The 57543-nt window shown below is 64.3% G+C and carries 51 protein-coding genes (1 of these 51 cut by a window edge); 38 read left to right on the top strand and 13 right to left on the bottom strand.

What is annotated here, in order from left to right; translation table 11 throughout:
* The 6 genes from AC0L21_RS09495 to AC0L21_RS09470 form a co-directional block, all read left to right on the top strand.
* On the top strand, window positions 1-630 hold the 3' portion of the coding sequence (locus AC0L21_RS09495; protein ID WP_473260533.1) for an EamA family transporter. It extends 267 nt beyond the left edge of the window; 630 of the gene's 897 nt are visible here — the last part of the coding sequence; its start codon lies beyond the left edge, outside the window; the stop codon is at window positions 628-630.
* A gap of 2 nt (window positions 631-632) precedes the next feature.
* Window positions 633-1235, top strand: a complete 603-nt coding sequence (locus AC0L21_RS09490; RefSeq protein ID WP_473260531.1) for a LysE family translocator — start codon at window positions 633-635, stop codon at window positions 1233-1235.
* A gap of 147 nt (window positions 1236-1382) precedes the next feature.
* A complete protein-coding gene (gene ilvC, locus AC0L21_RS09485) occupies window positions 1383-2402 on the top strand; it encodes a ketol-acid reductoisomerase (RefSeq protein ID WP_007600992.1) in 1020 nt (339 codons plus the stop codon).
* A gap of 475 nt (window positions 2403-2877) precedes the next feature.
* A complete protein-coding gene (locus AC0L21_RS09480; protein WP_473260528.1) occupies window positions 2878-3729 on the top strand; it encodes an SDR family oxidoreductase in 852 nt (283 codons plus the stop codon).
* A 62-nt stretch (window positions 3730-3791) separates the two neighbouring features.
* Window positions 3792-4082 (top strand): DUF1330 domain-containing protein, encoded by a 291-nt coding sequence (locus AC0L21_RS09475; RefSeq protein WP_473260525.1) that lies wholly within the window; start codon window positions 3792-3794, stop codon window positions 4080-4082.
* Window positions 4083-4336: 254 nt separating this feature from the next.
* On the top strand, window positions 4337-6049 hold the full coding sequence (locus tag AC0L21_RS09470) for a sulfatase-like hydrolase/transferase (RefSeq protein WP_473260523.1): 1713 nt from the start codon (window positions 4337-4339) through the stop codon (window positions 6047-6049).
* A gap of 56 nt (window positions 6050-6105) precedes the next feature.
* Here AC0L21_RS09470 and AC0L21_RS09465 read toward each other — a convergent pair whose 3' ends face one another.
* Both AC0L21_RS09465 and AC0L21_RS09460 read right to left on the bottom strand, forming a co-directional pair.
* Window positions 6106-7665: a glycine betaine ABC transporter substrate-binding protein gene (locus AC0L21_RS09465; protein ID WP_473260519.1), complete on the bottom strand. Its 1560-nt coding sequence runs from the start codon at window positions 7663-7665 to the stop codon at window positions 6106-6108.
* A complete protein-coding gene (locus AC0L21_RS09460; protein ID WP_473260517.1) occupies window positions 7662-8444 on the bottom strand; it encodes an ATP-binding cassette domain-containing protein in 783 nt (260 codons plus the stop codon). Before AC0L21_RS09460 ends, AC0L21_RS09465 begins: the two co-directional genes overlap by 4 nt.
* A 142-nt stretch (window positions 8445-8586) precedes the next feature.
* Here AC0L21_RS09460 and AC0L21_RS09455 point away from each other — a divergent pair, with 142 nt between their 5' ends.
* Together AC0L21_RS09455 and AC0L21_RS09450 are read left to right on the top strand one after the other, a co-directional pair.
* A complete protein-coding gene (locus tag AC0L21_RS09455; RefSeq protein WP_473260515.1) occupies window positions 8587-9405 on the top strand; it encodes an ABC transporter ATP-binding protein in 819 nt (272 codons plus the stop codon).
* Window positions 9405-10190, top strand: coding sequence for an ABC transporter permease (locus tag AC0L21_RS09450; RefSeq protein WP_473260513.1), 786 nt, complete (start codon window positions 9405-9407; stop codon window positions 10188-10190). Before AC0L21_RS09455 ends, AC0L21_RS09450 begins: the two co-directional genes overlap by 1 nt.
* Before the next feature lie 38 nt (window positions 10191-10228).
* Here the strand turns inward: AC0L21_RS09450 and AC0L21_RS09445 are convergent, their stop codons facing one another.
* Window positions 10229-10678, bottom strand: a complete 450-nt coding sequence (locus AC0L21_RS09445) for a cupin domain-containing protein (protein WP_247288096.1) — start codon at window positions 10676-10678, stop codon at window positions 10229-10231.
* A 137-nt stretch (window positions 10679-10815) separates the two neighbouring features.
* On the opposite strand from AC0L21_RS09445, the gene AC0L21_RS09440 reads away from it, so the two are divergent.
* From AC0L21_RS09440 to AC0L21_RS09355, 18 genes are all read left to right on the top strand, one after another.
* Window positions 10816-11841: an ABC transporter substrate-binding protein gene (locus tag AC0L21_RS09440; RefSeq protein WP_473260509.1), complete on the top strand. Its 1026-nt coding sequence runs from the start codon at window positions 10816-10818 to the stop codon at window positions 11839-11841.
* 29 nt (window positions 11842-11870) lie between these two features.
* Window positions 11871-12575 (top strand): NUDIX hydrolase, encoded by a 705-nt coding sequence (locus tag AC0L21_RS09435; RefSeq protein WP_473260506.1) that lies wholly within the window; start codon window positions 11871-11873, stop codon window positions 12573-12575.
* Between the two features lie 95 nt (window positions 12576-12670).
* On the top strand, window positions 12671-13993 hold the full coding sequence (locus tag AC0L21_RS09430; RefSeq protein WP_473260504.1) for an ABC transporter substrate-binding protein: 1323 nt from the start codon (window positions 12671-12673) through the stop codon (window positions 13991-13993).
* A 31-nt stretch (window positions 13994-14024) separates the two neighbouring features.
* On the top strand, window positions 14025-14795 hold the full coding sequence (locus AC0L21_RS09425; protein WP_473260502.1) for an ABC transporter ATP-binding protein: 771 nt from the start codon (window positions 14025-14027) through the stop codon (window positions 14793-14795).
* A complete protein-coding gene (locus AC0L21_RS09420; RefSeq protein ID WP_473260499.1) occupies window positions 14795-15499 on the top strand; it encodes an ABC transporter ATP-binding protein in 705 nt (234 codons plus the stop codon). The genes AC0L21_RS09425 and AC0L21_RS09420 overlap by 1 nt, the downstream gene beginning before the upstream one ends.
* Before the next feature lie 13 nt (window positions 15500-15512).
* Complete coding sequence (locus tag AC0L21_RS09415; RefSeq protein ID WP_211397438.1) at window positions 15513-16394, top strand: branched-chain amino acid ABC transporter permease; 882 nt, start codon at window positions 15513-15515, stop codon at window positions 16392-16394.
* A complete protein-coding gene (locus AC0L21_RS09410) occupies window positions 16391-17410 on the top strand; it encodes a branched-chain amino acid ABC transporter permease (RefSeq protein ID WP_473260495.1) in 1020 nt (339 codons plus the stop codon). Before AC0L21_RS09415 ends, AC0L21_RS09410 begins: the two co-directional genes overlap by 4 nt.
* A complete protein-coding gene (locus AC0L21_RS09405) occupies window positions 17370-18320 on the top strand; it encodes a polyphosphate kinase 2 family protein (RefSeq protein ID WP_473260493.1) in 951 nt (316 codons plus the stop codon). The genes AC0L21_RS09410 and AC0L21_RS09405 overlap by 41 nt, the downstream gene beginning before the upstream one ends.
* Window positions 18321-19276: 956 nt before the next feature.
* Window positions 19277-21607: a mechanosensitive ion channel domain-containing protein gene (locus tag AC0L21_RS09400; RefSeq protein ID WP_473260491.1), complete on the top strand. Its 2331-nt coding sequence runs from the start codon at window positions 19277-19279 to the stop codon at window positions 21605-21607.
* 646 nt (window positions 21608-22253) lie between these two features.
* The gene (locus AC0L21_RS09395) at window positions 22254-23252 is read left to right on the top strand and encodes a Bug family tripartite tricarboxylate transporter substrate binding protein (protein ID WP_473260488.1); all 999 of its coding nucleotides are present in this window, start codon (window positions 22254-22256) and stop codon (window positions 23250-23252) included.
* Between the two features lie 40 nt (window positions 23253-23292).
* The gene (locus tag AC0L21_RS09390) at window positions 23293-23739 is read left to right on the top strand and encodes a hypothetical protein (RefSeq protein ID WP_473260486.1); all 447 of its coding nucleotides are present in this window, start codon (window positions 23293-23295) and stop codon (window positions 23737-23739) included.
* Window positions 23740-24009: 270 nt separating this feature from the next.
* Complete coding sequence (locus tag AC0L21_RS09385) at window positions 24010-25662, top strand: NAD-dependent malic enzyme (RefSeq protein ID WP_473260484.1); 1653 nt, start codon at window positions 24010-24012, stop codon at window positions 25660-25662.
* A gap of 264 nt (window positions 25663-25926) precedes the next feature.
* The gene (locus tag AC0L21_RS09380) at window positions 25927-26319 is read left to right on the top strand and encodes a BlaI/MecI/CopY family transcriptional regulator (protein WP_027519509.1); all 393 of its coding nucleotides are present in this window, start codon (window positions 25927-25929) and stop codon (window positions 26317-26319) included.
* A complete protein-coding gene (locus AC0L21_RS09375; protein ID WP_473260482.1) occupies window positions 26316-28838 on the top strand; it encodes a M56 family metallopeptidase in 2523 nt (840 codons plus the stop codon). The genes AC0L21_RS09380 and AC0L21_RS09375 overlap by 4 nt, the downstream gene beginning before the upstream one ends.
* A 166-nt stretch (window positions 28839-29004) precedes the next feature.
* A complete protein-coding gene (locus AC0L21_RS09370; RefSeq protein WP_473260479.1) occupies window positions 29005-30456 on the top strand; it encodes a DUF1800 domain-containing protein in 1452 nt (483 codons plus the stop codon).
* A gap of 2 nt (window positions 30457-30458) precedes the next feature.
* Entirely contained in the window at window positions 30459-31709 is a 1251-nt protein-coding gene (locus tag AC0L21_RS09365) for a DUF1501 domain-containing protein (RefSeq protein ID WP_473260474.1), read from the top strand.
* A gap of 349 nt (window positions 31710-32058) precedes the next feature.
* Window positions 32059-32574, top strand: coding sequence for a septal ring lytic transglycosylase RlpA family protein (locus tag AC0L21_RS09360; protein ID WP_473260471.1), 516 nt, complete (start codon window positions 32059-32061; stop codon window positions 32572-32574).
* A gap of 115 nt (window positions 32575-32689) precedes the next feature.
* Complete coding sequence (locus AC0L21_RS09355) at window positions 32690-32845, top strand: hypothetical protein (protein ID WP_014493103.1); 156 nt, start codon at window positions 32690-32692, stop codon at window positions 32843-32845.
* 21 nt (window positions 32846-32866) lie between these two features.
* On the opposite strand, the gene AC0L21_RS09350 is transcribed toward AC0L21_RS09355, so the two are convergent.
* The 3 genes from AC0L21_RS09350 to AC0L21_RS09340 all read right to left on the bottom strand — a co-directional run bounded on the left by AC0L21_RS09350 (window position 32867) and on the right by AC0L21_RS09340 (window position 36354).
* Entirely contained in the window at window positions 32867-33172 is a 306-nt protein-coding gene (locus AC0L21_RS09350; RefSeq protein WP_473260468.1) for a hypothetical protein, read from the bottom strand.
* An 88-nt stretch (window positions 33173-33260) separates the two neighbouring features.
* Entirely contained in the window at window positions 33261-33533 is a 273-nt protein-coding gene (locus AC0L21_RS09345) for a hypothetical protein (RefSeq protein ID WP_473260466.1), read from the bottom strand.
* 130 nt (window positions 33534-33663) lie between these two features.
* Window positions 33664-36354, bottom strand: a complete 2691-nt coding sequence (locus AC0L21_RS09340; protein WP_473260463.1) for a flavin-containing monooxygenase — start codon at window positions 36352-36354, stop codon at window positions 33664-33666.
* Between the two features lie 261 nt (window positions 36355-36615).
* On the opposite strand from AC0L21_RS09340, the gene AC0L21_RS09335 reads away from it, so the two are divergent.
* Both AC0L21_RS09335 and AC0L21_RS09330 read left to right on the top strand, forming a co-directional pair.
* Window positions 36616-36792: a hypothetical protein gene (locus AC0L21_RS09335; RefSeq protein ID WP_245286308.1), complete on the top strand. Its 177-nt coding sequence runs from the start codon at window positions 36616-36618 to the stop codon at window positions 36790-36792.
* Window positions 36793-36872: 80 nt separating this feature from the next.
* Complete coding sequence (locus AC0L21_RS09330; protein WP_473260459.1) at window positions 36873-38333, top strand: carboxylesterase/lipase family protein; 1461 nt, start codon at window positions 36873-36875, stop codon at window positions 38331-38333.
* Window positions 38334-38350: 17 nt separating this feature from the next.
* Here the strand turns inward: AC0L21_RS09330 and AC0L21_RS09325 are convergent, their stop codons facing one another.
* Window positions 38351-38530 (bottom strand): hypothetical protein, encoded by a 180-nt coding sequence (locus tag AC0L21_RS09325; RefSeq protein ID WP_027519499.1) that lies wholly within the window; start codon window positions 38528-38530, stop codon window positions 38351-38353.
* 158 nt (window positions 38531-38688) lie between these two features.
* Between AC0L21_RS09325 and AC0L21_RS09320 the strand changes: the two genes are divergently transcribed.
* The gene (locus AC0L21_RS09320) at window positions 38689-39483 is read left to right on the top strand and encodes a DODA-type extradiol aromatic ring-opening family dioxygenase (protein WP_473260454.1); all 795 of its coding nucleotides are present in this window, start codon (window positions 38689-38691) and stop codon (window positions 39481-39483) included.
* A 95-nt stretch (window positions 39484-39578) separates the two neighbouring features.
* On the opposite strand, the gene AC0L21_RS09315 is transcribed toward AC0L21_RS09320, so the two are convergent.
* The 3 genes from AC0L21_RS09315 to glgC form a co-directional block, all read right to left on the bottom strand.
* Window positions 39579-39839 (bottom strand): SemiSWEET transporter, encoded by a 261-nt coding sequence (locus AC0L21_RS09315; RefSeq protein ID WP_247500855.1) that lies wholly within the window; start codon window positions 39837-39839, stop codon window positions 39579-39581.
* 222 nt (window positions 39840-40061) lie between these two features.
* Window positions 40062-41537, bottom strand: coding sequence for a glycogen synthase GlgA (gene glgA / locus AC0L21_RS09310; protein ID WP_473260452.1), 1476 nt, complete (start codon window positions 41535-41537; stop codon window positions 40062-40064).
* Window positions 41534-42796 carry a glucose-1-phosphate adenylyltransferase gene (glgC, locus tag AC0L21_RS09305; protein ID WP_007613273.1) on the bottom strand — a complete coding sequence of 421 codons (1263 nt, stop codon included), beginning with the start codon at window positions 42794-42796 and terminating at the stop codon, window positions 41534-41536. The genes glgA and glgC overlap by 4 nt, the downstream gene beginning before the upstream one ends.
* Before the next feature lie 335 nt (window positions 42797-43131).
* On the opposite strand from glgC, the gene AC0L21_RS09300 reads away from it, so the two are divergent.
* Entirely contained in the window at window positions 43132-43569 is a 438-nt protein-coding gene (locus AC0L21_RS09300; protein WP_473260450.1) for a hypothetical protein, read from the top strand.
* Window positions 43570-43773: 204 nt separating this feature from the next.
* On the opposite strand, the gene AC0L21_RS09295 is transcribed toward AC0L21_RS09300, so the two are convergent.
* Window positions 43774-43953 (bottom strand): hypothetical protein, encoded by a 180-nt coding sequence (locus AC0L21_RS09295; protein WP_473260448.1) that lies wholly within the window; start codon window positions 43951-43953, stop codon window positions 43774-43776.
* Between the two features lie 202 nt (window positions 43954-44155).
* Here AC0L21_RS09295 and AC0L21_RS09290 point away from each other — a divergent pair, with 202 nt between their 5' ends.
* The gene (locus AC0L21_RS09290) at window positions 44156-47227 is read left to right on the top strand and encodes an ATP-binding protein (protein WP_473260445.1); all 3072 of its coding nucleotides are present in this window, start codon (window positions 44156-44158) and stop codon (window positions 47225-47227) included.
* Window positions 47228-47235: 8 nt separating this feature from the next.
* On the opposite strand, the gene AC0L21_RS09285 is transcribed toward AC0L21_RS09290, so the two are convergent.
* The gene (locus AC0L21_RS09285) at window positions 47236-48330 is read right to left on the bottom strand and encodes a catalase family protein (protein WP_473260443.1); all 1095 of its coding nucleotides are present in this window, start codon (window positions 48328-48330) and stop codon (window positions 47236-47238) included.
* Window positions 48331-48711: 381 nt separating this feature from the next.
* Complete coding sequence (locus AC0L21_RS09280) at window positions 48712-49692, bottom strand: ABC transporter substrate-binding protein (RefSeq protein ID WP_473260441.1); 981 nt, start codon at window positions 49690-49692, stop codon at window positions 48712-48714.
* Between the two features lie 476 nt (window positions 49693-50168).
* On the opposite strand from AC0L21_RS09280, the gene AC0L21_RS09275 reads away from it, so the two are divergent.
* From AC0L21_RS09275 to AC0L21_RS09245, 7 genes are all read left to right on the top strand, one after another.
* Window positions 50169-51272, top strand: coding sequence for an ABC transporter substrate-binding protein (locus tag AC0L21_RS09275; RefSeq protein WP_473260439.1), 1104 nt, complete (start codon window positions 50169-50171; stop codon window positions 51270-51272).
* Window positions 51250-52272: an ABC transporter permease gene (locus AC0L21_RS09270; RefSeq protein ID WP_473260437.1), complete on the top strand. Its 1023-nt coding sequence runs from the start codon at window positions 51250-51252 to the stop codon at window positions 52270-52272. The genes AC0L21_RS09275 and AC0L21_RS09270 overlap by 23 nt, the downstream gene beginning before the upstream one ends.
* Entirely contained in the window at window positions 52266-53066 is an 801-nt protein-coding gene (locus tag AC0L21_RS09265) for an ABC transporter ATP-binding protein (protein WP_354208911.1), read from the top strand. Before AC0L21_RS09270 ends, AC0L21_RS09265 begins: the two co-directional genes overlap by 7 nt.
* Window positions 53060-54232, top strand: a complete 1173-nt coding sequence (locus AC0L21_RS09260; RefSeq protein WP_473260435.1) for an acyl-CoA dehydrogenase family protein — start codon at window positions 53060-53062, stop codon at window positions 54230-54232. Before AC0L21_RS09265 ends, AC0L21_RS09260 begins: the two co-directional genes overlap by 7 nt.
* 29 nt (window positions 54233-54261) lie before the next feature.
* Window positions 54262-55362 (top strand): LLM class flavin-dependent oxidoreductase, encoded by a 1101-nt coding sequence (locus AC0L21_RS09255; RefSeq protein ID WP_473260433.1) that lies wholly within the window; start codon window positions 54262-54264, stop codon window positions 55360-55362.
* Complete coding sequence (locus AC0L21_RS09250; RefSeq protein WP_473260431.1) at window positions 55359-56297, top strand: ABC transporter substrate-binding protein; 939 nt, start codon at window positions 55359-55361, stop codon at window positions 56295-56297. Before AC0L21_RS09255 ends, AC0L21_RS09250 begins: the two co-directional genes overlap by 4 nt.
* Before the next feature lie 335 nt (window positions 56298-56632).
* Window positions 56633-57478, top strand: a complete 846-nt coding sequence (locus AC0L21_RS09245; protein WP_473260429.1) for a CmcJ/NvfI family oxidoreductase — start codon at window positions 56633-56635, stop codon at window positions 57476-57478.
* Window positions 57479-57543 lie beyond the last annotated feature (65 nt).

Below are 57543 nucleotides of genomic sequence, written 5' to 3'. Positions count from 1 at the left end.
GTCGTCGTGCAGAGCCAGGCGCTGTTCACGATCGGCTTTGCCGCGATCGCATTCGGCGAGCGGCCGACGCCAGTGCAAACGCTGGGCATCGTCATCGCAGCAATCGGCCTTTTGATGATCTGCGGCACGGTCGGGTATGATTTCAGCGTCGGTGCTTTCGCCGTGCTGATGATCGCGCCGGTCAGCTTTGCGCTCGGCAATATCCTGCTGAGAGGCGCCCGCGGCGTGCCGATGTTCGATCTGTTCGCCTGGTTGTGCCTTGCCACCGCGGTGCCGCTGTTCGCGCTCACGCTGGTCGTCAACGGACCGATGCCAACCTGGCAGTCGCTGATCCACATTTCGCTCACCGGCTTCATTTGCATGCTGTTGATCGGCGGCATCTCCACCAGCATCGCCTATTGGCTATGGGGCCGGCTGCTGCGTGACTATCCCACCGCGCAAGTGGTGCCATTCGCGCTGCTGGTGCCGTTCGTCGGCTCGGCTGCGTCCAGCATCGTGTTCGGCGAGCGGTTCGGTCCGCTGCGCCTCGCCGGCATGCTCACCGTGATCGGCGGTATCGCGGTGATGGTGCTGGCGAAGCGCCCCGAGGCGGTATCCCAGAGAACCACAGCCGAAGGCCGTGTGAGGTGAGCATGTCCCAGTCGCTGCTGTATGCCTTCCTCGCCTTCATGGCCGTGATGTATTTCACGCCTGGGCCGAACAACATCATGTTGCTGTCCTCCGGGCTGACTTATGGCTTCCGTCGCACGATTCCCCACATCGCCGGCGTCGTCATCGGCTTCGCCTTCATGATTTCAGCTGTCGGCCTCGGGCTCGGCACAGTGTTTCTGGCCTATCCGATCCTGCAGACCATTCTGAAATATGCCGGCGCGGCCTATCTGATCTATCTTTCCGCCGTGATTGCTTTGTCCGGCCCGACCACGCCGGAGGGCGAGACCGGCCGCGGCCCGATGACCTTCTGGGGCGCGGCGATGTTCCAGTGGATCAACGCCAAAGGCTGGGTGATCGTGATCGGCACAATCACCGCCTACGCGGCGATTGCCCAATTCCCCATCAATATCGCGATCCAGACCCTGGTCAGCCTACTCGTCGGCGCGGTCTCGACCGTGGTCTGGGTCCTGTTCGGCACTGCACTGCGGCCGGTGCTGACCTCCGAGCGGCTGGTCCGCGCCTTCAACATCCTGATGGCCATCCTGCTGCTGGCGTCCCTCTATCCCGTGATCATGGATGCATGATGCCCCGGCTTTCCATGCAGAAACGGGTTTCCCAGGGGGCCGAAAATGCTCTAGACAGCCCCCGAAATCCGCAAATTTCACCGTCCGAGACCTGACTGACAAGACCTGACCAACGGCCGATTCCGGCCCCTGAACGAGGAAACGACCATGCGTGTTTATTACGATCGCGACGCCGACCTGAACCTGATCAAGGGCAAGAAGGTCGTCATCGTCGGCTATGGCAGCCAGGGCCACGCCCATGCGCTGAACCTGAAGGATTCCGGCGTCAAGGACGTGGCGATCGCGCTCCGCAAGGGTTCGGCCTCGGCCAAGAAAGCGGAAGCTGCCGGCTTCAAGGTGATGGAAGTCGCCGAGGCCGCCAAATGGGCCGACCTCGTCATGATGCTGACCCCGGACGAGCTCCAGGGCGACATCTACCGCGAGCACCTGCACGACAACATGAAGAAGGGCGCAGCGCTCGTCTTCGCGCACGGTCTCAACGTCCACTTCAACCTGCTCGACCCGCGCGCCGATCTCGACGTTCTCATGATCGCGCCGAAGGGCCCCGGCCACACCGTGCGCTCGGAGTATCAGCGCGGCGGCGGCGTGCCCTGCCTGATCGCGATCGCCAAGGACGTCTCGGGTAACGCCCACGACCTCGGTCTGTCCTACGCCTCCGCCGTCGGCGGCGGCCGTGCCGGCATCATCGAGACCACCTTCAAGGAAGAGTGCGAGACCGACCTGTTCGGCGAGCAGGTTGTGCTCTGCGGCGGCCTGGTCGAGCTGATCAAGGGCGGCTATGAGACCCTGGTCGAAGCCGGCTACGCCCCGGAGATGGCCTATTTCGAGTGCCTGCACGAGGTGAAGCTGATCGTCGATCTGATCTATGAAGGCGGCATCGCCAACATGAACTACTCGATCTCCAACACCGCGGAGTACGGCGAGTACGTCACCGGTCCGCGCATCGTCACCGACGAGACCAAGAAGGAGATGAAGCGGGTTCTGAACGACATCCAGTCCGGCAAGTTCGCCCGCGACTGGATGCTCGAGAACAAGGTCAACCAGACCTCGTTCAAGGCGACCCGCGCCAAGCTCGCCGAGCACCCGATCGAGGAAGTCGGCGCCAAGCTGCGCGACATGATGCCCTGGATCAAGAAGGGCGCGCTGGTCGACAAGAGCAAGAACTAAGCCGCGGTCGTTCGGATGCGGCGTATCGGTTACGCCGCATCTGGACACGCGAGCGAAAACACAAGCTTCGCTCGCCAAACCAATTCTTAAATCTTCGCGACTATATTCGAGCGAGATCGCAACCAGCGGTCTCGCTCTTTTCGTCTCGCGCGAAGCATTGCTGCTTCATTCAAATTCTTCGCGAGCTAAAGTGCTCCCCGAGCACGAAGAACTGACGCTTAAACCACATTCTTGGTCTCGCGTTGTTTTTCGGAGTTTCCTGGAAGCTCCCGATCCTCAAAAGCCGAGCGTCTTCAGAGTCAAGGATTCGGCTCTTCATCCATATCTTCATGGTGCAATCGATCTCACGCCGCGACGTTCGCGCCTCGCTTCACCTTAAGACCTGACATCTGGGGCGTCTCCTTGACCGGTGGACGGCATTGCGTCCCGGCACCTTTCCCCTGCATGATCGCGGGAGCTCTTGGGGGGAAAGATCATGCGATCCGTCGTCGTCACCGGCGCGTCCACCGGCATCGGCTGGGCCATTGCGAAGTTTCTGGTCGGGCGCGGCTATCGTGTTTTCGGTAGTGTCCGCAAGCAGGCCGATGCGGATCGGCTCACGGGCGAGTTCGGTACGAACTTCGCGCCGCTGCTGTTCGATGTCACCGACGAGGCGGCGGTCCTCGCTGCTGCGCGAAAAGTCCGCGAGGCGCTGGGCGGCGAGACGCTGGCCGGTCTCGTCAACAACGCCGGCGTCGCGGTCGCCGGTCCCGTGCTCGAATTGTCGGTCGACGACTTCCGCCGGCAGATGGAGATCAATGTCATTGGCCCGGTCATCGCGACGCAGGCCTTTGGGCCGCTACTCGGCGCCGATCCGTCGCTGAAGGGGCCGAAGGGCCGGATCGTGATGATCAGTTCGGTCGCGGGCAAGAACGGCAATCCCTTGTCGGCGCCTTACAGCACCTCCAAGCACGCCATCGAAGGCCTGTCGGAGAGCTTGCGCCGCGAGTTGATGCTGTTTGGCATCGACGTCATCATCGTCGCCCCCGGCGCGGTGAAGACGCCGATCTGGAGCAAGGCCGAGCAGATCGATCTCTCGGTCTACCAGAACTCGCCTTATCTGCCGGCGCTGAACAAGGTCAGGGCGTTCATGATGAAGCTTGGCGAGACCGGGCTGCCGGCCGAGCGGATCGCCGAGGTCGTTTTCGAGGCGCTCACCGCCGAGAGGCCCAAGGTTCGCTACCAGATCACGCCGGACCCGATGCGGCATTTGATGACGGCCACGCTGCCCAAGCGTGTGGTCGACCGCATCATCGCCAAGCGGCTCGGGCTGCTGCCGCAGGGCTGAGCCTCCGAGGTGAGACCATTGCCAGACAGGTGTTCGATTTCCGATCGTGGGAGCGTCTTGAGATGCCGGCTTATGTGATTTTCGACGTCGAGATCAGGGATTTGCAGCAGTACCAAAGCCTCATGTTGGGCGTGAAGCCCGCCCTGGAGGCCGCTGGAGCCAGATTTCTGGCGCGCGGGGGCGCCCACAAGGTTTACGAGGGAGATTGGCAGCCCCGCAGGATCGTTTTGCTGGAATTCCCATCCGTCGCAGCCTGGGAGGCGTTCTACACAGGCGCGACCTACCAGGGGCTCAAAGCGGTCCGGGACGCTTGCAGTTCTGCCCGCCTGGTCAGCGTCGAGGGCCTCGACTAGACGGCAAGTCGGTTCTGCACTGCGGGATTGCTCTGGCGGGACGAATTGGGCGCGGAGACCGCTGGGCTTCCGCTAACATTAATGGGCTTCCGCTAACATTAAGCGAAGGTCGGATCGCGCCACGCGTTGCTTGTCCGTGACCGTTCAATTACAGTTTTATGACACGGTGCAGGCCTTCCGGCTGCGCCGAACGCCGCAGGCCCGGTCAGCCGGCTCGGCAATCGCCTTGCCGGACCAGCAGTTGCGTGTCGTCGATGGCGTCCGCGCCCAATCCAGGTCCTTCTGCCACGACCGCCGTGCTGGCGAGCGTCGCCGCGCTCGGCATCTGGCGGCTGCTCGCGGTTGCGGCGCCGCATCTCGCCGCGCTCGTCCTGATGTACGAGACCGAGACGGATTTCGGCGCACGCCTCTCCTTCGTGCTGGCCTGGGGTATCCTCAACTTCTTCTGGATCGCGCTGCTGCGGCGGCCGGCGCTCTCGGGTGCGCTGTCGCTGACCATGGTCGTGGTGCTGGTGCTGCTGTCGCGGCTGAAGCACGACGTCGTGCAGATGACGGTCAACTTCATCGACCTGATGATGATCGACCGCGACACGGTCGCGTTCCTGTTCACGATCTTCCCGAATTTGCGCTGGTCGGTGATCGGGGCCGGCCTCGTCACGCTGCCGCTGATGTATGCGCTGTGGTGGCTCGACCCATTCCGCATCCGCAGGCTGCCGGCGCTCGCCTGCAAGCTCGCCTGCCTCGCCGCGCTGGTCGGCTATTCGCTCTATCATCCTGACGAGGCCTGGCGCGGCTACTACGATGACGGCTATCTCTCGAAGTTCTTCCGCTCCGGCGTCAGCGCGGTCTCTGACTTCGCGCAATACGGCTTCATGGAGTCGGCCGCTTCGACCAACGAACGGCTCAACATGCCGCTGGTCGATGCCTGCCATCCCGCTGGCCGGCGGCCGAACATCATCATGGTCCATGATGAATCGAGCTTCGACATCCGCACCGCGCAGGGCATCAAGGTGCCGGCCGGCTACGGCAACCACTTCAAATCCTGGGACGGCAAGGAGCGCGCGTTCCTGGCCGAGAGCAATGGCGGGCCGAGCTGGTTCACCGAATACAATGTGCTCGCGGGGTTGTCGTCGCGCTCGTTCGGCCGCTTCGCCTATTTCGTGACGCGCATCGCAACAGGCCGGGTCGAGCGCGGCCTGCCGCTGGCGCTGCGCCGCTGCGGCTACGACACGATGTCGCTCTACCCCGCCTATGGCGGCTTCATGGCCGCGCGCAGCTTTCAGATGACGACCGGCATCGAGCGCTTCCTCGACTCCAGGGATCTCGGCGCCAAGGATGTCGAGCCCGATAGCTTCTTCTACGACAAGGCGCTCCGGTTGATGGGTGAGCGAACGCCGAACAAGCCGCTGTTTACCTTCATTTACCTCGGCGCCAATCATTTTCCGTGGGAGACGCGCTTCCGCCCGGATCTGCTGCCGAACTGGCGCGCACCGGGCAATGTGCCGTCCATTGACGAATATCTGCGCCGGCAGGCGATGAGCGCCGAGCAGTACAAGGCTTTCCTCGCGGGCCTGAAGAAGAAATTTCCCGGCGAACCCTTCCTGATCGTGCGCTACGGCGATCACCAGCCGGAATTCGCGCCTTCTATCCTCGAGCCCGGGCTCGACGAGGGTGCAATCGGCAAAAAGCTTGACGCCTACGATCCGCGCCTCTACGCGACCTATTACGCGATCGACGCCGTCAATTTCGAGCCGGTGAAGAGCGAGGCCGTGATGGATACAGTCGATGGTCCGTATCTGCCGCTGGTCATCCAGGAAGCCGCCGGCATCCCGCTCGATCCGTCCTTCGCCGAGCAGAAGGAGATCATGCTCCGCTGCAAGGGCATCTTCTACGGCTGCAAGGACGGTGCGGAAGCGAGCCGGCTGAATCGGCTGCTGATCGATGCGGGGATGATCAGGGGGCTGTAGCGTCTCTCCAACGTCGTCCCATCCTTCGCCAGGACGACATCGAATGAATGGCGCGGCTACCGCCCACCCACCTTCTCCCACAACCATTTCGCCACCGCATCCGGCGACGAATTCGCGTCATTGCCGGCGGCGCGTAAATTGGCTTCGCGCATGGTCGCGATGTCGATCTTGCCGAGCAGCGGCTTCAGCGCGGCCTGCAGCCGCTCGTCGCCGGCGCGCTTCGGAGCCAGCAGCAGGATTGCATCGTAGGGCGGGATCGCGTGCCTGGGATCGTCGAGCGCAACGAGATCGTATTTTGCGATCAGCCCGTCGCTGGTGTAGCCCGCGATGACATCGACCTCGCCGCTGGCGACGGCCGCATACATGAAGTCCGGCTGCATCTGGCGCTGGGCGCGGAACGAGAGCCCATAGGCCTTTTGCAGCGCCGCCCATTCGGGTCGCGAGAAGAACTCATAGTCGCCGGCGATCGACAGGGTCGAAGCATGCGCGGCGAGATCGGCGATGGTGCGGATGCCAAGCGCCTCCGCTCGCTTCTTCGGGATCACCAGCGCATAGGCATTCTCGAAACCGAGCTCGCCGAGCAGGGTGATGTTCTCTTTCGCAAGTGTCGTCTGCAGCTCAGCCAACAGCTCCGCGCGCGGCTTGATGTCCGTGCGGTGAAGCTGATTGGCCCAGAGCGTGCCGGAATAATCGACATAGAGATCGATATCGCCGGCCCTCAATGCCTCGAAGATCACGCTCGAGCCGAGACCGGATCGTGCGACGGCGGAAAGACCGGCCGCCTGCAGCCGATCCCGCATCAGCGCCGACAGCACATACTGCTCGGCAAAGGTCTTGGCGCCGACGACATAGCTCTGTGATGAGCGGCCCATCGTCGGCACCAATGTTGCGGCGACCAGTGCCGCGATCCCGGCAGCGCCAAGCGCCGTACGCACGCGGCTGCGCCCGCGCAGGCCGCTCTCGATCAGGCCGAGCAGTTGATCGACGGCGAGCGCCAGCAGGGCCGAGGCAAAGCAGCCGAACAGCACGAACACCCAGTTCTGGGTCTGCAGCCCGGCAAAGATGTAATTGCCGAGGCTGGTCTGCCCGATCGGGGTCGACAGCGTCGCGGTGCCGATCACCCACACTGCGGCCGTACGGATGCCAGCCATCATCACCGGGAGGGCCAGCGGCAGTTCGACCATCACCAGCGACTGCCGTGCGGTCATGCCTACTCCCTGAGCGGCTTCGATCAGCGCGGGATCGATGCCGTTGAGGCCGGTGATGCCGTTGCGCAGCACCGGCAACATCGAATAGAGCGCCAGCGCCAGCATCGCTGGCAGGAAACCGAAAGCGGAGAAGGAGACGCCGAACCAGGCAAGCGTCACGGAGGCCGCGAGCAGCAGGAGCGGGTAGAACAGCGCGAGCAGCGCCAGCCCGGGCACCGTCTGCACGATGCTGGCGAGCGCGAGCAGGACGGCGCGCGGGGTGGGGCGGTTGCGGGTCAGGATCGCCAGCGGCAGGCTGACGATCAGGCCGAGCGCAAGTGCGGCGAGACTCACCCGGACGTGGTTGCCGAGATAGTCGGGCAAATGCGCCAGCGCCTCGCCCCAGCGCGGATCGGTGAAAAGGCTCATGCCGCCCCGCTCTGTGGCAGCAGCGCGTTCAATCGCTCGACCTGGCGTCGCGGCGTCCGTAGCAGCTCCAGCACGTAGGCGTCGCCGCTTTTCGAGAGCTCCACTGGCGTGCCCTGCGCCAGCAGCTTCCCGCTGCGCATCACCGCGATGCGGTCGGCGAGCAGGATCGCCTCCGTCATGTCGTGGGTGATCATCACGGTGGTCAAGCCGAACTTGCGGTGCAGCTCGCGAAAATCGTCGCCGAGCGCATCGCGGGTGAGGGGATCCAGCGCGCCGAATGGCTCGTCCATCAGCACGATGCGCGGCCGTGCCGCAAGCGCGCGTGCCACGCCGACACGCTGGCGCTGGCCGCCCGAGAGCGCATCCGGCAATCGCTCGCGATGCGCGGCCCGGTCGAGCTGCACGAGCTCGAGCAACTCATCGACCCGCGTTGCGATATCCGCCGCCGGAACGCCGAGCAGTCTTGGCGTGATCCCGATATTGTCGGCGACGCTCAGATGCGGGAACAGTCCACCGCTCTGGAAGACATAGCCGATGCGGCGCCGCAGCGCGACCGGATCGACCGATTGCACGTCGTCGCCCTCGACGGTGATCGTGCCGCCATCCGCCTCGATCAGACGGTTGGCGAGCCGCAGCAGCGTCGTCTTGCCCGAACCCGAGCCGCCGACAACGGCAACAAATTCGCCTTCGGCGATGTCCAGTGACACATCGTCCACGGCCTTGAGCGCGCCGAAGCTCTTGGTGACGTGGGCATAGCCGATCATTGGCCTGGACGGCATCGGGCGGGGCTCACTGCGCTGACCCGCCCCAAGGATTGAGGGAGGGAGGGGATGACAAGGCCCATGCGTAGCACGCTTGGCGCCTTGATTGAACTTGGCCGCGCGAGCGGCTAAGGCATCGGACCAAATTCGGAGGGAATACATGGCGACGCCTACGGCAGTGGCGCTGGAAGATGCCAAGGTCGCGTTCCAGCTGGGGGACGGGCGGGTCTATACAGCGGTGGAGAAGGCGAATCTGACGGTCGGAGAGGGCGAGTTCGTCGCCATCGTCGGCCCGACCGGCTGCGGGAAATCGACGCTGCTCAACGTCGCGGCCGGGCTGCTGAAGCCGGCTGCCGGGAGCGTCAGGATATTCGACCAGCCGCTCGCCGGGCTGAACCGGGATGCCGGTTATCTGTTCCAGGCCGATGCGCTGTTCCCCTGGAAGACCGCGCTCGACAATGTCGCGATCGGGCTCGAAGTCAGCGGCACGCCGCGCAGCGAGGCGCTGCCGCGGGCGCAGAAATGGCTGACCTCGGTCGGCTTGGGCGCCTTCGCCAACCGTTATCCGCACATGCTCTCGGGCGGCCAGCGCAAGCGCGTGGCGCTGGCTCAGGTGCTGATCCGCGATCCAAAGATCCTGCTGATGGACGAGCCGTTCGGGCCGCTGGATGCACAGACCCGGCAGGTGATGGGCAACCTGCTGCTCGACCTCTGGAACGCCGACCGCAAGGCTGTGCTGTTCGTGACCCATGATCTGGAAGAGGCGATCGCGCTCGCCGACCGGGTCGTGATCATGTCGGCGGGGCCGTCCTCCCGCATCATCGGCGACTGGCGCGTGAGCCTGCCGCGCCCGCGCGACATTTTCGAAGTGCGGCTGGACAAGGAGTTTCATGCGCTTCATCGCGAGATCTGGAGCGTGCTCAAGGACGAGGTCATGAAGGGCTACGCGCAATCCACGCAAGCGGCGGAGGCGGTCTGATGTCGCGGGTGACGCTGCTTGCGCTGCAAGTGCTGGTCGCGGTGGTCTGCCTCGCGCTGTGGCAATTGCTGTCGACCGTGCCCGTGTTCGGCAAGATCCTGCTGCCGCCGTTCTTCTTCTCCAACCCGGTCGATGTCTTCGCCCAGATCGTCAAATGGTTCTCGTCCGGTGTGATCTGGAAGCATCTCGGCATTACGCTGACGGAATCAATCCTGGCCTTCGTGATCGGATCGGCCGGTGGCGTGCTGATCGGCTTCTGGTTCGCGCGCCAGCCGCTGGTCGCCGCGGTGTTCGATCCCTACGTCAAGATGGTCAACGCACTGCCGCGTGTCGTGCTGGCGCCGATCTTCGCCCTGTGGCTTGGGCTGGGCATCTGGTCCAAGGTCGCGCTCGGCGTGACGCTGGTGTTCTTCATCGTGTTCTTCAACGTCTATCAGGGCGTCAAGGAGGTCAGCCGCACGGTGCTCGACAACGGTCGCATGCTCGGCATGAGCGAGCGGCAGCTGATGCAGCACGTCTATTGGCCGTCGGCGCTGTCGTGGATGTTCTCCTCGCTGCATACGTCGGTGGGCTTTGCCGTGGTCGGTGCGGTCGTCGGCGAATATCTTGGATCGGCGGCGGGGCTCGGCTATCTCATTCAGCAGGCCGAAGGCGTATTCGATGTCGCCGGCGTCTTTGCCGGCATGTTCGTGCTGTCGGCCTTTGTCATCCTGATCGACTTTGGTGTGACGCTGGTTGAGCGCAGGTTGCTGGTGTGGCGCCCGACCGTGGACGGGCGCGGCTAGGCCGCAGGGGCCCGCACGGCGTGCGAGCCCCGGATCGATCAATCCAGCAGTTTGGTGTCGTCTGGCGCCTGCGGCGGCGTCTTGATTGCGATCGCCTTGACCTGTCCGCTGATCGGCTTGGTGCCGCCATGCGGCGTCCCCTTCGGGATGATGACGAGGTCGCCTGGCTTCACCGTGACTTCCTTGTCGCCGAACCAGATCGTGCCGGTGCCCTCCAGAATGTACTGGATCTCGTTGGTGTTGGGATGCATGTGCTTGGGCACATTGCCGACCTGGATCGAGATGGTGGCGCCGTCGGCGCTTGCGAACATCTTGGAACGGAAGCCGACGGCGTTGGCGTTCCCGAGCGCGTCGCCCTCCATCTCGCCGGTGTGAATGATCTGCGGAGTGATGTTCTCCGCGGCCAGCGCCGGCCGCAGCAGGTGGGTTGCGCCGCACCCGGCGGCAAAAGCGGTGGCGATCGACAGTCCGATTGCAAGGCGATTCATGGATGATCCTCCCCATCAAGAATTGTTCTTGTGGGCTCATGCTATTGCGCCGAAAGGCCGATGGCCAGCGCCTTCGGTCCTGCTTCTCAAGCCAGTCCGGCTGCTCTATGGTGCCGCCAGCCGAACGGAGGAAACCAATGAAGAACACGATAGCCAGGCTCGCGGGCGCGCTGCTCGCGCTGACCCTCACCACCGGTCTCGCCGCCGCGCAAAGCAAGGTCACCATCGCGATCGGCGGCGGCTCCTGCCTGTGCTACCTGCCGACGGTGCTGGCAAAACAGCTCGGCGAATACGACAAGGCCGGCCTCAATGTCGAGCTCGTGGACCTCAAGGGCGGCTCGGACGCGCTCAAGGCCGTGCTCGGCGGCAGCGCCGACGTTGTCTCCGGCTATTTCGACCATTGCGTCAACCTCGCGGCCAAGAAACAGGAGCTTCAGGCGTTCGTCGTCTATGACCGCTATCCCGGCCTCGTGTTGGTGGTATCGCCGTCGCACACCAACGAGATCAAGTCGATCAAGGACCTCGCCGGCAAGAAGGTCGGTGTCAGCGCGCCAGGCTCCTCCACCGACTTCTTCCTCAAATTTATGCTGAAGAAGAACGGCGTCGATCCCGCCAGCACCGCTGTGATCGGCGTCGGCCTCGGCGCCACTGCGGTCGCCGCGATGGAGCAGGGCCAGATCGATGCGGCCGTGATGCTCGATCCGTCGGTGACCGTGCTCCAGGGCAGCCACAAGGATCTGCGCATCCTCTCGGACACCCGCACGCAAAAGGATACGCTCGAGACCTTCGGCGGCGAATATCCGGGCGGCGCGCTGTATTCGACCGCGGCCTGGGTGGCCGGCCACGAGAAGGAGACGCAGGCGCTCACCAACGCGATCCTGGGTACGCTCGCCTGGATCCACTCGCACTCGCCCGAGGAGATCATGGCGAAGATGCCGGAGGAGACCGTCGGCAAGAACAAGGACCTGTATCTCGCGGCACTCAAGAACACGATCCCGATGTACTCCGAGACCGGCAAGATGGACCCGAAGGGCGCGGATGCCGTGCTCGCGGTGTTCAGCGTCGGCTCGCCCGAGGTCGCCAATGCCAAGATCGACGTCAGCAAGACCTTCACCAACAAGTATGTCGAGCAAGCCAAGAAGACCACGGGAAGCGTCAAATAACTGACGCGAAGGCGTGGTCATCAGGCGTCATGACATCACCCATCATTCATCGGGTCACGACGCTTGAACTTGCCGTCCGGCCGATCGTCTGGGCATTCGCGGAGGAGCGGCGCGCCGAGATCGCCGCGCATTTCGCCGAGAAGCAGCGTGAGCGACCAAAGCTCTGGAACGGCCGCGTCCTGCTCGGGCTCGATGCAAGGTTCGCCGACGGCCATCTCTCTGCGACCTATTTCGAGACCGATTTCGCCAGCTTCCTCGCCTGGCGCGACTGGGGCTTTCCCGACAAGGCGGTGTTCAACGGTTTTGGCATGGGCGCGCTGCGCACCTCCGACGGCGCCTTCGTCATGGGCGAGATGGCGCAGCACACCGCCAATGCGGGCCGGATCTATTTCCCGTCGGGCACGCCCGATCTCGACGACGTCAGGGGCGACACGCTGGACATTCCCGGCAGCGTGATCCGCGAGCTCGAGGAAGAGACCGGCCTGACCGCGGCCGACTATCGGGTCGAGCCGGACTGGCACTGCGTCGTCACCGGTCCAACGATTGCGATGCTGCAAATTATCAACCTGGACATGCCGGGTGATGTGGCGCGTGCGCGGATCGAAGCCAATCTGGCGGGCGAGGCCGAGCCAGAGCTCTCGGCAATCCATCTCGTGCGCGGGATGAGCGATCTCACGCCGTCCATGCCGCGATTTGTCACGGCCTTCGTCGAGCAGCAGTTCGCATCGCGCTGATGCGCGAGGCTTGACATCGCCATGCGCAGCCCATGTGATGGGCAAAAATACAAAACCAAGAAGAATGCAATGCACAATCGTCCAGGGAGGTTTTGATGCGCGTGCGCAGGGCTGCCCGTCTGGTACGTGGGCTGTTGGTCGCGATATCGGCCACCGGCTTGATGGCTTCGGCCGAGGCCCAAGAGAAGGCTCAAGAGAAGAAGATCAAGATCGGGGTCGTGTTCGACCTGACCGGACCGCTCGCAGGCGGCGGGTCCGAGCTCAATTATGTCGGCGCAAAGATCATCCTCGACCACTTCGCCAAGACCGGTGTCGAGGGCTACAAGATCGAGGCGGTCTATGCCGACGCCCAGAGCAAGCCCGACATCGCGATCAACGAATCCGTCCGTCTGCTCGAGCAGGAAAAGGTCGACATGGTGCTCGGCTTCTTTTCCTCGGCGCAATGCGTGCCGGTCGCGGCCCGCGTCGAGCAGCTGAAGAAGTTCATGTGGATGACGACCTGCATCTCGTCGGCCGTGTTCAACGAAAAGGGTTACAAATACGTCTTCCGCCCGCAGGCGAGCGGCGACCAGTTCGGCATGATGACGATGGACTTCATCGCGCAGAACGCCAAGGCGAAGTTCGACAAGGAGCCGAAGGATCTGCGCGTCGCCATCATTCACGAAGACGGCGCCTATGGCGTCGACGTGTCCAGGGGCAACGAGGCCGGCGCCAAGAAGGCGGGCTTCAACGTCGTGATGAAGGAGGGCTATTCGGCCACCGCGCCCGACCTCTCCGCGTTGGTGACCAAGTTGAAGCGCGCCAAGCCCGACGTCATTTTCCACACCGGCTACAACCCCGATATCACGCTGTTGCTGCGTCAGGCGCGCGAGCAGGGGCTGAAGTTCGGCGCGCTGATGGGACACGGTGCGGGTTACGGCGTCTATGAGAAGCTGAAGGAAGGCATGGGGGCGGATGCCACCTACATCTTCAACACCGACCCGATCTCGATCTGGCTTGCCAACCAGAAGACCATGGATCCCAAGCTCCCGCCCGTGATCAAGATGGTCGGCGAGGAGTTCGACAAGATCCGGCCCGGCGTCGCCATCCGCTCGGCGCATGTCGGCATCGGTGCGTCCAACACTTATGTGTTCATGAATGACGTCCTGCCGCGCGCGATCAAGAAGTATGGCGGTGTCGATCCGGATGCGCTGCGCAAGGCTGCGCTCGACACTGATATTCCGGAAGGGGGCACCATGCTCGGCTTCGGCGTCAAGTTTTACGGCGAGGGCACGCCGATGGCCGGGCAGAACGAGCGCTCGTTCCCGGTCGTGATCCAATACATCGACGACAAATCCTCCGTGGTGTGGCCCAAGAGCCAGGCGCAGCGCGAGGCCGTGCTGCCGCTGCCCAAGGGCACCACCTACAGCAACCAGTAGCGCAAATGCGCGCAGAGAGGAGAGCGGGACGGTGCTGGAAGTCAGCGGGCTGGTGAAACGGTTTGGTGGCTTCACCGCCGTCAACAATGTGTCGTTCAAAGTCGACCAGGGCGAGATCCTCGGCCTGATTGGCCCCAACGGCTCGGGCAAGAGCACGATCTTCAATATGCTATCGGGCACGCTGGCGCCGACGTCCGGTTCGATCCAGTTCGACGGCTCCGAAATCGCAGGCCTTCCGCCGCACCGGATCATCAACAGCGGCATCGGTCGTACCTTCCAGATCCCGCGCCCGTTCCGCCGCCTGACGATCTTCGAGAACGTCGCGCTCGCCGGCTTCTACGGCCAAGGCCGCCACAGCCGCGTCAAGGCCGAGGGGGCGGCCGAACGATCGCTCGCCATGGTGGGCCTGCCGACCGACCGCCATGCCAGTGTCGACGGTCTGGGTGCAGCGGGGTTGAAAAAACTGGAGCTGGCGAAAGCGCTAGCCACCGCGCCAAAACTTCTGCTGGCCGATGAGAGCCTCGGCGGTCTCGATGAGGCCGAGATGGGGCAGGCGGCCGACATGCTGCGCAACATCCGCGACGAGCTCGGCATTACCATCATCTGGGTCGAGCACATCATGGGCGTGCTGATGCGCGTCGTCGATCGCGTCATGGTGCTCGATCACGGCGAGAAGATCTCGGAAGGTTTGCCGAGTGCCGTTGCCGGCGATCCCCGCGTCATCGAGGTCTATCTCGGCACCGATGCCGAGACCACGCAGGCCGCGGCCGCCGCAGCGCGCCGCCGCGCAGGGGTGCAGTGATGCTGGAGCTCCGCGGCGTCAATGCCGGATATGGCACGTTCCAGGCACTGTTCGACGTCGACCTCGACGTGAAGGCGGGTGAGGCTGTCGGCGTGATCGGGCCGAACGGCGCCGGCAAGACCACATTGATGCGCGTCATCTCCGGGCTGATCCGTCCCTCGCGCGGGTCGATCAGAATGGAAGCCGTCGACGTCGTGGCCACGCCGCCGCACAAGATCGTCAGCCTCGGGATCGCGCATGTGCCGGAAAACCGGCGGCTGTTCCCGCAGCTCTCGGTCGACGACAATCTCAAGATGGGCGCGTTCATGAAGGAGGCGCGCGGCCAATACGCCGAGCGGCTGGACGTGGTGTTCGATCTGTTTCCGCGCCTGAAGGAGCGACGCCACCAGATGGCCGGCACCATGTCCGGCGGCGAGCAGCAGATGTGCGCGATCGGTCGCGCGCTGATGTCGAATCCAAAGCTGCTGCTGCTCGACGAGCCGTCGGCGGGGCTGGCGCCGGTCGTGGTGCAACAGGTGTTCGATCTGGTGAAGCGGATCCGCGCCAGCGGGCTGACCGTGCTGATCGTGGAGCAGAACGTGCAGCAGGTGCTGAAAGTGGTCGATCGCGCCTATCTGATCGAGGCGGGCTCGATCAGGTCCTCGGGCACTTCGGCCGAGATGCTGGCGAGCGACACGGTCAAGGAAGCGTATCTCGGGGTGTGAGGTTCATCGGGGCATGCAAGCATTTTTCGACATTTTCGACATCTACCTGCTGGAGGCCGTGATCAACGGCATCCTGCTCGGCGGCGTGCTGGCGCTGCTTGCGCTCGGGCTCAATTTGATCTTCGGCGTCATCGACGTAACCTGGATCTGCTACGCAGAGCTGGTGATGATCGGCATGTACGCGATGTATTTCCTGGTGCAGTATTACGGCATCAGCTATTTCCTCGCAGCGCCGCTCACCATCCTGCTGGTCGCGGTGCTCGGCGCGGCGCTGCACTACTTGGTGATCGCGCCGCTGCTCACCGCGCCGCCGATCAACCAGTTGCTTGCGACCGGCGGGGTGCTGTTCGTGCTGCAGAGCTTTGCCACCGTGGCCTTCGGCATCGACTTCCGCAACCTCGGCATTCGCCTGCCGGTGCTCGCCTTCGGCGACATGAATTTCAGCTACGCACGACTTCTGTCCTTCCTGGCGGCGCTGGTCGGCATGGTCGCGGTCTATCTGTTCATGACCCGGACGTTCACCGGCACCGCGATCCGGGCGATCTCGCAGGACCGGCAGATCATGGCGCTGATGGGCGTCGACACCAAGCGCATCTATCTCATCACCTCCGCGATCGGCGGGGGGCTGGCCGGGCTAGCAGCGTGCTTGCTGGTGCTGCAATATGACGTGCATCCCTTCGTCGGCCTGTCGTTCGGGCCGATCACCTTCCTGATCTGCGTGCTCGGGGGCTTAGGCAATTTCATCGGCGGCTTCATCGCCGCCTTCGTGTTCGCCGAGATCATCTCGCTCGGCGGCCTGTTCTCCGATCTCGAATGGGGCTATGTGCTCGCCTTCGCCTTCTTCATCGTCATGATGTTCATCCGGCCCGCGGGCCTGCTCGCGAGGCGCCGATGATGGGGCGGGGACGGCTTGCAGCTTGGGGGATCGGATTGGCGGCGCTGGTCGCACTGCCTTTCGTCTATCGCGATCCCTATCATCTGCACATCCTGGTGCTGATCCTGATCTGGTCGTTCGCCTATACGTCATGGTCGATGATGGGGCGGTTCGGCCTGGTCTCGCTCGGCCATGGCGGTTTCATGGGCATCGGCGCCTATGTCACCGCGCTACTCTGGAATCACCTGGGCTGGTCGCCCTGGATCGGCATCCCCATCGGCATGGTCGCGGCCGGCGCACTGGCGCTGATCGTCGGCTATCCCTGTTTTCGCTTTCGTATCACCGGGCACTATTTCGTGCTGGTGACGCTCGCGCTCTCCGGCATCGTGCTCCAGGTCATCACCGCGACGCGCGACTACACCGGCGGCTCGCTCGGCTATACGCCGAACCGGGCCGCGGGCAACAAGCTCTGGTCGCTGCAATTCGACGACAAGATCACCTGGTACCTGATCGCGCTCGGGGTCTGGCTGTTCGGCATCGTGGTCTGGCACTGGGTCGACCGCAGCATGGCGCGCTACGCACTGGAGGCGATCTCGGAGGACGAGGACGCCGCGGCCGCCGCCGGCGTCGACGTCACCGCGGAGAAGCTGAAGATTACCCTGCTCAGCGCGCTGATGACGGCGCTCGCCGGCGCGATCTACTGCCAGTACCAGATGTTCATCACGCCCGACACCGTCAGCGGCATCGCGGTGTCGCTCCAGATGGTGTTCGCGGCCATCGTCGGCGGCCTGTTCGTCTCGCTCGGCCCGACCTTCGGCGCTGTCATCACGATTATGCTGGCCGAGACCCTGCGCATCGGTTTCGGCACCAAGGCAGTCGGCTGGGACAATCTCGTCTACGGCGTGCTGCTCGTGCTGTTCATCATATTCCTTCCGAAGGGCATCCTTGGTAGCTTGCTCGAACGATTGAAGCCGCAACGCAAGGTGCCCCGCGCTCATGAGCAAGAAGCCGTCCAAATCGCTCGCCCAGGAACTTGACCGCTACATCACGCCCTTCCGCTACGACGGTTCGGGCAAGTTTCATCTCAAGGAGCACAAGACCGACGAGAAGGGCGATCTCGACAAGGAGAAGGCGCAGGAGCTTCTCGAGGCCAACAAGAAGCGGCTGATCGCGTTTCAGGAGAAGCTCTACGCCCAGGATCGCTGGTCAGTGCTGATCGTGTTCCAGGCGATGGACGCCGGCGGCAAGGATTCTGCGATCAAGGCGATCTTCGAAGGCATCAATCCGCAGGGCTGCGCAGTCAGTGCCTTCAAGGCGCCGAGCAGCAAGGAGCTCGATCACGACTTCCTCTGGCGCCACGCGGTCGCGCTGCCGGAACGCGGCCATATCGGCATCTTCAACCGCTCCCATTACGAGGAATGCCTGGTGACGCGCGTGCATCCGGAAATCCTCGCCAAGGAGAAGCTGCCGCCAAAGCTCGTCACCAAGAACATCTGGAAGGAGCGGTTCGAGGACATCTCTGCCTGGGAGCGCTATCTCTCGCGCAACGGCACCGTGGTGCTGAAATTCTTCCTCAATTTGTCCAAGGACGAGCAGCGCGAGCGCTTCCTCGACCGGCTGGAGGATCCGTCCAAGCAGTGGAAGTTCTCCATGGACGACATCAAGGAACGCGCGCTGTGGCCGCGCTACCAGGCGGTCTATCAGGACATTGTCCGGCACACGGCAACGCCTCACGCGCCGTGGTATGTCGTGCCGGCCGACCACAAATGGTTCGCCCGCGTCGTGATCGGGTCGGCCATCGTCGCGGCGCTCGAACAGCTCGATTTGCGCTTCCCCCGCGCTGACAAGGCCTCGCTGGGCGAATTCGACGAGGTGCGCAGGGCGCTGGAGAAAGAGGAGAAGGCGGACAAGAAACAAAAAACGCGAAAACAACCCCATGCACAGTAGCCGGGGATAACGAAATCAATGGCTTGAAGGTCAGATCGAGAGATTGCGGATTTATCGAAGAGGTTTGACTCGTCGGGCAAAACAGGGGTATAATGTCATCATCCCCAATCCCTCTGTACCCACGCGCAACTCGTAGCAGACGCGCTCTACATTTGCGGGAAGGGCAGTCTTGTAACTCGTCCACTTCTCGTGTTCGGCAGCGGCGTGTCCGTCGCGCCGGAATGGAACGCGTCCTCAAATGTGATACCGCAGCCGTTGATCGTGCTTGACAGTCTTGCGTCACGGGAGGACCATCGCAATGGTCGCAAACAAGCGACGCGCAACGTCCACATCAAGAGCAAGGGGAGGTCTATGACACCACCTCCGCAGATCCAGCCGCGTTAAGTGCGATGGAGCTCGTTCGGACTATCGCATAGCGGCAGAAATCGCGAACGGCACGCCGGGCCAAGGTCTAGTGGGCTGCATCAGTGTGGCATAGCCCCTACCTGCCCGGCGCTGTACCCTGCATCACATCGATTGCATCACAGCGATCATGTCGGATGGCCGTGACTAGGCCGCCGCGCTTTTGACATCCTGCTTCTCTCCTCCTCCTCATCGCGTCATTCCGGGCCGACTCCCGGAATGACGCAGGGTGACCGCATATCAGGGCGAGCGCACATGGCATCTCAGCGGCGCCTGAGCGAGCGCCTCGTCCTTCGAGACGACCGCTTCGCGGTCTCCTCAGGATGAGGCTCAGCTGCATCCATCTCCATTGAAATGCTGCCGCATACGGTCCCTCGGCTTGAAATCGCGGTTCCCGCTTCCTGCACCGCGGCAAATGCCAAGAGAATGTCGCCTCATTGGCCAACTTCCGACACAGCGCCGGGGCGAATAGCGTCGATCCGACATGATGCATGTGCTTCGGCGGTGACGGTCCCGACGTCGCCGTCGCATTCATTTTTCCCAGGGAATCCCTCGTGTCGCATAAGCTTGCCTCCGCGCTTCTTGCCGCGCTCTTGATCGCGATTTCGTCTCTCTCCAGCGTCAGCGCCGCGCCGCCTGCGCCGGCGACAAACAGCGCTGCCACGGTGTCGCCCGAGGAGGCCAAGCGGGCGCTGGAGACGCTGCAGGACGACAAGAAGCGTGGGCAGATGATCGATACGCTGCGCGCGATCGCCAATGCGTCTGGTGCACAGCAGTCCGCGCCCGAGCCAAAATCGCCGATCCCGTTGGCGGCCGACGGCCTCGGTGCGCAGCTCATGCTCACCGTGTCCGAGGAAATCGGCGAAATTTCGCGAGACGTCGCCGATATGGCCAGGACGCTCACGCACTTCCCGGCGTTCTATTACTGGATCGTGCGGACCGCGAACGATCCCGCGGCCTACAATCTCCTGATCGAGATCGCCTGGAAACTCGCGCTGGTGTTCGGCTGCGCCTTTTGCGCCGAATGGGTGATGTTCCGTCTGATCCGGCGCCCCGTCGTGTTCCTGGAAGGGCGCATGCCGCAAACGGCGCGCCTGCCGGTGCAGGTGTTGCCCATTGCCGATCCGCCGTCGTCGGTGGCCGATGTCACCCCCGCGCCCGAACTGTATAGGCGCCGCCACAGCCTGGCGCGGGCCTGGCAGATCATGCTGCGGCTGCCCCTCGTGCTGGGACGCTTTCTGCTCGAACTGCTTCCCGTGTTGGTCTTTGTCGGCGTCGCCACGGCGCTGCTCGGCACCGAGATCGGCGAGTCCACCACCGTCCGCCTCGTAATCCTCGCGGTCGTCAACGCCTATGCGTTCTCGCGCGGGCTCATCTGTGTGGTCCGTGTGCTGGCGGGACCGTTCGGCTTGTTTCCGGTCAAGGCCGAAACCGCCGCCTATATCGAGATCTGGGCGCGCCGCATCGTCGGTGTCGCCGTCTCCGGCATCGCCGTTGCCAACGTTGCGCTGCTGCTCGGCCTGCATCGCGCCGGCTATGCCGCGCTCTTGCGCATGGTGATGCTGGTCGTTCATCTCTTCGTCGTCGTCATCATCCTGCAATGCCGCCGCCAGGTCGCCGAAGCCATCCGCGCGCCGGCCGACCGGCAGGGGATCGCGGCGGGACTGCGCAACCGCATCGCGGGCGGCTGGCACTATCTTGCCATCGCGCTCGACCTGGCGCTGTGGGCCGTGTGGGCGCTGAACATTCGCAACGGCTATTCGTTGCTGCTGCAATATTTCGTCGGCACCATCGCGGTGGCGCTGATCACGCGCGTTGCCATCATGCTGACGCTGGGCCTGATCGACCGCGGCTTCCGCATCAAGCCGGAGATCCTCCAGCGCTTTCCGGGCCTCGAGATCCGCGCCAACCGCTATCTGCCGCTGCTGCGCAAGATCGTATCTGGCGTCATCGCCTTCATCGGCCTGGTGGCCGTGCTCGAAGTCTGGGGCGTCGATGCCATCGTCTGGTTCTATGGCGGCCAGATCGGCGGCCGGCTGATCTCGGCGGTGGTGACGATCGGACTTGCCGTATTCATTGCAGCTGCGATCTGGGAAGCCAGCAACGCGCTGCTGGACCGCCAGATCAATTCGCTGTCGCGGGACGGGCACTATGCCCGCGCCGCGCGGCTGCGGACTTTTCAGCCGATGCTGCGGACGGCCTTGCTGTGCGTGATCGCCACCGTCGTCGGCCTCACGGCGCTCAGCGAGATTGGCGTCAACGTCGCGCCGCTGCTGGCGGGCGCCGGCATCGTCGGCATCGCCATCGGTTTCGGTTCGCAAAAACTGGTGCAGGACCTCATCACCGGCCTGTTCCTGCTGCTGGAGAACACCGTGCAGGTCGGCGACAGCGTCAGCGTGTCGGGGCTATCGGGCGTGGTCGAGAACGTCTCGATCCGCACGATCAGGCTTCGTGCTGGCGACGGTGCCGTGCACATCGTGCCGTTCAGCGCGGTGACGACCATCACCAATGCCAGCCGCGGCGCCGGGAACGCGTCCGTCAGCGTCAACGTCGCCTACAAGGAGGACACCGACCGCGCCGGTCAGATTCTCAAGGACATCGTCGACGAGATGCGCCGCGAGGTGGAATTCCGCAGCCTGATCCGGGGCGATCTCGAGCTCTGGGGCATCGACAAGGTCGACGGCGCCATGGTGTCGATCGTCGGCCAGATCCGTTGCACCGAGGCCGGCCGCTGGCCGGTGCAGCGCGAATTCAACCGCCGCATGAAGCAGCGTTTCCAGCACAACGGAATCGAGGTCGCATCGGCCACCCAGACCATCCTGATGCACATCGCGCCACCGGCCGATAGCGCTGCCCATTTGACGCCAAGGCGAGCGGCAGGATAGGGCGTGCACCCCTAAACGTCGGCTTACCAATCCAAAGCGGAAGTCTCCCACCTTGCGTGTGATCGGCGGCTCGTGACCCTGAAGCGACATTCGGTCGGCATCCGCTGAGTTAAGGCTTGGTGTTGTACAGCGCGACGGCAAATGCAGTCAAAGCTACGCCTGAGCACAAGGTTACGATCAAGGCCCTCAAATATCGCAACCTGTAACGCTTCCCTGAGGCTGAAAGCTCGTCGGGGAAAAGAACAGCATTTAGCCGCCAGACCCTTACAGTCCATCGGCGCGGTCCGCCAGGAGCGATATTCAGAACCGCACGGATCCCGAAATAGCTTCCTACGACGGCGGACACCATTGTCGCGAAGAATGCGACAACTGTGCCCAACAAAAGAACATTGCGAACCATGGCGCTTTAATATCAGGCCAAAGCCGCAATGTCGCCAGTTGGCCCAACTCGGACCTAGGATGAGGTGCCCCAACACGGCCGGTATCGGAGGCAGAGCGGACCTCACACGAAGTGCAGCGCGGGTTTATGAGTACATGTCCTAAGCGGTCCGGCATCATTTCCGGCTTGCCTCCATCCGTCCGGCAGCGTTCACTCCGGCTCCAGCCCCCTGACAACATGCGGGCAACAAAAGGGTGGGAGAGACTGATGCGGGGGCGGTGGGCTGGACTGCGCGATTATGTGATCGCCATTTGTGCGTTGCTCGGATGTGCGGCGTGGACTGCTCCTGCGAGCGCCCAGCCGTTTCCGTCCCGCCCCATCACCCTCGTGGTGCCGTTCGCGGCGGGCGGCCCGACCGACACGCTGGCGCGGATCCTGTCCGAACGCATCGCCGCCGAATTGCACGCGACAATCGTCGTTGAAAACGTGGCGGGCGCGTCCGGCAGCATCGCCGGCGCCCGCGTCGCGCGCGCAACGCCTGACGGCACCACGATCACGATCGGCCATTGGGGCACGCATGTGCTCAACGGCGCCATCTTCAAGCTGCCCTATGACGTGATCGCCGACTTCGAACCGGTCGCGACGATCGCGATGGGCACGCAGCTCATCGTCGGCCGGAAGTCGCTCGAGGCCAACACTCTGAAAGAGATGATCGCGTGGCTGAAGGCCAATCCCGGCAAGGTGACTGCCGGTACCGCCGGCGCCGGCACGGGAGCGCACGTCGCCGGTGTCTTCTTCAAGGAGAGAACCGGCACCGACTTCCAGTTCGTGCCCTATCGCGGCGCGGGGCCCGCCATGATCGACCTCGTGGCCGGGCAGATCGACATCATGTTCGATCAGGCCTCGAACTCGCTGCCGCACTACAAGAACGGTGCGATCAAGGCGTTCGCGGTGACGTCGCCGACGCGGCTCGCCTCCGCGCCCGATATCCCGACTGTCGACGAGGCGGGGCTGCCCGGCCTCTACATCTCCTATTGGCACGGCATCTGGGCACCGAAGAACACGCCGAAGGAGATCGTCGCAAAACTCAACGCGGCCATCGTCGCCGTGCTCGCCGACGCTTCCGTCAAGCAGCGGTTCGGCGAATTGGGGCAGGAGATTCCTCCGCCCGATCAGCAAACGCCCGCAGCGCTCGGAGCCTTCCAGAAGGCCGAGACCGAGAAATGGTGGCCGATCGTGAAGGCCGCCGACATCAAGGCGGAGTAGCGCTGTCACCTAGCGCGTGTACTCATCAAAGCGGGCCGCCTTGGCTCAGGTGACGGGTCAACCTGCCGGCAACCATATCGACAGGAGACGCGAGCGTATCCATGGAGACAAGCACAGATTGCCAGTGCGTCTCGCGCAAAGTTTGCCATGTTTCCGGGAAGCGCAAACCATGTTGCCCGCAGATTACGTTTTTGGCCTGGCTAGCGCGCTAGTCCTCACGTTCAACCTTTACTTTGGACCTCGTATCAAGCGCGAACAGGTTGCAATGCAGTGGGGCCGTAACGGCGAGCCGACGTGGTACGCCCCAAAATGGATGGTGATGTGGGGAATGATCGCCTTCATGGCGGCTGTTCGGCTGTTTATTTGGCTGGCTTCCACATACGCGCCGCAACGTGTGCACGGTTTCGAGCTGGGCATAGTCATTTTCTCGGTAATTGCCGCAGGCTCCCACCTCTTCGTGTTGATGAAGGCGAGAGCGGCACGGTGAACGAGATTGCGCAAGTCGGCTACGGGGTCACACGTCGCCGATCACGCTCCAGGTGATACCTTAGCTTTGCCTTGGCGTTTGTGAGTACACGTCCTAGGCGGCCCCCTCATGCCGAGGAGCGCCAGCCTTGCGGCGTTAACCTTTGCCTCTCACGAAACCTCGCTGCGGTGCGGGATCACGATCCTTGCCGCAGGCTTCTGCGTCCTTGATCTCGGGTGAGCGCTGGCCGACAATGACCGCCCTTCAATAAGAAACTCCCTGGGGGAATTCGTGAATAGACCGGCTCGGGTCAGCGCCCATTCGACATCGTCCGATTCCGTGCACGGCATGGCGCTGCTGCGCGATCCCCTGCTCAACAAGGGCACCGCCTTCACCGCGCAGGAGCGCGATGCGCTCGGCCTGCGCGGTTTGCTGCCGCCTTGCGTGCTGACGATGGAGACCCAGGTCGAGCGGGTGCTCGTCAATCTGCGCACGCTGCCGACCGATCTCGAAAAATATGTCGCGCTGAATGCGTTGCATGATCGCAACGAGGCGCTGTTCTTCCGCGTCGTCGTCGACAATATCGACGAGATCCAGCCGATCATCTACACGCCGACGGTCGGGCTCGCCTGCCAGAAATACGGCCTGATCTTCCAGCGCCCACGCGGCATGTTCATCTCCTCGCGCGATCGCGGCCAGATCGCCGAGATCCTGAAGAACTGGCCCTATCCGGCCAAGCTGATCGTCGTCACCGATGGCGAGCGCATCCTCGGCCTCGGCGATCTCGGCGCCAACGGCATGGGCATTCCGGTCGGAAAGCTCTCGCTCTATTCGGCCTGCGCCGGCGTGCATCCCGAAACCTGCCTGCCGATCGTGCTCGACGTCGGCACCAACAACGAAGAGCTCCTGAAAGACCCGTATTATCTCGGCTTGCGCGAGCGGCGGCTCACGGGCGAGGCGTATGACAGCTTCGTCGACGAGTTCATGGTCGCGGCGCGAAAGACCTTTCCGGGGGTGCTGATCCAGTTCGAGGATTTCGCCAATCACTCGGCGTTCAAGCTGCTGCACAAGTATCGCGACGAGGCCTGCGTCTTCAACGACGACATCCAGGGCACCGCTGCGGTGGCGCTTGCCGGCCTGTTCTCGGCCCTGCGCGTCAATGGCGGCAAGCTGAAGGATCAGCGAATCCTGTTCCTCGGCGCGGGCGAGGCCGCGACCGGCATCGCCGATCTCGTGACGTCCGCCATGATGGCGGAAGGTGCCTCTGAAGCCGAGGCGCTCCGCCGCAACTGGCTGGTGGATTCCCGCGGCCTCGTCGTCGGCGGCCGTGAAGGCCTGTCCGGCCACAAGCTTCGTTACGCCCATGCCGACCAGGCGCCGATCGCCGACTTCCTCACCGCGATCAGGACGCTGAAGCCGACGGCGATCATCGGCGTTGCCGCGGTCGGCGGCGCCTTCACGCCCGACGTGCTCAAGGCGATGGCCGAGCTCAACGAACAGCCGATCGTGTTCGCGCTCTCCAATCCGACCTCGAAGGCCGAATGTTCGGCGGAGGACGCCTACCGCTACACCGGGGGCCGCGCGCTGTTTGCCTGCGGCAGTCCGTATGACCCGGTCAAGCTCAACGGCCGCACCTTCGTGCCGCGCCAGGGCAACAACTCCTACATCTTCCCGGGCGTCGGCCTCGGCGTCATCGCCAGCCGCTCGCGCCTGGTCACGGACGAGATGTTCATGGCGGCCGCCCATACGCTCGCCAATTGCGTCGGCAAGGACGATCTCGCGCAAGGCAGCCTCTACCCGGCGCTGCCGCGCATCCGCGAGGTCTCGGTCCGCATCGCCGCCGCCGTTGCCGACGTCGCCTTTCAGCGCGGACTCGCGGACGGACCCGCGCCCAACGACGTGAAGGGACTGGTTCAGTCACAGATGTACGAGCCGAAGTACTGACGCCGCCGCGCGCCCCAACGGCGCGGTTCGTACGCTAATCCTTCCACATCGTCATGGCCGGGCTTGTCCCGGCCATCCACGCGTTGCTCTGGGCACGAAGGACGTGGATGCCCGGGACAAGCCCGGGCATGACGACGGTCGGAATTCAAACCCCGGTTCGGTCAGCACGCGATACCATTTCAGGTAGAAACCCCGTTGCGCGGCGCGGCTGTATATGCGACGCTCTGTAGCGCTACAAGAAATTCGAAATCAAGGTAAGCCGCCATGGACGATCGTTTGCCCGAACTGGGCGACCTCGAGCACGAGGTCATGCAACTGGTTTGGGCCCATGGTCCTGTCACGGCCGAGGTGGTGCGCGAGAAGCTGTCGCGTCGGCTGAAGGAATCGACGGTCCGCACGGTGCTGCGCCGGCTGGAAGAAAAGGGCTATGCTCGGCACACGGTGGACGGACGCACCTATGTCTACCACGCAGCCGAAGCGCGCGCGCGGGTTGCGGCCAAGGCGGTGCAGCGCATCGTCGACTGGTTCTGCAACGGCTCGATGGAGGAGGTCCTCGTCGGCATGGTCGACAATGCAATGCTCGATCAGCAGCAGTTGCGCACACTGGCCGATCAGGTGGCCAAGGCGAAGAAGGCGAGGGGAGTGAAGAAAGAATGATCGCAACTCTGGCGGAGGCGGCGCTGCGCTCCCTTGTGCTGGGAGGCGTCGTCTGGTTCGGTCTCAACCTGTTTCGCGTGCGCAATCCGCACGTCCACATGACGGCGTGGATCGTCGTGCTGCTGGCGTCCGTGGCTATGCCGTTCGTGATGCATTGGCCGGCGGTGACGATCACCCGGCTGCCACTGCCGTTACCCGTGCCGGATGATGTCCTGCCTGCGGATATCTCGATGCTCGAGATGCCTCAGCCGATGCAGCCGATCGCGTCCAGCGCGGCGATAGTTGCGCCGGCGCAGAGCGGCCTCTCCGTCAATTGGTGGCTGATCGCCACAATCGTCCATGTCGGCGTCGCCAGCCTGTTGCTGCTGCGGCTGGCCATCGGGCTCTGTCTGACCTGGCGCCTCGCGCGCGCGGCAAGGCCGATCAACGGTCTGCAGATGGTCGACGCCGATGTGCGCGTCAGCCGCGAGGTCGGCGGTCCCGTCACGTTTGGCTCGACCATTCTGGTGCCGCCGCAATTTGCCGGCTGGGACGCCAAGAAGCGCCTCGCGGTGCTCGCGCATGAGGGCGCGCATGTCGCCAACCGCGATTTCCATATCCTCTTGCTCGCCTCCCTCAATCGCGCGGTGTTCTGGTTCAGCCCGTTCGCCTGGTGGCAGCTCGCGCACCTTGCCGAGCTCGCCGAGATCATCAGCGACGCCGAGGCGATCGAGGTGATCGACGACCGGCTGTCCTATGCGGAAATCCTACTTGATTTTGCAAGCACGGTAAGCCCGCGGCCCGTCGAGCTTGCGATGGCGCGGGCCTCGACCGTGCGCGCCCGCGTCGAGCGCATCATCGCGACTGCCGCGATGCCCGTCGCGGTCGGCTGGCGCAAGCGGCTGTGGATCGCGGCCGCGATCGTCCCGGCCGTGATCGTGTCCGCCGGCATGATCGCCTATCGCACCCCGGAGCCTGCGCCGCTCGCCGCGGATAGTGGAGAGGTGCCGGCCCAGCATTACCGCCCCTTCGTCAATTTCTACGCCATGGGCCCGTCCTCGGTGTTCGCCATCTTCCGCGAAGGCGACGAGGTCTATGGCCAGCTCACCGGGCAGCGCAGATTGCGCCTGACGGTGGGCGGTGACGGCACCGCGTCCTACCTGGCTTCGTCCGGCGAGATCACGTTCCCGCTCGATGCTGCGGAGCGTCGCTCCACCGAGCTGGTGCTGCGCGTGAACGGACGCGACGTGCGCGCGCTTCGCGTCGCCGAGATGCCGGCGCCGATGACCGAAGCTGCCTCGCTCGATCAATATGTCGGCTGGTACAGGATTGCGCCGAACCGCGTGCTCACCGTGCGCCGCGATGGCGATCGTCTCTGGTTGCAGGAAACCGGGCAGGGCACGACGCAAGTCCTGGCCGAGGGCACTGATGCCTTCTCCTTCCGCGGCGACCATCTCGTCATCTTCCTGCGCGACGAGCAGTCGAGGGTCTCGCGCGTGTTGCTACAAAGCGCGGTTTTCGGCGCGCGCCTCGCAGCCCGCGTCGATGCGGCGGTGGCACAGGCGGTCGAAGCGGATTTCGCGCGTCGCCTTGCCGAAGTCCCCGATCGCTTCAGGGAGCAGGTCCCGGCGGTCGGCGGCAAGGAGATGATCTTGCGGGGGATCGAGGATCTGCGCGCCGGCACCCCGAACTACGACCGCATGAGCGCGCCGCTCGCGGCCAAGATCCACCGCCAGCTCAATGAAATGCACGCGACGTTCGTTGCGCTCGGCGGATTGGAATCGATCTTCTTCCGCGGCGTCGGCCCCGGCGGCTACGACATCTATGGCGCGAAGTTCGAGAACGGCACGGCCGAATTCCGCCTGTTGATCGAGCCCGATGGCAAGGCCGGCGATGTCATCTTCCGGGCCGACGGCAACGACGAACTCGGTGGCATCGTGCGCTGCTCGGAGGAGGCGAACGTGCGCGGCCGCGCCGGCACGTCGCCGATCCGGATCATGGTCTATAACGAGATGGGCGACGACATCCAGGTCTTCAATCTCGATTTCGACGGCAATCGCAAGACGCAGAGCGTCGTCAGGCCCAACATGACCTGGGCTTCCACCACCACCGTGAACAATCCGTGGGTGATTGCCGACAAGTCGGGACGGTGCATGGAGATCCTGGTGCCGGGCCGGCAAACGCGTTTCCACAATGTCGAGGCTTCCAACATCGGCGCGCGTCCGGGTCGCGCAGCGCGGCGCGCCATTCCGATCGCCAATGGCGAGGAGATGCTGCGCCGTTACATCGAGGGCGTCGGCAGGGGACAGCCGGACTACGAGCGCATGACGTCGGAGGTCGCCGACATCACACGCCAGCAGCTTCCGTTCGATCAGGCGATTCTGACGCGGCTGGGTGCGCTGCGTGCGGTCTCCTTCCGCGGCGTCACCGCACTCGACAGCGACATCTATGTCGCGCAATTCGCCAACGGTTCGGCGGAATGGCGCATCGGTGTCAGAAACGGCACGATCACGAAAATCGCGCTCGGGCCAAATTTCTAGGACGATTGCCGCTGCCGCTCTGCGGGACCGGCGGCTCTCGAGTTGTTGACGGCGCTGTCTCAATCTCCGCTTGCCGGCTCTCGTCGTGAATGCTACGATCGGTAGCATTACAGTTCGTAGCCTGCGCGGGTACCGTCGGCAGGCTTGTAAGAATTGGGCATTCGCCATGAGCAGTTCTGCAAAGGCCGAGGCCGTGCTGGCGCTTCATCGCTTCGGGATGGGGCCGCGTCCGGGATCGATCGCGGCTGTCGGGACCGACCCGCGTGGCGCGCTGATCGCCGAACTCGACCGCCCGCTCGTCCTGAACGCCGCCGCGAGTCTTCCCTCCAGCGCAAAAGCGTATCGCACCGTGGCCGATGCCAATGCGCGGCGCGCCGCGCGCGCCAAGCAGGCCCAGCAGCAGGCTAAAAAGCAGCAGACGGCGTCCGCGCCGACAATGTCGGAAGACCAGACGCAAGGGCAGGGTGCGGACAAGGATGCCGCCGAGATGGCGGCGAAGCAGGCAGCCGACGCCATTCCCGATCCCGGACGTCCGATCTATTTGCAGGAAGCCAAGGTGCGCACGGAAGCTGCGCTTTCCGCCGACATCGGTTTCGCCGAGCGGCTGGTGTGGTTCTGGTCCAACCATTTCTGTGTCTCGGCCAACCGGATCCAGAGCATGTCCGGCGCCTATGAGCGCGAAGCCGTTCGCGCAAATGCACTCGGCCGATTCGTCGATCTCCTGCTGGCTGTCGAGGGGCATCCGGCGATGCTGGTCTATCTCGACAATCTCGGTTCGATGGGCGCGAACTCGACGGCCGGCATCAACCGCAGCAGCGGTCTCAACGAAAACTTTGCCCGCGAGATCATGGAGCTGCATACGCTCGGCGTGCGGGCCGGCTACACCCAGGACGACGTCATCAGCTTCGCCAATGTGCTGACCGGCTGGACGCTGGTGCCGCCGGGCGCCGATCCTCAGCACGGCGGCGATTTCACATTTAATCCGCGGCTGCACGAGCCCGGCGGACAGACCGTGCTCGGCAAGCGCTACGAGCAGGAGGATGCCGAGCAGGGCCGCGCCGTATTGCGCGACCTCGCCGCGCATCCCGCGACCGCGACCCATGTCGCGACAAAACTCGCGCGCCATTTCGTCGCCGACGAGCCGCCGCCGGTGCTCGTCGAGCAGATGGCAAAAACCTTTCGCGACACCGAAGGCGATCTCAAGCAGGTCGCGATTGCGATGGTGTCCTCGGACGAGGCCTGGCGCGGGCCGCCGTCAAAGCTCAAGCGTCCCGGCGAATGGGTCGTCGGCATGGTGCGCGCGACCGGCATCACGGTCGTCGATCCCGTCCGCTTCACCGGCGGCCAGGAACTGCTCGGCGAGGCGCTGTGGCGTCCGTCGGCGCCGAAGGGCTATCCGGACGACGAGGCGAGCTGGATCGACGGCGTCGGCCGGCGGCTCGACGTCGCCAACAATTTTGCCGAGCGCGTGGCGGCCACGGCTGATCCTCAAGCGATCATTGAGGATGTCTTCGCATCGGAGATCGCGCCCGAGGTGAAGCAGGCCGTTGGCCGTGCCGAGAGCCGGCAGCAGGCGGTGGCGCTGCTGTTCATGTCGACGGATTTTCAGAGGAGGTGAGCATGGGCGTCGTCAATCACTTGCCCACGCGGCGCGAGCTTCTGGTCGGATCCGGCGCGCTGTTCGCGTGGAGCCAGATGCCGCGGATCGCGCGCGCAGAAGGGCGCGATCCGCGCCTGCTGGTCATCGTGCTGCGCGGCGCGCTCGACGGCCTGGGCGCGGTTGCGCCGGTCGGCGATCCCGACTGGATCTCCTTGCGCGGCGATCGTGCGCTGGTGCTGGACGGCAAGACGCCGGCGCTGCCGCTCGATGCCTTCTTCGCGCTCAATCCGGCGATGCCGAACCTGCATCGGCTCTACAAGAGCGGCAAGGCTGCGATCGTCCATGCCACCGCGACGCCCTATCGCGAGCGTTCGCATTTCGACGGCCAGGACGTGCTGGAAAGCGGGCTCGTCAAGCCGGGCATGACCAGCTCGGGATGGCTCAACCGCGCGCTGCTCGCGCTGGAATCCGGCGGGCGTGTCGACCCGCGCGACAGCCGCGCGCTCGGCATCGGTTCCGTGACGCCGCTGGTGGTGCGCGGTTCGGCGCCCGTCATGACATGGGTGCCGCAGCGATTGTTGCCGGCGAGCGAGGACACCCAGAACCGCCTGCTCGATCTCTACCAGCACACCGATCCGAAGCTTGCGACCGTGCTCCAGGCCCGCATGAAGCTCGCTTCGCTCGGCGGCGCATCGGGCCCGGGCGATCCGATGTCCGACGATCCGACCTTGGCGCCGCCCGGCATCGCGCGCGTCCGCGCCTACTTCGCCGAAGCCGCCGGCACGGCCGCGCGCTATCTCGCCAAGCCCGACGGTCCGCGTGTCGGCGCCATGGGCTTCGTCGGCTGGGATACGCACATCGCCGAGGGCGCGGCCTCGGGCCAGCTCTACAATCTGCTCGGCGCGCTCGACGGCGCCTTTGCCGCGATCGAGAGCAACATGGGTGAGACGTGGCGCGAAACGGTCGTGGCCGTTGTCACCGAGTTCGGGCGAACCGCGCGCATCAACGGGACTCAGGGCACCGACCACGGCACGGGCACGGTCGCTTTCCTGATCGGCGGCGGGCTCAACGGTGGCCGCGTGATCGCGGACTGGCCGGGTCTGAAGCCGGCGCAGCTCTTCGAGGATCGCGATCTCAGGCCGACCACGGATTTGCGCGCGGTGTTGAAGGGCCTGCTGAGGGATCACCTGCGCGTCGACGAGAAGGTGCTCGCAGACGCCGTCTTCCCCGGCAGCGCTGACGTCAAACCGATGGGAGGCCTCGTCGGCTGACGACGCGGCTTTCGCAACCGGATCGGGTTCATGATGTGCATGCTGACACAACGGGAGCTCGACTTACTCGCCAGCTTGAAAACCAGCTGGCCGTGGCTCTATCGGCGCGAGCTCGCGCGGCTCTCGAGGGGTGGCGCCGAGCCTGGCGAGGTTCAGCCGGAGACGCGCCCGACGGTCTGGCGCGTCGTATCGGGCTTCTCCCGGGAGTCTGTCTCGATTCAGGACAAGCCAGTGTGGTGGAATCGCCACAGCTAAACCCGAAACGGCTGCGGCCTCAGGCGCGCTTTCGTTCCGACAAGGTTCTGCCCTCATTGCCCACCGAAACTCGGGGCCGTTCGGAGGGCGCATCATGTCTCGATTTGCACGTGCCGAAAATGCCCGGATTTCGCCGGCAACCCTGTGCCGGATACTGCTCGCCATCATCGGCGCGGCGTCGCTTGCGGCGTGTGCGCAATCGCCCGTCGGCCGTCAGAAGGCCGATCTCGGCACCCACCGCCAAGCCGCTGTAGAACGACCGCACAGGGTGGCGGCGCTGCATCCCCGTCCGATCAGCCGGGCGCGCGTCCCCGGCGGTGACGCAAAGCAAAGCGTCTCGCACGGCATCGCCAGCTTCTATTCGGATACGGAGACGGCGAGCGGCGAGAGGTTCGACAAGAACGAATTGACCGCGGCCCATCCCAGCCTGCCGTTCGGCACAAAGCTGCGCGTCACCGATGTCTCATCCGGCCGCTTCGTCACCGTCAGGATCAACGATCGCGGGCCCTACGTTCGCGGACGTGTGGTCGACATCTCTCCCTCCGCGGCCGAGGCGCTCGGCATGGTCGACAAGGGTGTCACCAATGTCCGGCTCGACGTGGTGCAATAATTTGCAGTGACATCGATCCGAAACGCTCTGCTTAACCGGCTGTTAGGCGCCACCAGCGCACCATGGATACCCAAACAATTGGGGACTCCTAATCGGAGCTCTTGGGGGGCGGCGTTTGAACACGATCCAGTATCTTGAAGATCAGGCCGCACGCGCCGAGCGGCTGGCCAAACGGATCACGGATACATTGACGATCGAAAAGCTCCTGACCTTCGCGGGCGAACGCCGCCGCGAGATCGAGGTCATCGCCGGCAAGTACCGGCGCGCCTGATTTTCATCATCCCATGCACGCTCAGCTGTGGCTCTCGACGAAGTCGCTGAGATAATCGGGTAGCGTCACGCCATCGATGTCACAGCGCGCCCGAATCTCGCCGGCGACCTCGGTCGAGATATCCTTCATCCAGTGCTCGAGCGTGTTGAACGAGATGACCCTGACGGGGTCGTTGAAGCAGCCGGCGACAAGCTCGCCGATCGTGGCGTCGAGATCGCTTCGCTCGATAGGGATTTCGGTCGCCTTGTCGAGGCGATCGATCACCACGAACAGGGTCTGGTCTGCGCCATAGGGCACGACCGGGGCTGGCACGCCGGCTTCAAGCATGTGAGGCACTCACGCCTTCGTCTCCGATCACCATCAACGGGAAAAACCGGAAGAAGGTTCCTGCGCTCAGCCGGTGCTTCTGCGGGGATCAGAGAAATTCTCTCAGCCGCGCCAGCTCCGTGATGTGCTCGGGCGAGAGGATGTCGGTGACCAGCGGCGGCTGCGCGATCGTGCGGATCTCATAGAGATGCCTGGTCGCCGCCGGTTTCGCCATGAACGCCGAGATGCATTCGTCGAGCGTGCCCTCGATCACCTGGTAGGACGCTCGGTCCGACCGTCGCTGGTTCGCAAGCGATGGCCATTTATGCAGCACCGCAAGGACACCAAAATCGACCTTTGAATCCGCAATCACATCCCCCATCGTCCCGCCTCACGCAAAAAGAACCCCGGCACACGATCGTGCGTACCGGGGCCTACACCGATTACTGCATCTCAATGCCACAGCACCAAACGCCATGACCGGGAAATAGTTCCCGGCCAATTGTTCGCTTTCAGCTCGCGGCCGCCGCGATCCTCTGTCCGGGATTGGTGCGGCCGTGGCTGGTCTCATCGCCGCGACCAACTTCGGGCGGCAGCCCGGCGAACCGCCTCAAGGCCTCGGCCATCTGCACCCGGCCCGGCGCGCCGGTGATGATCACGTCCACCATCGTGAAGGACGAATGGAAATGACCGGGCGCCTTGAGCTGCTCGACCGGGACGCCGGCGGCTGCCATCGCCTCGGCATAGGCGATGCCTTCGTCGCGCAGCGGATCGAATTCGCAGGTGACGACGAAGGCCGGCGGCAGGCCTGCGACCTTGCCGCGGAGCGGCGAGGCGCGCGGATCGGTGCGGTCGGCCGGCGCGCAATAGAGGTCCCAGAACCAGTACATCAGCGAGCGAGTCAGGAAATAGCCGGTCGCATTGTCGTTGTAGGAGGGGCGGTCGAAGCTGCAGTCGGTGACCGGGCAGATCAGGAGCTGGCCCGCGATCTCAGGGCCGCCGCGATCGCGTGCAAGCTGGCAGGTGACGGCGGCGATGTTGCCGCCGGCACTCCAGCCCGCGACCAGCACCGGGCCCGGCCTGCCGCCGAGCTCGGCGGCGTGCTCGGCAATCCAGCGCGTCGCCGCATAGCCGTCTTCGGCCGCGGTCGGGAAACGATGCTCGGGCGCATGACGATAGCCGACGCTGACGAGCATCATGCCGGTTCGCCGCACCATGTCGCGGCAGAACGGCTCGTCCGACTGCTCGTCGCCGAGCACCCAGCCGCCGCCGTGGAAATAGACCACCACGGGATGCGGCCCTGATGTTGCCGGCTTGTAGACCCGATAAGGCAAGGGACCGTCGGCGCCGGGCAGCGTGCCGTCGACGATCTCGCCGATCGGCCGTCCAGCGGGACGGCCCTTGTTGAACTCATTGACGAAGGCGCAGGCGCCTTCCGCACCCATCGACTCGATCGGCGGCAGGTTGAGCGATGCCAGCAGGTTGAGCACCAGCCGCACATCGGGCTGGAGGCGCACCACCTCGCCGTCATTGCATTGCGCGGCGACGTTGGGACCGGTCAGCTTGAAGCCGAGCATGCCGCGGCTGACCACCTCGTCGCAGATGCTGCGATAGGGACCGACGCCGCCGGTATAGGGCATCAGGCCCTGCACCTTGCCGGGCACGTTGGCGCCCGTGTACCAGGTGTTGGCGAGCCGGTGCAGCGTCACCATCGAGCAGTCGGCCATGTGCCTGTTCCAGCCGGCCTGCGCCGTCTCCGTTGGCTCAATCGTGGTGAAGCCGGCGTCGCGCAATGCTTTGAGCCGGTCGACGACCCAGTCGACATGCTGCTCGATCGACACCGCCATGTTCGACAGCACCGAGGGGCTGCCGGGCCCGGTGATCATGAAGAAGTTCGGAAAACCCTCGACCGTGAGCCCGAGATAGGTCTGCGGCCCCTGCGCCCAGACGTCGGTGAGCGACTTGCCGCCACGTCCGGTGATCGGATGCACGGCGCGGATTGCGCCGGTCATGGCGTCGAAGCCGGTCGCGAACACGATGACGTCGACGTCGACGCTGCGCTTGGCCGTCGTGATCCCACTTGCGGTGATCGCCTTGATCGGCTCCCGGCGCAGATTGACCAGCGTGACGTTCGGCCGGTTGTAGGTCGCGTAATAGTTGGTATCGAGGCAGGGGCGTTTGGCGCCGAACGGATGATCGTCCGGCATCAGCGCCGCGGCGGTCTCGGGGTCTTTGACGGCGGCGCGGATCTTCTCGCGGATCAGGTCCTGGACGATCTTGTTGCCGTCGAGGTCGACCGCCTGGTCGGCCCAGAGCTGGGTCAGGATGTGGACGAGGTCGCCGGCCGCCCAGGCACGCTCGAACCGTTCACGACGCTCGGCATCGCTTAATTGCCAGCTCACGACCGTCTGCTGCGGATAGGGCACGCCGGCCATCGACTGGCGCGCCTGCTCGCGATAGGCCGCACGATCGCCTTGCAGCAGGCTCATGCGATCGGAAGGCGCAGGACCGTTGTGCGCCGGCAGCGCGAAATTCGGCGTGCGCTGGAACACGGTCAGGTGTGCGGCCTGCTCGGCGATCAGCGGGATCGACTGAATGGCCGACGATCCCGTGCCGATCACCGCGACGCGTTTTCCGGCGAGATTGACGCCGTCATGCGGCCAGCGTCCGGTGAAATAGACCTCGCGCTTGAAGTCCTTGACGCCGTCGATCTCCGGCGGCTTCGGCGCCGAGAGGCAGCCGGTGGCCATGATGTAATGGCGGCAGGAGACCGGCGCGCCATTGTCGGTGGTCAGCTGCCAGCGTTCGGTCGCCTCGTCCCATTTCGCTTCGGTGACCTTGGTCTTGAAGCGGATGTCAGGCCTGAGATCGTAGCGGTCGGCGACGAAGCCGAGATAGCGCAGGATTTCGGGCTGGGTCGCGTATTTCTCCGACCAGGTCCAGGCGGTCTCGAGGTCGGGATCGAAGGTGTAGCTGTAGTCGATGGTCTGGATATCGCAGCGCGCGCCGGGATATCGGTTCCAGTACCAGGTGCCGCCGACATCGCCGGCTTCTTCGAGGCCTACCGCCGTGAGGCCGGCCTTGCGCAGCCGGTGGAGAAGATAGAGGCCGGCAAATCCGGCACCGACCACGGCGACATCGACCTGCTGACTGGTTCCGCGCCCCGCGACAGAGGCACGTGCAGCAACCATTGCATCAGGCATGGCATTTCCTCCCGTGTGTTTTGTTTTGCCGGCAGGCTATCGCTGCAGGTTCGGCTTGTCATCAGAACAAGTGCAATCTTCGGTGGCCGTTTGCGGCGTCATCGTGGCTGCGCGAACGTTGCTTCAATGCACGCATCGCGATGCACAATGGCCGTGATTACCCGGGCTAATCATGTACGATCCGTCTGTGTATGCTTGCGGCTACAAGCCACGCGTTCTCAGGGCGTCATGACAGAGTTGAGTGAGCGGACCAAAGCGAACATGGACGTTGTCCTGGAGGAGACGTGCCGCCAACTGCCGCACGGCGGTGATCACGACAGCCGCAGGTTCATCGCCGAGCGGCTGATCGAGGCGGCGCGGTCCGGTCACACCACGCTCGGTGAGCTCGGCATCATCGCACGCCACGCACTGGCGGAGCTTGCCGCCAAGCGGAGCTAGGCGCAGCCGCGGCGCTTGCCTCGCAGCGGGCCACGGACATAACCTGCTCAAATCCTTCCGCGCATCGAGATGCTCCGAAGATGCGGTCCGTGTTCGCGCTGTTTGCGACGTCTCTGGTCCTCTGTTGCGCCGGCCCGGCCGTGGCCCAGCCGGTCGGCCAGTTTCCATTTGCGCTGACGCGCGAAGGACAGATGCTTGGCGCCGTCGAAGGCGAAGTAGCCTCGTTCAAGGGGCTGGCTTATGCGGCCGCGCCGATCGGGCCGCTGCGCTGGCGTCCGCCGCAGGCCGCGCCCGAGAGTTCGGAGATGCGCACCGCCTATGCGTATGGCGCGCCGTGTCTTCAGCCGTCGCTGCCGGGATCAAGCGAGGATTGCCTGACGCTGAACGTGTTCCGGCCGTTCGGGGTCGACGGCCCGCTGCCGGTGATGATGTTCATCCACGACGGTGCTTTCGTCAGCGGCACCGCGAACGATCCGCTGTTCGACGGTGCCAGGCTCGCGCAGGCCGGCCTCATCGTGGTGACGGTGAATTTTCGCCTCGGCGCGTTCGGCTGGCTCAGCGATCCCGCGCTGTCGGAAGATGGCTCCGGCAATTACGGCCTGATGGACCAGATCGCGGCGCTGCATTGGGTGCACGACAACATCGCGGCCTTCGGCGGCGATCCCACCAACGTCACCTTGTTCGGCAGTGGCGCAGGCGCGACCTCGATCGCGCTGCTGATGCTGTCTGAGCAATCGCGCGATCTCTTCCGGAAAGCCATTCTGCAATCGATCCCCGGCCGTGCGCGCCTGCGTTCGGCACAAGAGGCCGAGATTGTGGGCCGGCAATTCGTGGCGGCGCTGGGGCGACAGGCCGATTTACGCACAGCCGAACCGCAGCGCCTGCTTGCCGTCGAAAAGCATCTGTTGGAAAAATCGCCGCGCAGCTTCGGGCCGACGATCGATGGACGTCTGGTGAGCGAGGAGGTCGCCGCGGGCTTCGCGGCCGGACATGAGAGCCGCATTCCCCTGATCATCGGCTCGAACGACGACGAGACCGGTTTCGACGGCGAGCTGGATATCCGGGAAGAGCTGGCATCGTCAGGCACCACCAGCGATGAGCTGCGCAGGCTCTATCCGGACCTCGCCAGACCTTCCGGCCGCGCGGCAAGGTTCTACACCGACAGGGTGTTCTCCGAGCCGGTAAGATTGCTGGCGCGCCTGCATGCTGCAAGCGGTGCGCCGAGCTTTCGATATCGCTTTGCCTATGTGCCGGAGGTACGGCGCGCAAACCCCGAGGGCGGTCACGGGCGAGAATTGCAGTTCATCTTCGGCGTGGAAGGCATGCCAGGTGCGGGCATCTTGTCACGAGCCGATCGCGAGGTCGCAAATCGCATGCGCGCCTACTGGATCAATTTCGCCAGGAGCGGCGATCCCAACAGTCCGGACCTGCCCCATTGGGACGCGGCTGCAGGCAGCGATCGCCTGCTGCTGATCGCGAACGATCGCATCGCGAGCGGAGACGACCCCTGGTCGGAGCGCCTCGACCGGTTCGGGCGTTAGGGCAGGTTGAGTTGGACTTAAGCCGCGAGCTCGACCCGCGGCGCCGGGCTCAGCCGGTCTTCCTCCAGATAATCCATCGCGCCGTCTTTCTCGACGGCGTAGAATTGCTGGCCTTCCTTCGATCTGTAGGCGGCGCGCACGACGCCGCGGCGGCCCTTGTCACTGTTGACGACGTCCCCCAACGCAAACTTCTTCATTTCACGTCCCTGGCTGCTGGCCGATTCCTTCGGCTACGCCGAGGATTCTGGGCGGAAAATCGTTAACGTCTTGCTAACCATACCGGTTTGCCTATGCTCACGGCCGATCGCGCGGGCAGCTCGCACGCGCATGTCGCCAATGAAACGAGCCTTCGCCCATGGTGCGATTTCCGACCTTCTTCCTGTCGCATGGCGGCGGTCCCTGGCCCTTCATGGAAGACAGGCGGGTGCAATATGCGAAGACCGCCGAGGCGTTCGGCCGGCTGCCGCAGCTCTTGCCGGAGAAGCCCAAGGCCGTGCTCGTCATCACAGGACATTGGGAGGCTGACGCCTTCACCGTGTCCACCTCGGCGCATCCGCCGATGGTGTACGACTATCACGGTTTCCCCGAGCACACCTATCACCTCAAATATCCCGCGCCGGGGCGGCCCGAGCTCGCCGCGGAGGTGAAGGCGCTGCTCGTTCGCGCGGGCGTCGATTGCCGGGAGGATCCCAACCAGGGGTTCGATCACGGCACCTTCGTGCCGCTCGGGCTGATGTATCCGAACGCCGACATGCCGATCGTGCTGCTGTCGCTGAGATCGAGTTACGATCCGGCCGAGCACATCAGGGTGGGGCAGGCGATTACTTCACTGCGGGACGAAGGCATTCTGATTGTCGGCAGCGGGCTGACCTATCACAACATGCGCGGGTTCGGCCGCGCGGAGTCGAAGCCGGTCTCGTATGATTTCGAGGCCTATCTGAACGAGGCGATCAGCCACAAGGATGCGGCGCGCCGCAATGCGATGCTGGTTGACTGGGAGAACGCACCGAGCGCGCGCCTGGCCCATCCGCGCGAGGATCATCTGCTGCCGCTGATGGTGGCCGCCGGCGCCGCCGGCAGCGACGTGGGCAAGCGCGTCTTCGTCGACGAGGTCGCGAATGTTGCGATGGCGTCGTATGTGTTCGGATGAATCGTAGGGTGGATTAGCGAAGCGTAATCCACCATCGGCGGCAGTGAAGGCGGCGGATTACGCCTTCGGCTAATCCGCCCTACGCAGCTCCGAGCTCATCCGTATTTCAGCTTCATGAACAGGATGCCGCCGGCGAGCACCATGGTGACGGCGTTGGCGGCGACGAGGGGCGCATCGCCCGACAGCAGGCCGTAGACGAGCCAGAGCGCCAGCCCCAGCACCATGACCAGGAACATGCCGAGCGAAATATCGCCGGTGGAGCGGGTCTTCCACACTTTGATGGCTTGCGGCGCGTAGGCCACGGTGGTGCAGGTCGCGGCGGCAAAGCCGATCAGCTTGATCAAGAACGGGTCCATGACGGCTCTATAGCATTGATTCGACGATGGTGATGGGTCTGGAACGGCGATCCAGGCGACAGCCTGTGCGCGCGCCTCGTCCTTCGAGACGGCGCTTACGCGCCTCCTCAGGATGAGGCCAAGCAGCACCGGGGCTGTCAAAATCGCTGCCGCGTACTCCGCCCTCATCCTGAGGAGCTCGCGGAGCGGGCGTCTCGAAGGATGGGCCCGCAGGAACGCTATTCAAAGCGACACGCCTGTCTCCTCAGGCGCGCGCGGCATGAGGCCACGATAGAGCGCGGCATAGTCACCGGCGCGGTTGCGCCAGGACACGTCGGTCGCAAGGCCGCTCAGTTGCAGCCGGCGCCAGGTCAGCTTGTCGTGAAAGGCGATGTTGGCCTTGCGCAGCGTGCCGGCGAGGGCATCCGCGGTGACGGGTGCGAACTTGAAGCCGGTGGCATCGTGGCCCGATTTGTCGGCCTCGCCGATATCGACGATGGTATCCTCAAGGCCGCCGACGCGCGAAACGATGGGCACGGCGCCGTAGCGCAGCGCGCAGAGCTGGGTCAGGCCGCATGGCTCGAACCGTGATGGCACGATGAGCGCGTCCGAGCCGGCCTGGATCAGATGGGCCATGATCTCGTCATAGCCGATCACGACCCCGATGCGGCCGGGGTTCGCGCGCGCAACGGCCTGATAGCGATCCTGCAGATCGCGGTCGCCGCTGCCGAGTAGCGCGAGCTGCATGCCTTCGCGCAAAATGGTCGGAATGGCTTCGAGCAGGAGATCGAGCCCCTTCTGCCACGACAGGCGGCTGATGACGCCGAGCAATGGCGCTTCGTCCGAGGAATCCAGATTGAACTGTTGCTGAAGCACCGCCTTGTTGGCGGCCCGGAACGTGAGGTCCTCCGCGCCGAAGCGGTAGGCGATGTGCGGATCTTCTTGCGGATTCCAAACGGATACATCGATGCCGTTGAGGATTCCGCTCAGCACGTTGGCGCGGGCGCGAAGCAGGCCGCCGAACCCCATGCCGCCCTCGTCGGTCTGGATCTCCTGCGCATAGGTCGGCGAGACCGTGGTGATGCGATCAGCGAATTGCAGGCCCGCCTTCAAAAAACTGATGCCGCCGAAATATTCGAGGTCGTTGACGCCGAAGGCGCGCCAGGGCAGGCCAATCGAACCGATCAGCTCGGGCGCGAACTTGCCCTGATAGGCCATGTTGTGGATGGTCATCACGGTGGCGGGCCGCGGCCGGTTGTCGTAGTGCAGATAGGCCGGCGCCAGCCCGGCCTGCCAGTCATGGGCATGCACCACGTCAGGCACGAAGGCGGGAACGAGGCCGTGGCCGATATCGGCAGCGATGCGCGACAGCGCGGCGAACCGCACGCCGTTGTCCGCCCAGTCGACGCCTTCGGGCGTCACGTAAGGGTTGCCAGGACGCGCGTAGAGATGCGGCACGTCGAGCACGAACAGATCGAGGCCGTCATGCGAGCCGGCGAGCAGACGCCCGGGTCCGCCGAAATAATCCGGCCAGCGCCGGATTTCGTCAGCTCCCCCCAGCACCCGCATCACGTCGGGATAACCCGGCATCAAGGTGCGCATCTCGACGTCGTGCGCCTTCAGCGCGATCGGCAGCGCGCCCGCGACATCGGCGAGGCCGCCGGTCTTGACGATGGGATAGACCTCAGAGGCGACCGCGAGGACGCGAACAGGCGTCATGTATTGAGCCTGTCGAGCATCGGCTGGGTGATGAGCGAAATGCCCTGCTCGGTGGTGCGGAAGCGTCTTGCATCCAACTCGGGATCCTCGCCGACGACGAGCCCTTCCGGGATCTCGACGCCGCGATCGATCACGACGTTCTTCAGGCGCGCGCCGCGGCCGACATTGACGTAGGGCATGATCACGGCGTTCTCGACATTGGCGTAGGAGTTGACGCGCACGCCGGTGAACAGCAGCGAGCGCCGCAGCGAGGCGCCGGAAATGATGCAACCGCCCGAGACCAGCGAGCTCACGGCCTGGCCGCGCCGGCTCTCCTCGTCGTGGACGAATTTTGCCGGCGGTGTGATCTCCGAGTACGACCAGATCGGCCAGGCGCTGTCGAACAAATCGAGTTCGGGGACCACGTCGGTGAGGTCGATATTGGCGGCCCAATAGGCGTCGACCGTGCCGACGTCGCGCCAATAGGCGCGGGGGTCGCTGCCGGAGCGGACGCAGGAGGTCGAGTACTGGTGCGCCATGGCGCGGCCGTTCTTGACGAGGTAGGGGATGATGTCCTTGCCGAAATCGTGGTTGGAGTTCGGATCCTCGGCGTCGCGCTTGAGCTCCTCGAACAGGAATTTCGCGTCGAACACGTAGATGCCCATGCTGGCCAGCGAGACGTCCGGCTTGCCCGGCATCGGCGGCGGATCTTTCGGCTTTTCCAGGAATTCTTTGATCCAGCCGTTCTCGTCGATATGCATGATGCCGAAGCCGGAAGATTCCTGGCGCGGCATCTCCAGGCAGCCGACGGTAACGTCGGCGCCGCTGTCGACATGCTGCCGCAGCATCACCTCGTAATCCATTTTATAGATATGGTCGCCGGCGAGAACCACGATGAAGCGGCAGGCGTGGGATTCGATGATGTCGATGTTCTGGTAGACCGCATCGGCCGTGCCGACATACCACATGTTTTCGGAGACGCGCTGGCTCGCGGGGAGGATGTCGAAGCTCTCGTTGCGTTCGGGACGGAAGAAGTTCCAGCCCATCTGAAGGTGCCGGATCAGGCTGTGCGCCTTGTACTGGGTCGCGACTGCGATGCGACGGATGCCAGAGTTCACCGCGTTCGACAGCGCGAAATCGATGATGCGGGATTTTCCGCCGAAATAGACCGCGGGCTTGGCACGCCGGTCGGTCAGCTCCAGGAGCCGGCTGCCGCGTCCGCCGGCCAGGACGAACGCCAGCGCCTGACGGGCAAGCGGCTCGGGTCTCGCGGCACTCATGTCATTCTCCCACAACTCTGGCGCTCGCGAGAAGCCTCCCGGCCGCGCACATTTGGAACCGATAGTAACGGCACGAATAGTAAATCGGGAAGGTGGTTGTTGGTTGCGAATGCGCCGGAAGCTTAATGCTTTGCCGCGGTGATCGGGCCCCAGGCACCGTCTTGCCGGTGTCACACGCGGCGAGGTTGTCGAGCCCGTCGGATACCGGTTGATCAGAATGGAGGCATGTGTCTTGTGCGGTGCACGCAAAACTCGAGGCTTTGACCTCGCGCCAGGATGCCCGATGATGGCGCTGCGATCCATCTCCAAGCCAAACGTCAGAAAGGAGTAAGACGATGAGGGTCTGGAAAACGGCAGTTGCCGGTTCGCTCGCCGCAGCGGTGATGGCGGGGGGAATTCAGCAGGCGGCGGCGGCTCCGCTGCCCACCAATGTCGCAACCATGAAGGCCGCCGTTGGCGATGATGTCACGCAGGTGCACTGGCGCGGCCGAGGATTTGGATGGGGTCTCGGCGGCCTTGCCGCTGGCGCGATCATCGCAGGTGCCATCGCCAGCAGCGCGCCTTACGGCTACGGCTACTATGGCGGTGGGCCCTACTACGGCGGCTACGGATACCCGGGCTACGGCTATGGCTATGGTTATGCGCCGGCCTATTACGGCTATGGTCCGGCCTATGCCTATCCGCGCTACTATCGGCCTTACCGTCCGTATTTCGGCCCTCGTTACGGCTACTACCGGCCGTATTACCGGCACTATCACCGCGCGTATTGGTGATCGATCAAACGGGTGGACCCGCTCGCCGCAGGGCGACGACGCTGGAGGGGTTTGAGGGCCGCTGGACGCAAGCGGCCCGATCGGCTTGCGCGCGTTGAACCCGGTGATGCGGCACGACGAGCCGGCCATGCCCTCCCACGACAATCCCGATGCAGATCGCGACGATGATCGCGATCTCGATGCACCATTCGAGCGGTCCCGACCTCATGGCAGGGCGATGGTGTTGGCGAGGTCGGGCCCGGACAGGCCCGGGCCGCCGCACGCAAGATAGATGGCGAGGAGGAAGATGCGGCTGAGGACTGTGAGGCTCAATATGACCCTGACGTCGTAATGGCGAAGGGCAAAAGCGAGAGGCGGGATCGCCAAATGTCTTAAAATGCTCATGGCCAACTCCTTGCCAAATTTCAGGCATCGACTGCCTGTCGACGGAAATGACAGCGTGATGAAAAGGCCGTCCGACGCCTTGCCGGCGTCTCTGAAATGGACAGGCCAATGCTAGTGCCGGCGCAGGGCGCAGGTCTTTATCGCGTCCTTACATTTGGCTGAGCTTTCCCTTAAGGTGGGGGAGCATCCGGGGGTTGGAGCCGTGCGTACAGACGCGCTTGCCTTTGGTGAATTCCGCCTCGACCGGGCCAACGCGCTATTGTGGCGAGGCGGGGAGCGGATCGCGCTGGCGCCGAAGCCGTTCGAGGTTCTTTGCCATCTTGTCGGTCGGCCCGGTGAGCTCGTCACCAAGGAAGAGTTGCTCGACGCGGTCTGGTCCGATCTCCACGTCAGCGAGTCGAGCCTCGCGGTTGCCGTGAACGCGCTCCGCTCGGTGCTCGGCGACGACAGGCAATCGCCCAATTACATCGAGACCGTCACGCGGCGCGGCTATCGCTTCATCGCTTCGGTCGCGACCGCCGACTTGCCTGCGGCCGAGCGGGCGGCCGAGGAGGAGGCGGCGTCCGCCACGGAGCAGGTGGTCGATCGACGCCGGCACTGGAGGGTCGGGCGCAACGGGGCACTCGATACGCTGGACAAGGCGTTGCAACTCGCCCGTACCGGACAGCGTCAGGTCGTCTTCATCACCGGCGAGGCCGGGATCGGCAAGACCACCCTCTTGCAAATGACGCTCGACAGGATGAACCAGCAGGGACTGGGCGTGCTGCACTGTAGCTGCAACGAGTTGTTCGGCACCCATGAGGCCTTTCTTCCGCTGATCGGAGCCCTGAACGAGTGCTGCCGTCGAACCGATGGAGCATCGCTGCTGACGTCGATCCGCGAGCACGCGCCGACCTGGCTCGCACAAATGCCCGGATTCCTCGGCGAAGCAGACCGGGCCGCATTCCAGCGCGAGGTCTTTGGCGCAACCCGGGAGCGCATGCTGCGCGAATTTGCCGATCTCATGGAACATCTCGCCGTCAGCCGGCCATGGGTGATCATCCTGGAAGATCTGCACTGGAGCGACTTTGCCACCGTGGATGTGCTCTCCCGGCTGGCACGGCGGGATCGGAGGGCGGCAATCCTCGTGCTGGCCACCTACCGGCCGATGGAAGTCGCCGTCGGCGGACATCCCATCCGTGCGGTTCACCAGGACTTGCGGATTCATGGACACGCCACCGAGCTCGCGCTCGATCGACTGACCGGGACCGACGTCGAGCGCTATCTGTCCCTGCGCTTCAGCTCGGCCGATTTTGCCAAAGAGCTGGTCGAGCGTATCTTCGCGCGAACCGGCGGGCATCCTCTGTTCGTGTCGTCTCTGCTCGATCATCTCGTGGCGCAGGGCGCGCTTGTCGAGCACGAATTGGGCTGGCGGCTGGTCAGCGAAGACGCGGCCTCGCATGACAGCATGCCGGGCGATCTGGAAGGAATGATCAAGCAGCAGATCGATCACCTCACCGTGGACGAGCGCTGCCTGCTCGAGGTCGCCAGTGCGGCGGGAGCGGAGTTTTCCGCGCTCCATATCGCCGGTGCGCTCGACCGTCCCGTGCTGGATGTCGAGCAGATGTGCGAGGACCTGGCGCGGACCGATCGCATTATCGTCGTGGCCGGCATGACCGAGTGGCCGAACGGAGGCGTCTCCGGTCGCTATACGTTCCGGCACGCGCTTTACCAGGAGCTCCTCTATCAGCGGCTTGCGCCGGCGCGCCGCACCAAAACCCATGTGCTGCTTGGGGCGGGGCTCGAGCAGGGCTACGGGCCGCAGGCTGCGGAGATCGCCGCCATTGTCGCGCGTCACTTCGAACTGGGCCGCGATTTCCCAAAAGCGATGCATTATCTGGGCGCGGCGGCCGAGGGCTCGGCGCGAAGGTTCAGCACGCGCGAGGCAGCCAATTACCTGTCCCGCGCTTTGGAACTGGTGCCGCATCTGCCGCCGGAGTTTCGGGTGACGACACGTCTGAAGTTGCTGCTTCAGCGCGCCTGGGCCTGGCGAGCCAGTGGAGATTTCCTGAATTCCCTGCAGGATCTCAACGCAGTCGTCGCGCACGCGGCGGAGAACGGGCACGTGCGCGAAGAGGTGAACGCACTGGTCGACCTCAGCAGATTTTGTCTCTACGTCGATCGACGCCAGAGCCTGCCTGTTGCGGAACAGGCTCTTGTCAAGAGTAGGACGATCGACGACGCGGCATTCAGCGCTCTGGTGCAGGGGAACGTTGCCAATTTGAAGCTGATGCTCTGCGGCTGGGATCGCGAGAATGCGGAGCTTGCCGAGCGTGCGTCAGCACTGATCACCGGAGAGCAGGATCTGAGCATGCGGCTGCGACGCTGCTCGATGGAGATGGTGCTGGAATTCCTGCGCGCGAATTATCCGGCCTGCTGCGATGCGACGACAAGGGGTAAGGAGCTCGCCCGCCTGGTCGGTGACGTCTATCTGTTCGTGCTCTATGAATCGGTCGAGGCGTTTGCCCAGATTTATCTCGGTGAATGGGGGCGGGCGCAAAGAAACGTCGTCTCCGCGTTGGCCATCTCGGAGCGGAATGCAAATCCGCAGGCCGTCGCGCTGTGTCATCTCACGATCGGATGGCTGTATTCCGAGGCGGAGGAATATGGCAGCGCGTCACGGCGTGCGGAGGATGCACTCGGCCCGATGATCGAGGCCAATCCGTTCACCTTCTTCGTTGGCAGGAACCTGCTGGCGCGAGCTTATGTCAAGATGGGCGACCTCACTCGGGCGCGGCAGCATCTCGATGCGATGGAGCGGCGAATGGAGGTCGATCGGGTGCCGATGGAGTCGCTGGTCATCCCCCATTATTGGCTCACTTGCTGCGACTATTGGATCGCGACCGGCGATCTGGATCGCGCCCAGAGTTCGGCCAGCCAGTTTCACGAGGTGACGAGCGCGGCACCCGACCGGCCGTTTCTCGCGCTGTGCTACGAGGCCATGGCGAGAATTGCGATCCTGAAGCAGGAGACGCAACTCGCCGGCGCGCATTTGTCGACGGCCATTTCGATTCTCCGGCATACCAGGCTGCCGCACGCCGCCTGGCGCGTTTATCGCACGACAGCGGTGCTCTATGGGAGCCTCGGACAAGCGCAAAGGGCTGCCAAGTGGCGGGACCGCTCCAGCCAGGTGATCGCATCGCTGGCGGAGACGCTTGATCCCGGCGATCCGCTGCGCTCGGCGTCCTTTTTCGACGCAGGCCGGCACACCCGGCCCGATATTGCGGGACGGTGATCGTCGTCTCAAACCGGCAGGTCCGCGATCTCTCGCGGTTCTTCGGGCGGTTGCTTGACCATGCCTTGATTTTGCTGCTGCCGCAGCGTGCGGGAGGCACTGTAGGCATCCCTGCGCAATCGCATGATCGAGCCGAGCGGCTGATGCGCGGCCAGACATCGCCATGGATCGAACGAAAGCACCTCGTCGGAATAGACCCGACGTGCGGGGCTGTCGGCGGTCTGGCGCGGAAGCGTGATCTTGCCGAGTGCTTGCGGCGGCGCGACGTCCTCGGGCCAGTCGATCGAGGCATCTTCGATCGGTGTTCGCTCCAGGTCGGTGCAGAGCTGGGCAGATAATTCGTACTCGGCCGCATTGTCCTTGAAGAAGGCAACGACGCTGTTCAGCACGGCATCATCGGAATCGTGACAGGGCTGGCCGGTGAGTTGGCGAACCGAGGCCGAGATCGGCACCAGGCGAAGCCTTGCGATATAATCGCCAAACCGCAATGCTCCCTCTGTGTGAAAGGTTTCTCCGAGGATGTTGCTGCCGGCATCACCGAGCGCTTTCAAGACGATCGGGATCGGAATGCCTGTTCTGTCCGATGCGGCGACCAGCGCGCGCGCGAGAAAGCCTATGGGTACGTACGCCAGATCAGGCAGGAACAGGGTGCGCTCGACATGGTGCTGTGCGCGCATATAGGCCATCGCATCCGCGAAATAGCTGGGGTGATTGACGAGCAGAAGATCCTGGTTCGTCGTATCGTCGTCGCCGAGCGCCTTGGGCCCAGTCACACCCAGGACCTTGATGGCAAACCCCCGCGGCGAACGTACGCGATCGCTCCTGTTGAATGCGGTGGAAAGGCGGACGATGATCGGGAAGCGGCCAGCCTGCTTGAACAGGCCCTGGCGCAGATGATCAGGCAAATCCTCGTAGACGATCAGCTCGCCCCGGAGATAGCCGGCGCCCTTGGCGTGCTGCTGTCGGGTCCCGTGCTTGTCTTTGCGAAAAGTGAGATCGCTCGTTCGCGAAATCGAGGCAACGATCTCCTCGACGGCGGCCGCTTCCTCGGGCCGGATGTGTTCGACGGACGGATCGTAACGAAGATACTGATCGGCTGACATGGCGCTGGTCTCCAGCCCGAAGGTCGCCTTCCCATTGCAAGCGTCGACGGCCGCAGGGCGGATCACTGTAAGCCCGTCCAGTCGCGATCGGCAACCCGAGAGCGAGTTGTGATTGCCTGGACAAGCCGCGGGATGAGGCATCCTGTTACCGACGCGATCACACGGTCGATGCTAGGCCAGCGGCGTCTCGGAAGTCCTTATGGGCTCCTTATGTTGTCCTGATGTTTTCCTTAAGGCCGGGGCGGGGAGCGGAGACGCTGGACGGCGTCTAAAGCGATAGCCACACGATCAGGCTCATGCAGGCGAAATGCGCGAGCACGATCGCGGCGAGATGCAGCGGGCCGGCCTTGAGGCGCAGCGCGCGCATCCCGCCGCCTCCGCCTAGTTCGATCCCGCGGCCGCAGCGGTGAAGCTGCGATCGACGGCTTTGCTGACGTCGAGCTTCTTCGGCAGGATGCCGTAGCGCGTCGAGCGGTCGGAGGCTTCCTGCACCTCCTTCACGACGTTCTCGTCGATCGGAATCGGGCTGGTGCGTTGCGCGGTGTAGGCCGAGAGCAGCACGTCCTCCGGCAGCTTGGTCAGCTCGGACGTGCTCTTGGCATATTCGCCGAGATGATCCAGCGACCACAGCCGCGCCTTGTTCAGCCGCTGCACGAGGTCCTGCACCGCCGCGCGCTTGCTGGCGATGGCGTTGTCGGAGGCGACGATGAAGGTGATGGTCGGCGTCAGGCCTTCGCCGTTGGCGATCACGCGGGCTTTGTCCTTGAGCGTCGCGAAGGAGACGTAGGGCTCCCACACCGCCCAAGCGTCGATCGAGCCTGCGACCAATGCGATTTTGGCGTCGACCGGGCCGAGCGGCGCGAACGTCGCATCCTCCAGCTTCATGTTCGCCTTCTCCAGCGTGGCGTCGATCAGAAACTGGCCCCAGCCGCCGCGCGTGCCGGCGAGGCGTTTTCCCTTGAGATCGGCCGGCGATTTAATCGGCGAATCCTGGCGCACGAGAATGGCTTGCGTCTTGGCATCCGACCTGGTGCCGCCGATCGCCTTGATCGGCGCGCCGGCCGCGTAAACGGAAAGGAACGAGAGGTCGCCGGTATAGCCGACGTCGAGCGCGCCGGCGGTGAGCGCTTCGAGGATCGGCGCGGCCGCGGGAAATTCCGACCACTCGATTTTGTAAGGCAGATCCTTCGCGTAGCCGGAGATATCGAGCAGCGAACGATTGCCGCCCTTCTGGTCGCCGACCCGCAGCACGATTGCATCGGCTGCGAACGACGCCGCGGCCGTCGACAGGGTGATGGCGGCGGCAAGCAGCGATGCCGCGAGCCGGCGCGTGATGGAATGATCGAGGGAGTTGATGCTCATGTGGCCTGTCTTGTTGCTTTGCCCACGACGCGTGAGCGAACGATGCAGCGAGACGATCAAGTCTATGGTTGCGCGATGCGCGGTCAATGAAATGGCTAACCGTATTGCGCGCGCGATCCGGAAGGACGTTTCAGCGAGGCGCTGATCTCGAGAACGTGCGGTATGCGCCACCGATGCTGCGCAAAAATGAAGCAGGAGAGGGAGTGGCCTCGCGCTTTGTCAATCGATCCATCGACGGAAATCCTTTCATCGTACTTGCACGCACCGATGGAGAGAATGACCTCGCTTCGCGCCACATTCGAAATTCCATTTCATTGACGATACGGCGAACGCGCCGCATGATTTGCGCATCGCATCAAGGCGCCGCAGCAGGCGCCGGCGAAAAGATTTTCTCTCGACGCAGCTCCGCACGGAACAGGCGCAACACAAGCTCTTGTGCCGATGGCGGAGCCGTGCCAGCGCAGGAGTGGAGACGGATGAACGACGACGACAAGCGCGACGGATCGAGGCTCGACCGTCGCCATTTGCTCCAGGCGGGGTTAGCTGCGGCATTCGCCGCGCCGCTCGGTGCCTTCGGTGCGGCACAGGCCTTTGCGCCGCGGGGCATCGCGCCCGGCGTCGATCTCTCGGAGTTTCCGCTCTGCCGGACGGCGTCGGATGTGCCCGCGCTCACCGGCGCGCCGCGCAAGCTCAAGCTGTCCTGGAACGCGGGCGCGGTGTGTCTCGCTCCGGTGCCGGTCGCCATCGAGCACGGCTTCTTCCAGAAGCACAATCTCGATATCGAACTCATCAACTATTCCGGTTCCACCGACCAGCTGCTCGAGGCCATCGCAACCGGCAAGAGCGATGCTGGGCTCGGCATGGCGCTGCGGTGGTTGAAGCCGCTGGAGCAGGGCTTTGACGTCAAGATTGCGGCCGGCACCCATGGCGGCTGCATGCGGGTCCTGACCCGCGCCGATTCCAGCGTGAGCAAGCTCGCCGATCTCAAGGGCAAGATCGTCGCGGTCGGCGATCTCGGCGGCCCCGACAAGAATTTCTTCTCCATTCAGCTCGCCAAACTCGGTATTGATCCGAACAAGGATGTCGACTGGCGCGCATATCCCGGCAACCTTCTCAACGTCGCTGTCGAGAAGGGCGAGGTGCAGGCATTCCTGTCGTCCGACCCGCTGGGTTATCTCTGGCTCAAGGACAGCCAGTACAAGGAGGTCGCCTCCAATCTCGATGGCGAATATCGCGACAAGAGCTGCTGCATCCTCGGCCTGCGCGGCAGCCTGGTGCGCGAGGAGCCGCAGGTCGCGCGTGCCCTGACGCAGGCGCTGCTCGATGCCGCGATGTTCACCGCGCAAAATCCATCCGTGACGGCGAAGTCGTTCCAGCCTTACGCGCCGAAGACCGCATCGCTCGCGGATATCGAGGGCATGGTGCGCTACCACACCCACCATCATCATCCCGTCGGCGAAGTCCTGAAGCGCGAGCTCAAGGCCTATGCCGACGATCTCAAGAGCGTGCAGGTGTTCAAACAGAGCACCGACACGGCCAGATTCGCGGAGCGCATCTATGTCGACGTATTCGCTGTCTGACGGCCTAGCTTCCGGCGCGCCGCGTCTCTCGCGGTCGCCGTGGCTTGCGAGTTGGATCCGGGACTCCGGTGTCGGCATTCTCGCCAGCGTGGCGTGGATTGTCTTCGGGCTGTCCTGCCTGTGGTGGGAGGACGTTGGCGACTGGTCGCGGACGCATTCGCTCGGCATCGCCGCGTTTGTCATCGCGGCCATCGCGCTGTTCGGGACTGTCGGCGCCGATTATCTCGGCTCGGCGGGCCGGGCCTTGCGCCAGCGCGCGCCGTGGCTCGTCGTGCTCGGCGTTGTCCTGACCATGTGGGAAGTCGCGACGGCGAAATTCGCATGGCTGCCATTGCCGTTCTTCCCGCCGCCGCAGTCGATCATCGAAGTCTACACCGACGATCTGCCAAAACTGCTCGACAGCGTGTTCGCCTCGGTCAAGCTCCAGCTCGGCGGCTATCTGATCGGCGCGACGGTCGGGTTCCTGACCGGTGTCTCGATCGGCTGGTCGCGCGCGGTCGGCTATTGGGTGCATCCGGTGCTGCGGTTCATCGGCCCGCTGCCGGCGACCGCCTGGCTGCCGATCGCCTTCTTCACCTTCCCGTCGAGTTGGAGCGCCTCGACCTTTCTGATCGCGCTGGCAACCGGCTTCCCGGTCACCGTGTTGACCTGGTCGGGTGTCGCGAGCGTGAGCAACGCCTATTACGACGTCGCGCGGACGCTTGGGGCAAAACCGTCCTTCCTGGTGCTGAAGGTCGCGATCCCCGCGGCATTGCCGCACGTTTTCGTCGGCCTGTTCATGGGGCTCGGCTCGTCCTTTGCCGTGCTCGTCGTCGCCGAGATGATCGGCGTCAAGGCCGGGCTCGGCTGGTACCTGCAATGGGCGCAGGGCTGGGCCGCCTACGCCAACATGTATGCGGCGCTGATCGTGATGTCATTGCTCTGCTCCGGCGCGATCACGCTGCTGTTTGCGATCCGCGATCGCCTGCTGGTCTGGCAGAAGGGGACCGTCAAATGGTAGCCGCAACTGCACTGGCTGAAATCGACGCTCACCTGGCCGCCGGTGCCGCCCTCGACATCGAGCAGGTCAGCCACGCCTTCGACATCGACGGCGCCGAGCTGCCGGTGCTCAGCGACGTCAGCATCTCCGTCGAGCCGGGCGAATTCGTTGCGCTGCTCGGCCCCTCCGGCTGCGGCAAGTCCACGCTGCTGCGCCTCGTCGCAGGCCTCGACAAGCCCAGGTCCGGAACGCTGCGCGAGGACGAGGCGCGCATCACGCGACCGCACCCGTCGCGCGTCGTCGTGTTCCAGGACCCGACATTGTTTCCCTGGCGCACGGTCTGGGACAACGTCGCGCTTGGGCTGGAGGCGCAGGGCATTTTGAAGAGCCAGCGTCACCGCGTCGATGCCGCGCTTGATCTCGTAGGGCTATCGTCCTTCCGCAATGCCTATCCGCACCAGCTCTCGGGCGGCATGGCGCAGCGCGTTGCGCTCGCCCGTGCGCTGGTCAATGATCCAAAAATCCTCATCCTCGACGAGCCGCTGGGCAAGCTCGACTCGCTGACCCGCATCACCATGCAGGCCGAGCTGGTCTCGCTGTGGCAGCGCAAGGGTTTCACCACGCTGCTGGTGACGCATGACGCCGAGGAGGCGCTGGTGCTCGCCAACCGCGTCATCGTGTTCAGCGACCGCCCGGCGCGCGTGAAGGCCGATATCCGTGTCGACCGGCCCTATCCGCGCCATCGCGGTGATCCGTATCTCGCGGATTTGCGCCGCCAGATTCTTGGCCTGCTCGGATTGGACGCCACATGGTAACTTCGATCGCCAAGGGGCGCGCGGCGCATCACGAGCCCGACTACGTCGCACGTGCCGAGGCGCTGGCCGAGGCTTTCGCCGCCCGTGCGGCCGAATACGATCGCACCGGAAGCTTCCCGTTCGAGAATTTTCGCGAGCTGTCCGAGGCGGGTCTGCTGTCGCTGACGGTGCCTGCCGCCCATGGCGGCGCCGGGGCAGGCGCACGATACGCCGCCCGCGTCCTCGGCATCATCGGCAAGGCCGATCCGTCGACCGCGCTGGTGCTGTCGATGCACTACATCAACCATCTGGTGATGGCACGGAGCCCGACCTGGCCGGCAAGGCTGTCGCGCAAGCTTGCGCGCGAGAGTGTCGAAGGCCTTGCGCTCGTCAACGCGCTCCGCGTCGAGCCCGAACTGGGCTCGCCTGCGCGCGGCGGCCTGCCCGCGACCATTGCACGCCGGACCGAGACCGGCTGGCGGCTCTCGGGGCACAAGATTTATTCGACGGGATCGCCGATCCTGAAATGGTATCTGGTCTGGGCTCGGACGGACGAAGCCGAGCCGCGCGTCGGACAGTTCCTGGTGCCGGCGGGACTGCCGGGCACGCGCATCGTCGAGACATGGGATCATCACGGCCTGCGCGCCAGCGGCAGCCACGACGTCATCTTCGACGACGTCGTGATCCCCCTCGATGCCGAGATCGACGTTCGCAAACCGGCGGACTGGCGCGTACCTGATGTCGCGCAGGCGACCGTCCACACGATTTTCGTCGCCGCGATCTATGACGGCGTTGCGCGGGCTGCACGCGACTGGCTGGTCGGGTTCCTGAAGCAGCGGGTGCCGGCCGGCCTGGGCGCGCCGCTTGCGACCTTGCCGCGCGCGCAGGAGATCCTTGGCGCGATCGAAGCTCGGCTTGTGGTGAATGCGCGGCTGATCGCATCCTTCGCTGGCGATTTCGATGACGGTCTCGAGCTTTCCGCGGCCGAGTCCAACGTCATCAAGTTGACCGTGACCAACAACGCCGTCGCCGCGGTTGAGGATGCCTTGTCGCTGACCGGCAATCACGGCCTGTCCCGCGCCAATCCGCTGGAGCGGCACTATCGCGATGTCCTCTGCGGCCGCGTGCACACGCCGCAGGACGATTCCACGCGCACCGGCCTCGGCCGTGCCGCATTGGGCCTCTAGCCTGCCGCCAAACATTCAGGGAGAACATCATGTCGATCGAGTTCATCGGCTTTATCGCCAACAGTAATGCGTCCGAGACCATCGTGCGCCAGGGTCCGCTGCTCGATCCAGCCTATATCGAGACCGTGGCGAAGGCGCATGAGCTCGCGGGTTTCGACCGCGCGCTGCTGGCGTTCCATTCGACCACGCCGGATGCGCTTCAGGTCGCGCAGCATGTGCTGACCATCACCAAGTCGTTAAAGGTAATGATTGCGCAGCGACCGGGCTTTACCGCACCGACGCTGCTCGCGCGGCAGCTGGCGACGCTTGACCAACTCTATGGAGGCCGCGTCTCGCTGCACGTCATCACCGGCGGCAATGCAGCCGAGCTCAGGCAGGACGGCAACACGCTCGACGACAAGGACGAGCGTTACGCCCGTACCAGCGAGTTTCTCGATGTGGTGAAGCTGGAATGGACCAGCGAGAAGCCGTTCAACTACAGCGGAAAGTATTACAACGTCGAGAACGGTTTTTCGCAGGTGAAGCCGTTGCAGAAGGCCGGCATCTACACCTTCGTCGGTGGTGGCTCCGACGCTGCGATCGACGTCGCGGGCAAGCATGCCGACACCTTTGCGCTGTGGGGCGAATCCTATGCGCAGGTGCGTGACGTCACCTCGCGCGTTCACAATGCGGCCGTCAGGCAGGGCCGTCCGACGCCGCGCTTCAGCCTCTCGGTGCGACCGATCATCGCCCCGACCGAGAAGCAGGCCTGGGAAAAGGCGGAAGAGATTCTTGCGCGCGCCACTGCGCTCCAGGACAAGACCGGCTATCGAAAGCCCGCCGACGGCCATGCCACCGCCGGCGCGCGGCGCCTGCTCTCGCTCGCCGACCAAGGCAGCCGCATCGACAAGCGGCTGTGGACCGAGATCGCAAAGCTCACCGGCGCCAACAGCAACACCACCGCGCTGGTCGGCACGCCCGAGCAGGTCGCCGAGGTCTTCGGCGACTATTACGACCTCGGCGTCAACCATTTCCTGATCCGCGGCTTCGATCCCCTGATCGATGCCATCGAATACGGCCGCGAGCTGATCCCGCTGACGCGCGAGCTGATCGCCAAGCGCCAGGCCGTTCGCGGCGAGGCGGCGGAATGATCCGTCTCATGCTGGCCGGTGCGCTGCTGTTCGGCTCGTTCGAACTGGCAGCAGCGCAAACCATCTTGCGAGTCGGCGACCAGAAGGGCAATTCGCAGGCGGTGATGGAAGCCGCCGGCGTGCTGAAAGACGTTCCCTACAAGATCGAGTGGAAGGAGTTTCCCGCGGCTGCGCCGCTGCTGGAAGCGCTCAGCGCTGGCGCGATCGAGACCGGTCTCGTCGGCGACGCACCCTTCACCTTCGCCGCCGCCTCCGGCGCGCCGGTGAAGGCGATCGCCGCGATCCGGCAGACGCGCGAGGGGCTTGCCATCCTCGTGCCCGAGAATTCGCCGATCAAGAGTTTTGCGGATTTGCGCGGCAAGAAGATCGCGACCGGTCGCGGCTCGATCGGGCATCAGCTGATTCTCGCCGCGCTCGAGAAGAACGGCTGGGCTGCGGCTGACGTGCAGATTGCGTTCCTGGCGCCGTCCGATGCCAAGATCGCCTACACGCAAGGCTCCGTCGACGCTTGGTCCACCTGGGAGCCTTATGTCAGCCAGGAAGAGGTGCTGTTCAAGTCGCGCCGTGTCATCACCTCGGAAGGCCTGACACCGGGGCTGAGCTTTCAGGTCGCGCGGCCCGATGCCATCCGCGACAAGCGCGCGGAGCTGACCGACTTCGTCCGGCGCCTCACCGCGGCGCGGGCGTGGTCGCTGAACAATCTCGACAGCTATGCCGCGACCTGGGGCAGACTGATGAACATCCCAACTGCCGTGCCGCAGAACTGGCTGTCGCGCGCAAAAATCCGGATCGCGCCGATCGATGACGGCGTGGTCGCGGACGAGCAGAGCACGATCGATCTCTATTTCCGCTGGGGCCTGATCAAGCAGAAGCTCGATGCGGCCGAGATCGTAGATCGCTCGTTCTCGGATGCGATTGCGAAGGCAGGGTTGTAGTCGCCAAGCACACGCTGTGTCCGGACGCGCTGCAGCGTGCAACGCTGCTGCGCAGAGCCGGGACTCATGCCACACAGAACACGCTCTCGGTTAGATGGGCCCCGGCTCTGCGGCGCACCACTGCGTGATGCGCCGCGTCCGGGGCACGAGACCTCACAAACACTCAAGCGTCCGTGAAGCGGAAAGACCGCATTCCAATCCAAGCCGCTTCATCGATACGTTCCTTCTGCATTTTCCGCTCGCGACAATACCCGCATTGCTATTTGCACGACCTCCCTTGCAGCACGCCTGGTCCCGTCAAAAATCATCCAGACGACCACATCGGGAGACCGGCCATGGGCCTGCAAGAAACAAAAATCGAATCGCTTCCTTTCGTCACCGCTGAACTCAACTATCTCGCGCCGGTTTCGGGCAAACCGCGCACCTACGCCTTCGATCCGCCGCCTGGCGAGCCCAAAAGCACGTCGCTGCCGGAGCCGCATCAGGTCCCGATCTTCGATGGGCGACTGATCGCGCAGAGTTTATCGCTCGACCGCGAAGGCTTTGCGCTGGTGCGGCATCCAACCCGGGTAAAGGACTTCGGCAACGACGAAGAGGTGAGGGCGGTCTACTATCCCGCCGTGGAGGCCTTCCTGCGCGCAACGCTGAAAGCAGACCGCGTCGTCATCTTCGACCACACCGTGCGCAGGCGCGTCGAGGGTGCCGCGGATATGCGCGACGGTGGCCCGCGTCAGCCGGCAACGCGCGTCCACGTCGACCAGACCGCCGTCTCAGGCGCCAACCGAGTGCGCGAGCATCTGCCCGACGAAGCCGAGGAGCTGCTGAAAGGACGCGTCCAGGTGATCAATCTGTGGCGGCCGATCCGCGGCCCGCTGCGAGATTCGCCGCTGGCGATGGCCGACGGCACGACGGTGGCGCCCGACGATCTCGTCGCCTCCGATCTGATCTATCCGAACCGCCGTGGCGAGACCTATTCGGTGAAATACAATCCGAACCATCGCTGGTTCTATTTCCCCGAGATGACAGCGGACGAAGCGCTGCTGCTCAAGTGCTACGATTCCGCAACCGATGGCCGCACGCGCTTCGGTCCGCACACCGCCTTTGTCGATCCGACCACGCCGCCGGATGCGGCGCCGCGTGAGAGCATCGAGGTCCGCACGCTGGTGTTCCACAAACAGTAACAAACTGTGATGGCACTGCCGGGCATTGTCCGGCAGTGGCTCAGGAACCTGCGGGAACTAACAAA

It is taken from the genome of Bradyrhizobium sp. WSM4873 (assembly GCF_055811355.1).
The sequence above is the reverse complement of the archived record's forward strand: the minus strand, read 5'-3'. Positions and strand labels throughout refer to the sequence as shown.

Bases quoted from the DNA above. Each gene is read 5' to 3' on its own strand.
- AC0L21_RS09490 (WP_473260531.1), top strand. From the start codon at position 633: ATGTCCCAGTCGCTGCTGTATGCCTTCCTCGCCTTCATGGCCGTGATG.
- ilvC (WP_007600992.1), top strand. From the start codon at position 1,383: ATGCGTGTTTATTACGATCGCGACGCCGACCTGAACCTGATCAAGGGC.
- AC0L21_RS09480 (WP_473260528.1), top strand. From the start codon at position 2,878: ATGCGATCCGTCGTCGTCACCGGCGCGTCCACCGGCATCGGCTGGGCC.
- AC0L21_RS09475 (WP_473260525.1), top strand. From the start codon at position 3,792: ATGCCGGCTTATGTGATTTTCGACGTCGAGATCAGGGATTTGCAGCAG.
- AC0L21_RS09470 (WP_473260523.1), top strand. From the start codon at position 4,337: ATGGCGTCCGCGCCCAATCCAGGTCCTTCTGCCACGACCGCCGTGCTG.
- AC0L21_RS09465 (WP_473260519.1), bottom strand. From the start codon at position 7,665: ATGAGCCTTTTCACCGATCCGCGCTGGGGCGAGGCGCTGGCGCATTTG.
- AC0L21_RS09460 (WP_473260517.1), bottom strand. From the start codon at position 8,444: ATGCCGTCCAGGCCAATGATCGGCTATGCCCACGTCACCAAGAGCTTC.
- AC0L21_RS09455 (WP_473260515.1), top strand. From the start codon at position 8,587: ATGGCGACGCCTACGGCAGTGGCGCTGGAAGATGCCAAGGTCGCGTTC.
- AC0L21_RS09450 (WP_473260513.1), top strand. From the start codon at position 9,405: ATGTCGCGGGTGACGCTGCTTGCGCTGCAAGTGCTGGTCGCGGTGGTC.
- AC0L21_RS09445 (WP_247288096.1), bottom strand. From the start codon at position 10,678: ATGAATCGCCTTGCAATCGGACTGTCGATCGCCACCGCTTTTGCCGCC.
- AC0L21_RS09440 (WP_473260509.1), top strand. From the start codon at position 10,816: ATGAAGAACACGATAGCCAGGCTCGCGGGCGCGCTGCTCGCGCTGACC.
- AC0L21_RS09435 (WP_473260506.1), top strand. From the start codon at position 11,871: ATGACATCACCCATCATTCATCGGGTCACGACGCTTGAACTTGCCGTC.
- AC0L21_RS09430 (WP_473260504.1), top strand. From the start codon at position 12,671: ATGCGCGTGCGCAGGGCTGCCCGTCTGGTACGTGGGCTGTTGGTCGCG.
- AC0L21_RS09420 (WP_473260499.1), top strand. From the start codon at position 14,795: ATGCTGGAGCTCCGCGGCGTCAATGCCGGATATGGCACGTTCCAGGCA.
- AC0L21_RS09415 (WP_211397438.1), top strand. From the start codon at position 15,513: ATGCAAGCATTTTTCGACATTTTCGACATCTACCTGCTGGAGGCCGTG.
- AC0L21_RS09410 (WP_473260495.1), top strand. From the start codon at position 16,391: ATGATGGGGCGGGGACGGCTTGCAGCTTGGGGGATCGGATTGGCGGCG.
- AC0L21_RS09405 (WP_473260493.1), top strand. From the start codon at position 17,370: ATGAGCAAGAAGCCGTCCAAATCGCTCGCCCAGGAACTTGACCGCTAC.
- AC0L21_RS09395 (WP_473260488.1), top strand. From the start codon at position 22,254: ATGCGGGGGCGGTGGGCTGGACTGCGCGATTATGTGATCGCCATTTGT.
- AC0L21_RS09380 (WP_027519509.1), top strand. From the start codon at position 25,927: ATGGACGATCGTTTGCCCGAACTGGGCGACCTCGAGCACGAGGTCATG.
- AC0L21_RS09375 (WP_473260482.1), top strand. From the start codon at position 26,316: ATGATCGCAACTCTGGCGGAGGCGGCGCTGCGCTCCCTTGTGCTGGGA.
- AC0L21_RS09370 (WP_473260479.1), top strand. From the start codon at position 29,005: ATGAGCAGTTCTGCAAAGGCCGAGGCCGTGCTGGCGCTTCATCGCTTC.
- AC0L21_RS09365 (WP_473260474.1), top strand. From the start codon at position 30,459: ATGGGCGTCGTCAATCACTTGCCCACGCGGCGCGAGCTTCTGGTCGGA.
- AC0L21_RS09360 (WP_473260471.1), top strand. From the start codon at position 32,059: ATGTCTCGATTTGCACGTGCCGAAAATGCCCGGATTTCGCCGGCAACC.
- AC0L21_RS09350 (WP_473260468.1), bottom strand. From the start codon at position 33,172: ATGCTTGAAGCCGGCGTGCCAGCCCCGGTCGTGCCCTATGGCGCAGAC.
- AC0L21_RS09345 (WP_473260466.1), bottom strand. From the start codon at position 33,533: ATGGGGGATGTGATTGCGGATTCAAAGGTCGATTTTGGTGTCCTTGCG.
- AC0L21_RS09340 (WP_473260463.1), bottom strand. From the start codon at position 36,354: ATGCCTGATGCAATGGTTGCTGCACGTGCCTCTGTCGCGGGGCGCGGA.
- AC0L21_RS09335 (WP_245286308.1), top strand. From the start codon at position 36,616: ATGGACGTTGTCCTGGAGGAGACGTGCCGCCAACTGCCGCACGGCGGT.
- AC0L21_RS09330 (WP_473260459.1), top strand. From the start codon at position 36,873: ATGCGGTCCGTGTTCGCGCTGTTTGCGACGTCTCTGGTCCTCTGTTGC.
- AC0L21_RS09325 (WP_027519499.1), bottom strand. From the start codon at position 38,530: ATGAAGAAGTTTGCGTTGGGGGACGTCGTCAACAGTGACAAGGGCCGC.
- AC0L21_RS09320 (WP_473260454.1), top strand. From the start codon at position 38,689: ATGGTGCGATTTCCGACCTTCTTCCTGTCGCATGGCGGCGGTCCCTGG.
- AC0L21_RS09315 (WP_247500855.1), bottom strand. From the start codon at position 39,839: ATGGACCCGTTCTTGATCAAGCTGATCGGCTTTGCCGCCGCGACCTGC.
- glgA (WP_473260452.1), bottom strand. From the start codon at position 41,537: ATGACGCCTGTTCGCGTCCTCGCGGTCGCCTCTGAGGTCTATCCCATC.
- glgC (WP_007613273.1), bottom strand. From the start codon at position 42,796: ATGAGTGCCGCGAGACCCGAGCCGCTTGCCCGTCAGGCGCTGGCGTTC.
- AC0L21_RS09300 (WP_473260450.1), top strand. From the start codon at position 43,132: ATGAGGGTCTGGAAAACGGCAGTTGCCGGTTCGCTCGCCGCAGCGGTG.
- AC0L21_RS09295 (WP_473260448.1), bottom strand. From the start codon at position 43,953: ATGAGCATTTTAAGACATTTGGCGATCCCGCCTCTCGCTTTTGCCCTT.
- AC0L21_RS09285 (WP_473260443.1), bottom strand. From the start codon at position 48,330: ATGTCAGCCGATCAGTATCTTCGTTACGATCCGTCCGTCGAACACATC.
- AC0L21_RS09280 (WP_473260441.1), bottom strand. From the start codon at position 49,692: ATGAGCATCAACTCCCTCGATCATTCCATCACGCGCCGGCTCGCGGCA.
- AC0L21_RS09275 (WP_473260439.1), top strand. From the start codon at position 50,169: ATGAACGACGACGACAAGCGCGACGGATCGAGGCTCGACCGTCGCCAT.
- AC0L21_RS09270 (WP_473260437.1), top strand. From the start codon at position 51,250: ATGTCGACGTATTCGCTGTCTGACGGCCTAGCTTCCGGCGCGCCGCGT.
- AC0L21_RS09265 (WP_354208911.1), top strand. From the start codon at position 52,266: ATGGTAGCCGCAACTGCACTGGCTGAAATCGACGCTCACCTGGCCGCC.
- AC0L21_RS09260 (WP_473260435.1), top strand. From the start codon at position 53,060: ATGGTAACTTCGATCGCCAAGGGGCGCGCGGCGCATCACGAGCCCGAC.
- AC0L21_RS09255 (WP_473260433.1), top strand. From the start codon at position 54,262: ATGTCGATCGAGTTCATCGGCTTTATCGCCAACAGTAATGCGTCCGAG.
- AC0L21_RS09250 (WP_473260431.1), top strand. From the start codon at position 55,359: ATGATCCGTCTCATGCTGGCCGGTGCGCTGCTGTTCGGCTCGTTCGAA.
- AC0L21_RS09245 (WP_473260429.1), top strand. From the start codon at position 56,633: ATGGGCCTGCAAGAAACAAAAATCGAATCGCTTCCTTTCGTCACCGCT.